51 protein-coding genes (2 of these 51 cut by a window edge) are annotated in these 56,319 nt (G+C 66.5%); 29 read left to right on the forward strand and 22 right to left on the reverse strand.

All coding sequences use genetic code 11. From position 1 onward, the window contains the following. From GJV37_RS10505 to GJV37_RS10540, 8 genes are all read right to left on the reverse strand, one after another. Positions 1–963: the beginning of an error-prone DNA polymerase gene (locus GJV37_RS10505; RefSeq protein WP_193452427.1), read on the reverse strand. Its footprint begins 2,130 nt before the window's first position; the window shows 963 of its 3,093 coding nt (coding positions 1–963); the start codon lies at positions 961–963; its stop codon lies beyond the left edge, outside the window. Continuing rightward, a complete protein-coding gene (locus GJV37_RS10510; protein WP_193452428.1) occupies positions 960–2,369 on the reverse strand; it encodes a Y-family DNA polymerase in 1,410 nt (469 codons plus the stop codon). Before GJV37_RS10510 ends, GJV37_RS10505 begins: the two co-directional genes overlap by 4 nt. 7 nt (positions 2,370–2,376) lie before the next feature. After that, positions 2,377–2,991, reverse strand: a complete 615-nt coding sequence (gene imuA / locus GJV37_RS10515) for a translesion DNA synthesis-associated protein ImuA (protein ID WP_024762730.1) — start codon at positions 2,989–2,991, stop codon at positions 2,377–2,379. Positions 2,992–3,325: 334 nt separating this feature from the next. Continuing rightward, the gene (locus GJV37_RS10520) at positions 3,326–5,641 is read right to left on the reverse strand and encodes an ATP-dependent DNA helicase (RefSeq protein ID WP_170858614.1); all 2,316 of its coding nucleotides are present in this window, start codon (positions 5,639–5,641) and stop codon (positions 3,326–3,328) included. Further along, positions 5,638–7,287 (reverse strand): VRR-NUC domain-containing protein, encoded by a 1,650-nt coding sequence (locus GJV37_RS10525; protein ID WP_170858615.1) that lies wholly within the window; start codon positions 7,285–7,287, stop codon positions 5,638–5,640. Before GJV37_RS10525 ends, GJV37_RS10520 begins: the two co-directional genes overlap by 4 nt. Before the next feature lie 190 nt (positions 7,288–7,477). Continuing rightward, positions 7,478–8,416, reverse strand: coding sequence for a class I SAM-dependent methyltransferase (locus GJV37_RS10530; protein WP_065083880.1), 939 nt, complete (start codon positions 8,414–8,416; stop codon positions 7,478–7,480). Positions 8,417–8,473: 57 nt separating this feature from the next. Then, positions 8,474–8,959 carry a P-loop nucleotide/nucleoside kinase family protein gene (locus GJV37_RS10535; RefSeq protein WP_065083881.1) on the reverse strand — a complete coding sequence of 162 codons (486 nt, stop codon included), beginning with the start codon at positions 8,957–8,959 and terminating at the stop codon, positions 8,474–8,476. Next, positions 8,956–9,360, reverse strand: a complete 405-nt coding sequence (locus GJV37_RS10540; RefSeq protein WP_193452429.1) for a YybH family protein — start codon at positions 9,358–9,360, stop codon at positions 8,956–8,958. Before GJV37_RS10540 ends, GJV37_RS10535 begins: the two co-directional genes overlap by 4 nt. Before the next feature lie 271 nt (positions 9,361–9,631). Here GJV37_RS10540 and GJV37_RS10545 point away from each other — a divergent pair, with 271 nt between their 5' ends. Then, positions 9,632–10,252, forward strand: a complete 621-nt coding sequence (locus GJV37_RS10545; RefSeq protein WP_024762737.1) for an eCIS core domain-containing protein — start codon at positions 9,632–9,634, stop codon at positions 10,250–10,252. A gap of 2 nt (positions 10,253–10,254) precedes the next feature. On the opposite strand, the gene GJV37_RS10550 is transcribed toward GJV37_RS10545, so the two are convergent. The 5 genes from GJV37_RS10550 to GJV37_RS10570 all read right to left on the reverse strand — a co-directional run bounded on the left by GJV37_RS10550 (position 10,255) and on the right by GJV37_RS10570 (position 16,931). Further along, the gene (locus GJV37_RS10550) at positions 10,255–11,742 is read right to left on the reverse strand and encodes an efflux transporter outer membrane subunit (protein ID WP_193452430.1); all 1,488 of its coding nucleotides are present in this window, start codon (positions 11,740–11,742) and stop codon (positions 10,255–10,257) included. Between the two features lie 10 nt (positions 11,743–11,752). Continuing rightward, positions 11,753–12,856 carry an ABC transporter permease gene (locus GJV37_RS10555; RefSeq protein ID WP_065083883.1) on the reverse strand — a complete coding sequence of 368 codons (1,104 nt, stop codon included), beginning with the start codon at positions 12,854–12,856 and terminating at the stop codon, positions 11,753–11,755. Between the two features lie 147 nt (positions 12,857–13,003). Beyond that, positions 13,004–14,134 carry an ABC transporter permease gene (locus tag GJV37_RS10560; RefSeq protein ID WP_170858617.1) on the reverse strand — a complete coding sequence of 377 codons (1,131 nt, stop codon included), beginning with the start codon at positions 14,132–14,134 and terminating at the stop codon, positions 13,004–13,006. Beyond that, on the reverse strand, positions 14,131–15,930 hold the full coding sequence (locus tag GJV37_RS10565; protein WP_170858618.1) for an ATP-binding cassette domain-containing protein: 1,800 nt from the start codon (positions 15,928–15,930) through the stop codon (positions 14,131–14,133). The genes GJV37_RS10560 and GJV37_RS10565 overlap by 4 nt, the downstream gene beginning before the upstream one ends. Then, positions 15,930–16,931 (reverse strand): HlyD family secretion protein, encoded by a 1,002-nt coding sequence (locus GJV37_RS10570; RefSeq protein WP_024762742.1) that lies wholly within the window; start codon positions 16,929–16,931, stop codon positions 15,930–15,932. Before GJV37_RS10570 ends, GJV37_RS10565 begins: the two co-directional genes overlap by 1 nt. 255 nt (positions 16,932–17,186) lie before the next feature. On the opposite strand from GJV37_RS10570, the gene GJV37_RS10575 reads away from it, so the two are divergent. Further along, positions 17,187–17,417 (forward strand): hypothetical protein, encoded by a 231-nt coding sequence (locus GJV37_RS10575; RefSeq protein ID WP_024762743.1) that lies wholly within the window; start codon positions 17,187–17,189, stop codon positions 17,415–17,417. Positions 17,418–17,654: 237 nt separating this feature from the next. Here GJV37_RS10575 and GJV37_RS10580 read toward each other — a convergent pair whose 3' ends face one another. Continuing rightward, positions 17,655–17,843 (reverse strand): hypothetical protein, encoded by a 189-nt coding sequence (locus GJV37_RS10580; RefSeq protein ID WP_065083885.1) that lies wholly within the window; start codon positions 17,841–17,843, stop codon positions 17,655–17,657. A gap of 221 nt (positions 17,844–18,064) precedes the next feature. Between GJV37_RS10580 and GJV37_RS10585 the strand changes: the two genes are divergently transcribed. The 9 genes from GJV37_RS10585 (at position 18,065) to GJV37_RS10625 (ending at position 25,915) form a co-directional block, all read left to right on the forward strand. Next, the gene (locus tag GJV37_RS10585; protein WP_240967259.1) at positions 18,065–18,457 is read left to right on the forward strand and encodes a DUF3302 domain-containing protein; all 393 of its coding nucleotides are present in this window, start codon (positions 18,065–18,067) and stop codon (positions 18,455–18,457) included. 3 nt (positions 18,458–18,460) lie between these two features. Continuing rightward, entirely contained in the window at positions 18,461–19,420 is a 960-nt protein-coding gene (locus tag GJV37_RS10590; protein WP_024762746.1) for an HlyD family secretion protein, read from the forward strand. A gap of 194 nt (positions 19,421–19,614) precedes the next feature. Further along, complete coding sequence (locus tag GJV37_RS10595; RefSeq protein ID WP_024762747.1) at positions 19,615–20,595, forward strand: quinone oxidoreductase family protein; 981 nt, start codon at positions 19,615–19,617, stop codon at positions 20,593–20,595. A gap of 10 nt (positions 20,596–20,605) precedes the next feature. Continuing rightward, positions 20,606–21,454: a TauD/TfdA dioxygenase family protein gene (locus tag GJV37_RS10600; RefSeq protein ID WP_024762748.1), complete on the forward strand. Its 849-nt coding sequence runs from the start codon at positions 20,606–20,608 to the stop codon at positions 21,452–21,454. 34 nt (positions 21,455–21,488) lie between these two features. Then, positions 21,489–22,541, forward strand: coding sequence for a beta-keto acid cleavage family enzyme (locus GJV37_RS10605; protein ID WP_024762749.1), 1,053 nt, complete (start codon positions 21,489–21,491; stop codon positions 22,539–22,541). A gap of 89 nt (positions 22,542–22,630) precedes the next feature. Next, positions 22,631–23,920 carry an MFS transporter gene (locus GJV37_RS10610; protein WP_038803175.1) on the forward strand — a complete coding sequence of 430 codons (1,290 nt, stop codon included), beginning with the start codon at positions 22,631–22,633 and terminating at the stop codon, positions 23,918–23,920. Continuing rightward, a complete protein-coding gene (locus tag GJV37_RS10615) occupies positions 23,920–24,585 on the forward strand; it encodes a DsbA family protein (protein ID WP_170858620.1) in 666 nt (221 codons plus the stop codon). Before GJV37_RS10610 ends, GJV37_RS10615 begins: the two co-directional genes overlap by 1 nt. Further along, positions 24,582–24,908, forward strand: coding sequence for a Rieske (2Fe-2S) protein (locus tag GJV37_RS10620; protein ID WP_193452431.1), 327 nt, complete (start codon positions 24,582–24,584; stop codon positions 24,906–24,908). Before GJV37_RS10615 ends, GJV37_RS10620 begins: the two co-directional genes overlap by 4 nt. Further along, a complete protein-coding gene (locus tag GJV37_RS10625) occupies positions 24,905–25,915 on the forward strand; it encodes a YeiH family protein (RefSeq protein ID WP_024762752.1) in 1,011 nt (336 codons plus the stop codon). Before GJV37_RS10620 ends, GJV37_RS10625 begins: the two co-directional genes overlap by 4 nt. 204 nt (positions 25,916–26,119) lie before the next feature. Here the strand turns inward: GJV37_RS10625 and GJV37_RS10630 are convergent, their stop codons facing one another. Next, a complete protein-coding gene (locus GJV37_RS10630; protein ID WP_051445555.1) occupies positions 26,120–27,124 on the reverse strand; it encodes an AraC family transcriptional regulator in 1,005 nt (334 codons plus the stop codon). 377 nt (positions 27,125–27,501) lie between these two features. Here GJV37_RS10630 and GJV37_RS10635 point away from each other — a divergent pair, with 377 nt between their 5' ends. The 5 genes from GJV37_RS10635 to GJV37_RS10655 all read left to right on the forward strand — a co-directional run bounded on the left by GJV37_RS10635 (position 27,502) and on the right by GJV37_RS10655 (position 35,049). Continuing rightward, a complete protein-coding gene (locus tag GJV37_RS10635; protein ID WP_037006601.1) occupies positions 27,502–28,035 on the forward strand; it encodes an RBBP9/YdeN family alpha/beta hydrolase in 534 nt (177 codons plus the stop codon). A 153-nt stretch (positions 28,036–28,188) separates the two neighbouring features. Then, entirely contained in the window at positions 28,189–30,036 is a 1,848-nt protein-coding gene (locus GJV37_RS10640; protein WP_024762755.1) for a DUF1302 domain-containing protein, read from the forward strand. Positions 30,037–30,077: 41 nt separating this feature from the next. Further along, positions 30,078–31,436, forward strand: a complete 1,359-nt coding sequence (locus GJV37_RS10645; protein WP_193452432.1) for a DUF1329 domain-containing protein — start codon at positions 30,078–30,080, stop codon at positions 31,434–31,436. A gap of 56 nt (positions 31,437–31,492) precedes the next feature. Next, positions 31,493–32,569 carry a WD40/YVTN/BNR-like repeat-containing protein gene (locus tag GJV37_RS10650; protein ID WP_170858623.1) on the forward strand — a complete coding sequence of 359 codons (1,077 nt, stop codon included), beginning with the start codon at positions 31,493–31,495 and terminating at the stop codon, positions 32,567–32,569. A 44-nt stretch (positions 32,570–32,613) separates the two neighbouring features. Beyond that, positions 32,614–35,049: an efflux RND transporter permease subunit gene (locus GJV37_RS10655; RefSeq protein ID WP_170858624.1), complete on the forward strand. Its 2,436-nt coding sequence runs from the start codon at positions 32,614–32,616 to the stop codon at positions 35,047–35,049. A 157-nt stretch (positions 35,050–35,206) separates the two neighbouring features. On the opposite strand, the gene GJV37_RS10660 is transcribed toward GJV37_RS10655, so the two are convergent. Continuing rightward, entirely contained in the window at positions 35,207–36,076 is an 870-nt protein-coding gene (locus GJV37_RS10660) for a LysR substrate-binding domain-containing protein (RefSeq protein WP_045207678.1), read from the reverse strand. A gap of 176 nt (positions 36,077–36,252) precedes the next feature. Here GJV37_RS10660 and GJV37_RS10665 point away from each other — a divergent pair, with 176 nt between their 5' ends. The 6 genes from GJV37_RS10665 to GJV37_RS10690 all read left to right on the forward strand — a co-directional run bounded on the left by GJV37_RS10665 (position 36,253) and on the right by GJV37_RS10690 (position 42,621). Continuing rightward, positions 36,253–37,332: an ABC transporter ATP-binding protein gene (locus tag GJV37_RS10665; RefSeq protein ID WP_024762760.1), complete on the forward strand. Its 1,080-nt coding sequence runs from the start codon at positions 36,253–36,255 to the stop codon at positions 37,330–37,332. Between the two features lie 39 nt (positions 37,333–37,371). Next, a complete protein-coding gene (locus GJV37_RS10670; protein ID WP_170858626.1) occupies positions 37,372–38,493 on the forward strand; it encodes an ABC transporter substrate-binding protein in 1,122 nt (373 codons plus the stop codon). Between the two features lies 1 nt (position 38,494). Beyond that, a complete protein-coding gene (locus GJV37_RS10675) occupies positions 38,495–39,346 on the forward strand; it encodes an ABC transporter permease (protein ID WP_170858627.1) in 852 nt (283 codons plus the stop codon). Next, the gene (locus GJV37_RS10680) at positions 39,343–40,185 is read left to right on the forward strand and encodes an ABC transporter permease (RefSeq protein WP_196913645.1); all 843 of its coding nucleotides are present in this window, start codon (positions 39,343–39,345) and stop codon (positions 40,183–40,185) included. The genes GJV37_RS10675 and GJV37_RS10680 overlap by 4 nt, the downstream gene beginning before the upstream one ends. 90 nt (positions 40,186–40,275) lie before the next feature. Next, positions 40,276–41,427 carry a M24 family metallopeptidase gene (locus tag GJV37_RS10685; RefSeq protein WP_024762764.1) on the forward strand — a complete coding sequence of 384 codons (1,152 nt, stop codon included), beginning with the start codon at positions 40,276–40,278 and terminating at the stop codon, positions 41,425–41,427. A gap of 87 nt (positions 41,428–41,514) precedes the next feature. Next, entirely contained in the window at positions 41,515–42,621 is a 1,107-nt protein-coding gene (locus GJV37_RS10690; RefSeq protein WP_246228292.1) for an arginase family protein, read from the forward strand. Positions 42,622–42,745: 124 nt separating this feature from the next. Here GJV37_RS10690 and GJV37_RS10695 read toward each other — a convergent pair whose 3' ends face one another. From GJV37_RS10695 to GJV37_RS10705, 3 genes are all read right to left on the reverse strand, one after another. Next, positions 42,746–43,552, reverse strand: a complete 807-nt coding sequence (locus tag GJV37_RS10695) for a lytic transglycosylase domain-containing protein (RefSeq protein ID WP_193452433.1) — start codon at positions 43,550–43,552, stop codon at positions 42,746–42,748. Between the two features lie 379 nt (positions 43,553–43,931). Continuing rightward, positions 43,932–44,291 carry a cupin domain-containing protein gene (locus GJV37_RS10700; protein WP_024762766.1) on the reverse strand — a complete coding sequence of 120 codons (360 nt, stop codon included), beginning with the start codon at positions 44,289–44,291 and terminating at the stop codon, positions 43,932–43,934. A gap of 11 nt (positions 44,292–44,302) precedes the next feature. Continuing rightward, positions 44,303–45,688 carry an NAD(P)/FAD-dependent oxidoreductase gene (locus GJV37_RS10705; RefSeq protein ID WP_024762767.1) on the reverse strand — a complete coding sequence of 462 codons (1,386 nt, stop codon included), beginning with the start codon at positions 45,686–45,688 and terminating at the stop codon, positions 44,303–44,305. A 239-nt stretch (positions 45,689–45,927) separates the two neighbouring features. Here GJV37_RS10705 and GJV37_RS10710 point away from each other — a divergent pair, with 239 nt between their 5' ends. The 3 genes from GJV37_RS10710 to GJV37_RS10720 all read left to right on the forward strand — a co-directional run bounded on the left by GJV37_RS10710 (position 45,928) and on the right by GJV37_RS10720 (position 48,731). After that, positions 45,928–46,668: a nuclear transport factor 2 family protein gene (locus GJV37_RS10710; protein ID WP_240157932.1), complete on the forward strand. Its 741-nt coding sequence runs from the start codon at positions 45,928–45,930 to the stop codon at positions 46,666–46,668. Positions 46,669–46,741: 73 nt separating this feature from the next. Beyond that, complete coding sequence (locus GJV37_RS10715) at positions 46,742–47,119, forward strand: DUF3592 domain-containing protein (RefSeq protein ID WP_024762768.1); 378 nt, start codon at positions 46,742–46,744, stop codon at positions 47,117–47,119. A 139-nt stretch (positions 47,120–47,258) separates the two neighbouring features. Next, complete coding sequence (locus GJV37_RS10720; RefSeq protein WP_084357702.1) at positions 47,259–48,731, forward strand: aldehyde dehydrogenase family protein; 1,473 nt, start codon at positions 47,259–47,261, stop codon at positions 48,729–48,731. Positions 48,732–48,940: 209 nt separating this feature from the next. Here GJV37_RS10720 and GJV37_RS10725 read toward each other — a convergent pair whose 3' ends face one another. Then, positions 48,941–49,855: a LysR family transcriptional regulator gene (locus GJV37_RS10725; protein WP_024762770.1), complete on the reverse strand. Its 915-nt coding sequence runs from the start codon at positions 49,853–49,855 to the stop codon at positions 48,941–48,943. Positions 49,856–49,961: 106 nt separating this feature from the next. Between GJV37_RS10725 and GJV37_RS10730 the strand changes: the two genes are divergently transcribed. The 3 genes from GJV37_RS10730 (at position 49,962) to GJV37_RS10740 (ending at position 54,335) form a co-directional block, all read left to right on the forward strand. Beyond that, positions 49,962–51,698 carry an amidohydrolase gene (locus GJV37_RS10730; protein ID WP_193452434.1) on the forward strand — a complete coding sequence of 579 codons (1,737 nt, stop codon included), beginning with the start codon at positions 49,962–49,964 and terminating at the stop codon, positions 51,696–51,698. A gap of 61 nt (positions 51,699–51,759) precedes the next feature. Beyond that, the gene (locus tag GJV37_RS10735) at positions 51,760–52,839 is read left to right on the forward strand and encodes a C45 family autoproteolytic acyltransferase/hydrolase (protein ID WP_193452435.1); all 1,080 of its coding nucleotides are present in this window, start codon (positions 51,760–51,762) and stop codon (positions 52,837–52,839) included. A 161-nt stretch (positions 52,840–53,000) separates the two neighbouring features. Continuing rightward, positions 53,001–54,335, forward strand: coding sequence for an MFS transporter (locus GJV37_RS10740; protein WP_193452436.1), 1,335 nt, complete (start codon positions 53,001–53,003; stop codon positions 54,333–54,335). Here the strand turns inward: GJV37_RS10740 and GJV37_RS10745 are convergent. Then, positions 54,332–55,216 carry a DMT family transporter gene (locus tag GJV37_RS10745; protein WP_193452437.1) on the reverse strand — a complete coding sequence of 295 codons (885 nt, stop codon included), beginning with the start codon at positions 55,214–55,216 and terminating at the stop codon, positions 54,332–54,334. The genes GJV37_RS10740 and GJV37_RS10745 overlap by 4 nt on opposite strands. Positions 55,217–55,437: 221 nt before the next feature. Between GJV37_RS10745 and GJV37_RS10750 the strand changes: the two genes are divergently transcribed. Beyond that, complete coding sequence (locus tag GJV37_RS10750) at positions 55,438–56,187, forward strand: substrate-binding periplasmic protein (RefSeq protein ID WP_065086633.1); 750 nt, start codon at positions 55,438–55,440, stop codon at positions 56,185–56,187. Between the two features lie 45 nt (positions 56,188–56,232). Here the strand turns inward: GJV37_RS10750 and GJV37_RS10755 are convergent, their stop codons facing one another. Beyond that, positions 56,233–56,319: the 3' portion of an arsinothricin resistance N-acetyltransferase ArsN1 family B gene (locus tag GJV37_RS10755; RefSeq protein ID WP_024762774.1), read on the reverse strand. 459 nt of this gene lie beyond the right edge of the window; only the last 87 of its 546 coding nucleotides appear in the window; its start codon lies off the right edge, out of view — the gene reads right to left on this strand; the stop codon is at positions 56,233–56,235.

The following is a 56,319-nucleotide window of genomic DNA, read 5'->3' on the forward strand; positions in this document are numbered from 1 at the left end:
GATGTCGTAGACCGTGAGGAAGTAGCTGTCGTACTCAAGCTCGGCGATCAGCGCAAGTTCATCCTCGACACGCTGGCGGACGGCGGCATCGGCGCCGTCTTTCCAGCGGCACAGGATGCCTTCCTCGGTCTTCTCCCGCAGCCAGGTGGTGGGCGTGTGACCTTCGGGCACCAGCTCGCGCGGGTACTGATAATCCAGTTGACCGAGATCGAAGGTGCAACGCTCGGCAATCTTCAAAGTCTCCGCCAGCAAATCGTCCGGATAGATCGCCGCCAGCGCCTCCCTCGGCCGCAAATGCCGCTCGCCGTTGGGATAGAGATACTGGCCGGCCTCGTGCACCGGCAGGTGCTGGCGGATGGCGGTCATGCAGTCCTGCAGGGCGCGGCGGCCGCGGATATGCATGTGCACGTCGCCGCAGGCCACGGCGGGGATGGCCAGGCGCGCGGCCTGTTCGCGCAGGCGATGCAGCTTGCCGGCGTCGTCCGGGCCCTTGTGCAGCTCGACGCCCAGCCACAGGCGCTCGGGGAAGCGTTCGCGCAGCCACAGGCCGTCCTGATCCTGGTCGTCTCGCGGCAGCCAGATCGCCAGCAGGTAGTCGAGGTTGCCGTCGAAGTCCGCGCGTACCAGGCGGTAGCTGCCTTTCTCGGCGCGGCGCCGGGCGTGGGTGAGCAGGCGGCAGAGGTTTTCGTAGCCAGCGAGGTTCTCCGCCAGCAGCACCAGTTTCGGGCCCTGCTCGATGTTCAGTTCGCTGCCGGTGATCAGGGGAATCTCGGTTTCCTTCGAGGCCTGCCAGGCGCGGACGATGCCGGCCAGGCTGCATTCGTCGGTGATCGCCAGGGCGCGGTAGCCCAGCTTCTTCGCCCGCTCGAACAGCTCGGCCGCGCTGGAGGCGCCGCGTTGGAAGCTGAAGTTGGACAGGCAGTGCAACTCGGCATAGTCGATGCCTTCGACCGGCGCGCTCATGCGAACCAGCCGTGCAGCAGCAACGGGCCGTCGTCGCCCACCGGGCGGAACACCCAGGCGCGCTGCCCGCTGCGGGTGCGCACCTGGTAGTAGTCGCGGCGGATGTCCTCGCCGTCCCACCAGCCGGACTCGATGCGCTCCGGGCCGGCCAGCAGGGTAGGGGCGAATTCGCGCAGCGGTTGCGGTTCTGCCAGCAGCCAGCCGGGGCGCGGGACCTCGGTAATGGACAGACGCGGTGTGGAGTTGCCCTGCCAGGCGCGCTCCGGGCGGTGTTCGGCGCAGGCGCCGAGGCCGTGCACGGCGTCGTCGCCCAATCGAGCGCGCAGGCGTTCACGCAGCCGTTCCCAGGGTTGGGATTGCTGCGGACGGTCGTCGAACAGCTCGCGGTGTTGCGGCACGAAGGGCGGCAAGTCGTCGGCGATGAGCCGCACGCTGTGTACCGGGGCGCGCAGTTGCAGTTGTTCCAGGCGGCCCCGGCTCAGCTCGAAGAGCATCGCCGCCTCGCGCTCGGCGCTGAGCAGGCCCACCGGCATCTGCGTGTCCGGGCCGTCGTGGTGCTCCAGATGCAGGACGAAGCGCTGCACGCCGCTGTCGCGCCCGGCGAGGAAGGCGCCCAGGTCGCCGGTCAGGCGGCGCAGCGGGAAGAGCAGGGCCTGGGTGGACTCCACGTCGAAGTTCAGCTCGATGCGCGACTCGAAGCTGTCCGGTGGTCGGTGGAACTCCAGGGCCAGCGGGCGCTGGCCGAGCAGGGTGTCGACCTGGCGCAGTACCTGCGGCGGGAAGCGCCGGGCCAGGCTCTCGCGTGGCAGGACAAGCAGTTGCTGCAGGCTGCGCAGGCCCATGCGGTTCAGCGAGGTGGCGGCGTTGCGCTCCAGGCCGAGGCGGTCCAGTGGCATCCTGCCCAGGTACTGACGCAGTTGCTCGTTATCGTGGATGGCCAGCCCATCGTGGCCATTGGCGAGGATGCGCGCGGCGGCCGGATTGGGCGCAGCGGTGATGCGGTGGCGAAAACCCAGGGCGTTCAACTCTTCGCGCAGGCGCGCCTCGAAGCGTGGCCAGGGGCCGAACAGTTGCAGGCTGGACTGCACTTCCATCAGCAGCGCACGCGGGTAGTGCTGGCTGACCTGCGAGCTGAAACCGTAGGCCCAGGCGGCCAGCAGGTCCTGCCAGCGCTGCACTTCGCGCAGGTCGTACTCGGCGGTTTCGAAATCGCGGCTCAGGGCCTGGGCGGCGGTGAGCGACTGGCCGGGCTTGAGCCCCAGCGCCCGCGCCGCCGGGTTCACCGCTTGCAACACGCGGCGTTGCGCTGGTCCGGTGAGCAGTGCCAGGGCGGCGTCCGGCTCGGGACGGCCACGGAGCGCGCCGTCCATTGCCAGCTGTGGCAGGAGAATGCAGGCCCAGAGCATGACGGCCTCAGTGCCAGGGCAACGGGATGGGCCGCGTCGGCGCCAGGCCGCCACGGCACTTGAGCACGCGCAATTGCGCCGGGTTGGCGTCCAGTGCCAGGCGCAGGGCGGCGGGCGAGGGATTGAACCCTTCACGCTGCGAGCGGTAGGCGATGGCCAGCGTCTGCCCGGTTTCGGCAGCCACCTGCAGGCGACGCAGGGCACGGTCGTCGGCCTGTTGCGGCCAGCACAGCACGGCACCACAACTGCCCGAGCGCAGGCACTGTTCGGCAGCCCAGAGAGCGTCACGGCCAGCGGCGCGGACGATACTCATCTGATCTAGCTCCACGCCAGCCGCCTGCCAGGCGGCCGGGTAGGGGATGTGGGGCGGTGCGACCAGCACGATACGTTCGCCGGCTGCGCTGAGTCGTGCCAGGGTCGGCCAGATCAGTTGCAGTTCGCCGACGCCTTCTGCTGCCAGAAGGATCTCGCTGAGGGCGGCTTCCGGCCAGCCACCGGTGGGCAGGGCCTGATCCAGCGCGGCGTGGCCGGTGGGTTGCTGGCTGGGCGGCAGCCCCTGGGGCTGACCTTTCCAGACCTGCCGCCGGTGGAACAGGGTGTCGAGCGCAACCACGCTGCCCATCATGCACTCTCGACCGGCGAACGGCGACGGTCATGCGCCTGGCAGGAGTGCCAGGGAAGAAGATGGGATGGATAGTGCATGGGATGGCTCGAAAATAACTGTATGGATATACAGTTTATCGAGTGGGGAGATGCCGTCAATGGCGGTTGGTCCGATGGTTGTTCGGACGCGCCGGATCTCTTCGAAGGGCCGGCTCCAGCGTTTCTGCTCGCGTTGGAGCGGAGCTTCTCCGCGGATGGTCGACAGGCGATGTACTGAAGAGGATCTCTGTGGCTGCCATATCCGCCGCGACGGCCTTCGCGGATAAGGACCGTCTAGGGAGAACAGTGCAGGGTCAAAGCAGCAAAAAACCTTGCGGCGTTTTCGAGCGCGGCGGATCGGCAACGAACCTCAGCCGCTCCGGCTTCCACCACCCCGGCAGCAGGCGCCGCACCGCCGGCTGGTTGAAACGGTCATCGAGCAGGTAGATCACCCCCGAATCCGTGGGCGTGCGGATCACCCGCCCGGCCGCCTGGACGACCTTCTGCAGGCCGGGGAACAGGTAGGTGTAGTCGTAGCCGTCGCCGAACATCGCCTGCATGCGTTGCTTGATTTCCTCGTTGACCTCGTTCACCTGCGGCAGGCCCAGCGTGGCGATGAAGGCGCCGATCAGGCGCTCGCCCGGCAGGTCGATGCCCTCGCCGAAGGCGCCGCCGAGCACGGCGAAGCCGATGCCCTGCGAGTGCGGGGTGAAGCGGTCGAGGAAAGCCTGGCGCTCGAGCTCGTTCATGCTGCGCGACTGTACCCAGCGCGGAATGTCCGGGTGCTCGGCGGCGAAGCGTTCCAGCGCCTGCTGCAGGTAGGCGTAGCTGCTGAAGAAGGCCAGGTAGTTGCCGGGGCGCGTGCGGAACTGCCGGGCCATCAACGTGCTGATCGGCGACAGGCTGGCCTCGCGGTGCTGGTAGCGGGTGGACAGGTTGCTCAGCGCATGGACTTCCAGTTGCTCGGCGCGGAAGGGCGATTCCACTTCGCGCCAGGTGGTGTCTTCCGGCAGGCCGAGCAGGTCGGCGTAGTAATTGGCCGGGTTCAGCGTGGCGGAGAACAGCGTGGTGCTGTGGGCCGCCTCGAAGCGCGGTTCGAGGAAGGGCGCCGGCACCACGTTGCGCAGGCACAGGGTGGAGAGCGTGCGCTGGCCGCTGCCGTCGTGGCGGGTGATGTCGAACAGCGAGTGCGGTCCGTAGGCTTCGGCCAGCCGGCAGAACAGCATGGCGTCGAGGTAGAAGCGCAGCAGTTCGGCCTCGTTGCCGGTGGGCTGGTCGGTGAGGTGGTCGGTGATGGCGCTGACGGCTTTCTGCAGCGCGGCGATGAACAGGTCCGGCACCGTCGGGTAGATCTGGTAGTCGACCTCCTGGTCGCGGTGCATCTGGTTCCAGTGGCGGCCGACGCGCTCCAGCACGCCTTTCAGCCCGGCCGGGGCGACCTTGCGCAGGGCGTTGAACTCGGACTGGTCCAGCTCGGCGCTGTACATGCCGCGGCCGCGCTCGATGAGGTTGTGCGCCTCGTCCACCAGCAGGGTGACCTTCCACTCGTTGAGCACGGTAAGGCCGTAGAGCAGGGCGCTCATGTCGAAATAGTAGTTGTAGTCGCCCACCACCACGTCGGCCCAGCGGCACAGTTCCTGGCTCAGGTAGTAGGGGCAGACATGGTGCTGCAGCGCCACGTCGCGTAGTGCTTCCTGGGTCAGCCAGCGCTGCTTGAGCGCGGCCTCGCGGGCGGCGGGCAGACGGTCGTAGAAACCCTTGGCCAAGGGGCAGGAGTCGCCATGGCAGGATTTGTCCGGGTGCTCGCAGGCCTTGTCGCGGGCGACGTGCTCCAGCACCCGCAGCGGCTGCGCGGCGTCCTGCTGGCGCAGGGTCGCCAGGGCGTCGAGGGCCAGGCGCCGGCCGGGAGTCTTGGCGGTGAGGAAGAACAGCCGGTCGAGCTTCTGGCCGGGGAACGCCTTGAGCTGCGGGAACAGCGTGCCGAGGGTCTTGCCGATGCCCGTGGTGGCCTGGGCCATCAGCGTCTGGCCGTCGCGGGCGGCGCGGTAGACCGATTCGGCGAGCATGCGCTGGCCCTGGCGGAAGTCCGCGTAGGGGAAGCGCAGCGCTTCCAGGCCCTGGTCACGTTCGATGCGGTGGGCGCTTTCCTGCTCGGCCCATTGCACGAAGCGGCTGCATTGCAGCTCGAAGAAGGTGCGCAGGTCATCGGCGGCGAAGCGCTCGCGGAAGACCGTTTCCTTCTGGGTAATGACGTTGAAGTAGACGACGGCCAGGTCGATGGCGTCGATCTCCAGCGTCTGGCACAGCAGCCAGCCGTACACCTTCACCTGCGCCCAGTGCAGCAGCCGGTGGTTCTGCGGGATGCGCGCGACGTCGCCGCGGTGGGTCTTGATCTCTTCCAGCAGGTTGGCGTCGGGGTCATAGCCGTCGGCGCGGCCGCTGACCACCAGCCCCGGATACTCCCCGCGCAGCGGCAGCTCGGCGATATAGCCAAGGCCCCGGCGCGAGACCACCGTGGCGTGCCCGGCCATGCCTTCCTGAGCGGTGGGCGCGGGGGTGAAACGCAGGTCGAGGTCACCTTCCTTGGCGGTGAATTCGCACAGCGCGCGCACGGCGACGGCGTAGCTCATTGGCTTTCGTCCGCCTCACCCTGCCAGCGCACATAGCAGACTTCCACCGGCATGCCGTGCTCGGCGCAGAAGGCCAACCAGCGCTTTTGATTATCCTGCAGGCGGTCGCCGGGGCCTTTCACTTCGATCATCCGGTAGCGCGCCTCACTGGGCCAGAACTGGATCAGGTCGGGCATGCCGGCACGGTTGGCCTTCGGGTCGGCCAGCAGGCGCGCGAACCACAGCTTCAGGTGCGCCGCCGGCAGGCAGTGCAGGGCCTGTGTCAGCAGACTCTCGTCGAGCAGTTCCCAGTGCACGAAGGGCGAGAGGATGCCGTGCTTGGCGGCGTAAGTCTCACGGATCGCCGCCAGATAGGCGTCGCTGTCCAGCAGCGCCAGGCGGGCGGCGAAGGCTTCGGCGCGGCGGCTGACGAAATCGCCGCGATACAGATCGCTCGGCCCGGCCTGGAAGGGGTGGAAGAAGGCGCCGGGCAGCGGGGCGAAGATCACGTCCCAACAGAGCAGGCCGAACAGGCTGCAGACTAGCGCGTTTTCCACGTAGTGCACTGGCGCCTCTTCCTCGTGGAGCACGGATTGCACGGCGAACTCGACGTTGACGTCGGGGCGCGGCAGTTCCAGGTCGATACGCAACGGCGGTACGGGCTTGGCCGCTTTTTCCTTCGGCAGCCCGAGTTGGCGGACCAGTCGCGTCAGCGCGCGCTCCACAAGCTGCAGCTCGCCGTCGCTTTCCGGCGCGGTCAGTGCGGCTTGGGCCAGGGCATGCGCATCCTCGAAGCGCTGCAGGCGTTCCAGCACGCGGATCTGCCGCTGTCGCGAGCCCCCGGCAGTGGTCCGCTGATAGAGCGCCAGGGCGGCGTCCAGCTCGCCTTCACGTTCCAGCTGATAGGCCATGCGGTACAACAGGCGGGCGTGGCGGGCTTGCAGGTAGGCGTTGTCGCTGCGGAACTCGCCCAGTTCGACCAGCAGCTCGGCGATGGATTCGCCGGCGTCGAAGCGGACGGCGCCATTCCACAGGTGGATGTAGGCCTCCAGTTCATCGCGGCGGCGGAAGGCGCGGGAATCGGGGGTGAAGGGGACGGTTTCGTAGCGGAAGATGCCGAGGTCGGCGAGGACGAATTCGGACCAGTCCTGCTGCAGGTTGCCGAAGAACAGCAGGCGCAGACGGTCGCACAGCGGCGTCGCCATGAGGGTATAGAGGCGGTCGAGGTCCGGGTACCAGCTGTCGAATGGCTGCACCTGCTCGTGATAGGCGTGCAGGTGCTCGTACAACTCGGCCTTCTTCAGCGAGCCGCGCGGCAGGTCGTCGCGGAAGCGCGCGAGCAGTTCATCCTTGAGCAGCAACGGCAGCAGTTCGTCCAGTGCCAGCGGGTAGTCATCGCTCAGCCAGCCCAGCTCCAGCAGCGGCGCGGCGGCCTCGGGGATATCGCCGATCTCGGCATAGCTCAGTTTGCTGGCGCGAAAGTGCGGCCCCTTGCGCATGACCAGGCGTACCAGCAGCGCCCGCGAGGGCAGCGGCAGCGCGCGGAAGTCCGCGATGAACCGGGCTTCCTCGGCGTCGAGCAGGTCGGCGTAGCGCGCGTCGATCCAGTCGAGGGCGCGGTGGAAGTTGGTCAGGTAATAGAGGCTGGGGTCGAGCGGCGCAGACATCGGCGGGCACTGGTTTTACATACAGTGCCAAGGATGGCGTGGTGAAGGCTTGGCCGCAAGGGGTAGTGCGGCCTTTCATCGGGAGGTATGACATGCGTAGGGCGAATAACCGTTCACGGTTATCCGCCGTTCAGGTGCCCCGGAGCGATGAAACGGCGGATAACGCCGTTGGCGTTATGCGCCCTACGGATCAATCGAGACGAAATACCAGTGCCTTCAATCCGCTGTCTTCCTCGATGTCGGCGAATTCCGGCGGGTTCTCCAGGCGCTCGATGAAACGCAGTTGCGGCGCCTCGGTGGCCATGCCCTGGAGCAGGAAGTCGACGCCAACGGCCGGGTCGTTCACGCAGGCCAGTACGGTACCGCTGCCGTCCAGCAGTTCCGGCAGGCGGCGCAGGACGCGGGCGTAGTCCTTGTCGAGGACGAAGCTGCCTTTCTGGAAGCTCGGCGGGTCGATGATGATCAGGTCGTAGGGGCCGGACTTCTTCACCTTGCCCCAGGACTTGAACAGGTCGTGGTCGAGGAAGCTCACCCTGGACAGATCGTGGCCGTTCAGACGGTGGTTGTCGCGGCCACGGCTGAGCGCGGCGCGGGCCATGTCGAGGTTGACCACCTTCTGCGCGCCGCCGGCGATGGCCGCCACGGAGAAGCCGCAGGTGTAGGCGAACAGGTTGAGTACGCGCAGGCCGCTGGCGTTGGCCTGTACCCACTGGCGACCGTAGCGCATGTCGAGGAACAGGCCGTTGTTCTGCTTGCGGCCCAGGTCCAGCTGGTAGCGCAGGCCGTGTTCGCTGATCTGCCAGCCGTCGAAGGCTTCGCCATGAAGCACTTCCATGGTGCTTTCCAGGGTGTAGCGGTGCTGCAGCATCAGGCTGCGGGCGCCGGTGGCGCGCCAGGTTTCGCTTTGCGCCAGTTCGACCAGCATCGTCCTGAGTGCCGCCAGCTCGCCTTCGGCAGGTTCGCGGAACAGCGAAACCAGCAGCACGCCTTCCAGCCAGTCGGCGGTCAACTGCTCCAGCCCCGGCCAGCGCCGACCGCGGCCGTGGAACAGGCGGCGGGTCTCCGCGGGGGCGGGGTTCAGGGCCGCAAGCAGTTGCTCGCGCAGGGTAGCGATGGCGTCGGTGTTCATGCTTCGGGTCTTTCTACACAGGCTGATTCGGCGGATCGGGGCGGCGATTCTACGCGCTCAGCCGCCATGGCGCTGCACCCGCAGTTTTTCCTCCGGGCGCGGGGCGACGAAGTAGCGGTTGAGCGCCTCGTAGCCGGCCGGGTCCAGCGGGGCCGCCAGCGGGGCGATGGCATGGCGCGCCAGCAGGCGGCTGCGGCAGGTGGCCGGGTCGATGTCGAGGAAGTGCAGGCAATGCGCCGCGCCGGCCTGTTGCGCGAGGTCGATCAGCCAGCGGCGGTCGGCCAGGGTATTGGCGGGAATATCCAGCACTACGCTGGTGCCGGCGCGCAGCAGGCCGACCACGTGCGGCCCCATCACCTTGCGTACACGGCGGGCGTAGAGCTGGTAGTCGTCGGGGCTGCTGATGCCCCAGGGGAACAGTTCGGCCAGCCACTGTTCCTCGGCCAGCATCACGGTGCCCGGCGCCTGGGCCAGCTCCCGCGCCAGGCAGGACTTGCCCGACGCCGCCTTGCCGCACAGCAGGTGCAATGTGCCGGTATTCATGTCGTGGCCTCCAGCAGGTCGGTGCCGTAGGAGTTGTCCACGGCGCAGCGCCAGGCGCCGTCGGCCTCGCGGCGAAAGACGTAGGTGGCGCGGCGGGTCAGTTTGCCGTGGCTGGTGTCGAGCAGGGTCTGCGCCACGACCAGGGCGGTGTCGCCGGTCTCGAGGATTTCCAGGCGCCCCTGGCGCACCCGCAGGTTGTGCCCGAAGTGCTCGGCGATGGCGACGAAGGCCTGGCGGATCTGCCCCTTGCCGCGTGCGAACAGGCCGGGCTTGACCACCAGCAGGGCGTCGTCGATGTAGAAGTCGATCAGCGCGTCGAAGTCCTCGCGGCCGATGGCTTCGTCGGCGGCCTGGATGAGCGCTTGCAGCGGGTGCTGTGGTGGGGGGAATGCCTGGTCCATCGGTGTCTCCATGATCGAAGCCTCGGACGGCGGGCATTAAAAAACCCGCCGGGAGGCGGGTTTGGTTGTTCGCGGAATGCGCTAACCCACCATCGGAGCGATGGTGGTAATAATCTGCTGGAAGGTACGGTTGGCGGCATTCATGGGGCAGAAGCTAGCAGAAGTCTCACCGGTCGCGCCAGCCCTCTTTTTTTGCCGGCGGCATGGCATGATCGCGCCGGCCTGTGGTCCAAAAGGCCATGCCTTCCTCCACGTTGTAGCGGAGCCATTCATGTCATCCCTCTGCCCAACCCGCATCCTGCGCGCCCTGGCGCTGCTTGCCGGATTGGCCGTTTCCGTCGATGCCCTGGCGGTGACTTGCCCGTCAGGGCAGCGCCAGGTCTGCCTGGATACCTGTATGTGCCTGCCAGACCTCGGCGCCGTGCTCGGCCCAGTACTCACCGACACCCGCAAGGTGGCGGCCCAGGCGCTGGGCGTGTGGCTCCAGCAGTCCCGCGATCAGGCTGTGCAGGGCGGCACCGAACCGATGCCGCTGGAAATCCGTGCTCAGTTGCAGCCCTACTTCGCCGATGACGTGCTGATGGCAGCGCGTTATTCCATTGGCGCACTGGACGACCTGAACGCCGGCCAGGCGATCATGCAGAACCCCGACACCGAGGCTGTCACCCTGGTGGACGTGATCGTCTTCCGCAGCGAAGAGGACGCGCAGAAGGACGTCGCTCTCTGGGCCCACGAGCTGTGGCACGTGAAGCAGTATCAGGAATGGGGTGTGCAGGGCTTCGCCACGCGTTACACGGACGATTTCGACGCCGTGGAGGCTCCGGCCTACGAGATGCAGCGGCGGGTCGCCAAGGACCTGCGCGACGGCAAGGTCACCGCACAGAAGAACTGACCTCAGCGGCTGGCGCTGGCCTCGGGCGTCGGCGTGCCGCCGCCCAGTGCCTTGCACAGGGCAATCAGCGTCAGGCGCAGCTGGGTATCGCTGTCCACCACGTCGCGGCGTGATTGCAGGTAGGCGCGCTGGGCGTCCAGTTCCACCAGGAAGTCGGTCATGCCGCCGGCATAGCGCGCCTTGGCCATGCCATAGGCGATATCGCTGCTGCGCAGTTTTTCCTGCAAGCGCTGGTTGCGCTGGCGTTCGGCGCCGTAGTGGCTCAGCGCGTCGTCGACTTCCTGCCAGGCCTTGAGCACGGTCTGCTGGTAGGACACGGCGGCTTCCTGCTGTTCCAGCTTGCGCAGATTGATCTGCGAGCGACGCCGGCCGTTGTCGAAGATCGGCAGAGAGAGGCTCGGGCCGACCGTCCAGGTCCGGCTTCCCCAATCGCCGAATTTGCTGTCTTCCACCGACTCGTAGCCGAAATGTGCGCCCAGGCGGATGGTCGGATAGAGGTCGGCCACGGCCACGCCGATGTTGGCGGTGGCGGCGTGCAGTTGGGCTTCAGCGGCGCGGATATCCGGGCGCCGGCGCGCCACTTCCGAGGGCAGGCCGAGGCTCAGGTCCGGTGCCTGCGGCGCAGTCTGCGCGACGGGTTTCAGGTCCTCGCGCAGGCTGCCCGGCTGGGCGCCGACCAGTACGCCGATCTGGTTGATCGCCGCGCTCTCGCTGGCCTGCAGTGGCGGCAGGCTGGAACGCAGCTCGGCGAGCTGCCCGCGCTGGCGTTCGACGTCGAAATCATCCACCAGCCCGCCATCAGCCCGCACCTGGATCAGCTGCATGGATTCCTCGGTGGCGGCGATGTCCTGCTGCGCCACGGCGATCTGTTGCTGCACGCCGCGCAGCTCGAAGTAGCTGCGGGCCAGTTCCGCCGAAATGCCCAGGCGGGTTTCCTCCAACATCGCCTGCTGCGCATCGACACTGGCATCGGCGGCCTCGATGGAGCGACGGATGCGACCCCACAGGTCGGGCTCCCACGAAGCGTCGAAGCCGGCCTGGTAGAGCGTGAAGGGTTCGGCCAGGACCTTGGCGATCTGGCCGCTGTCACCGGTCGGTGCGATGCGCTGGATCATCAGCGCGTTGGAGCCGTTCTCGCTCAGGCGCTGGCGATTCACAGCGGCCGAAGCGTTGACGTCGACGCCGCGCTGGGCCGCCACCATCTGCCGCTGCAGTCGGCTCTGGGCGAAGCGCAGCACGGCAGTCTTGAGGTCCGGGCTGGCCTTGTCGGCGCGGCGTTGCAGGTTGTTCAGCACCGGGTCGCTGAACAGGGTCCACCAGTCCTCGCTGAGCCGGGTACTGCCCTCCACCGGGTGCAGTTGTCCGGCGCCGGCGTGGGCGGCCTGCCAGCTCGCCGGTGCCTGGGTTTTCGGCGCTTCGTAGTCGGGGCCGACGGCGCATCCACCAAGGGTGATAACGACAATTGCAACGGGAGTGAGGTTGCGCTTCATCTTCTTTCTCTCACGCAAGCCGGTGGCGGAACAGCCACGAGGCGAGTGGCAAGGTGACCGCAGCGACCACCAGCATGGGGATCAGGTTGAGCCCCACGTCGGCCAGGGTCGCGCCTTCGAGGTACACCCGCTGGATCAGGTCGATGCCGAAGCGCAGCGGGTTGGCGTAGGTCACGATCTGCAGGAACTCGGGCATGTTGCGCACCGGCGTGGCGAGGCCGGACAGCAGCGTCAGCGGCATGATCAGCACGAAGGTGTAGAGCATCGCCTGCTGCATGTTCAGCGACACGGCGCTGATCGACATGCCCAGCCCGACGCAGGCGATGGTGAAGACCGTCAGCCCGCCATAGAGGTTGATCAGCGAGCCGGCCATGGGTATTCGGAACCAGAACAGCGCCATCAGCAGCACCAGCGTGGCCTGCACCAGGCCGATGAGTAGCGGCGGGATGGCCTTGCCGAACATGATTTCCAGCGGCGTGTAGGGTGTCACCAGCAACTGGTCGAAGGTGCCCTGTTCGCGTTCGCGGGCGACCGAGAGTGCGGTGAGCATCAGCGTCTGCATCATGCTCAGGGTGGCGATCAGCGCGGGGATCAGCGGCCAGCGGGTTTCCAGGTTGGGGTTGTACCAGGAGCGGCTGACCACGCTGATGGGCGCCGAGGCCAGGCCCTGTTCGCGGTTGAACTGGTCCACCACCACGGCGAGCCCGGCAGCGGCGGAGCCGGCGGTGTTGGAGTTGCGGCCGTCGAGGATGACCTGTATCGGCGCCGGGTCGCCCTGGGTCAGGCGGGTCTGGAAGTCCGACGGGATGTGGATCACCAGCAGCGCCTTCTGCTCGTCGATCACCGTCTGGATTTCCTCGACGCGGGTCAGGGTCGCCACCCGGTGGAAGATGCCGCTGCCGTCCAGGCGCGAGGCGAGGCGGGTGGAGGATTCGCTGTGGCTGAGGTCGAGGATGGCGTAGGGGGCGTCGTTGAGGTCGAAGGTCACGGCGTAGCCGAACAGCACGCTCTGCATCAGCACCGGCGCCACCAGCACGATGCGGTTGGCCGGGTCCTTGAGGATCACCAGCAGTTCCTTGCGCCAGAGGTTGAGGATGCGCCAGAGAAATTCCATGTCGTCAGAACCTGCTCAATGTCTGCCTGCGCTTGCCCATACTGCGTTGGAAACAGGCTCAAAATGCTCATTTACAGCACGTAAACTGCGCTTTCTCGCCCGTTTCCGCCTTGTCTGGGCTGCGCTCGGCGAGACCTTGAACACGTTCTAGTCCAGCCGCTTGCGCGTCACCAGCCGCGCCAGGCCCAGCAGCGCGACGGCGTAGGCGGCGAGGATGGCGCAGTTCTTGAAGATCATCGGCCAGAAGTCGCCGGCCAGGAACAGGGATTTCACCAGCTCCATGAAGTAGGTTGCCGGCAACAGGTTGCCGATCACGCGGATGGCGGTCGGCACGTTGCGCAGGTCGAAGATGAAGCCCGAGAGCATCATCGCCGGCAGGAAGCTGGCGAGCAGGGCGATCTGGCTGGCGAGGAACTGGTTCTTGGTCACCGCCGAGATCAGCAGGCCGATGCCCAGCGCCACCAGCATGTAGAGCATGGAGGAGATCACCAGCACGATGAAGGAGCCGTAGATCGGCACGTCGAACAGGAAGCGTGCGGCGAGCAGGCACAGCGCCAGGCCGATCATGCCGATGCCGAAGCAGGGGATGATCTTCGCCAGGAGGATTTCCACCGGGCGCACCGGCGTGACGAACAGTGCTTCCAGCGTGCCGCGTTCCCATTCGCGGGCCATCACCAGGGCGGTGAGGAAGGCGCCGACCAGGGTCATGATCAGCACGATCAGCCCCGGCACCAGGTACCAGGTGCTGGTGTTGGCGGCGTTGAACCACATGCGCTGGACGATGGTGACCGCGCCAGCCTGGCTCGCTGAGCCGGCGCCACGGTCGGCCTGCTTCTCGGCGTAGCCCGCCAGTGCGCTGCTGACGTAGGTGGAGACACTGGCGGCGCGGGTGGCGTCCGAACCCTGAACCAGGACCTGGATCTGCGCATGGCCATCGTTGAGATTGCGGGTGAAATCGGAAGGGAACTGCACCACCGAGTCGACCTCGCGGGCTCGCATCAGCTTCTCGCCTTCGGCGAACGAACGCACCAGGTGCGGCTCCAGGTATTCGGTGCGGCTGATCCCGGCGGCCACATCGCGGGCCACGGGGGAGGGATCGTCGAGGACGATGGCGACGATGGCGCGTTTCACGTCCAGCGACAGGCCATAGCCGAAGATCAGGATCAGCGCGATGGGCAGGCCGATGCCGATCAGCAGGTTGCTGCGGTCGCGCACCAGTTGCCGCACTTCCTTGCGGGTCAGCGAGGCCAGGCGCCGCCAGAAGCCGCCGGCGCTCATGCCGTGCCTGCCTTGGCGTGCTGGCGGTTGGTCTCCACAATTTCGATAAAGGCCTGCTCCATGTTCAGCGTGCTGCCCTTGCCGCCGGCCTGTTCGCGCACTTCCCGCGGCGTACCCATGGCCAGCAGCTTGCCGGCGTCCTGGATGACGATGCGGTCGCAGTACTCGGCCTCTTCCATGAAGTGCGTGGTGATGATGATGGTGGTGCCGGACGCCGCCAGCGCCGTGATGCGCTGCCAGAAGCCGCGGCGGGCGAGGGGGTCGGCGCCGCTGGTGGGTTCGTCGAGGAAGAGGATTTCCGGCTCGTGAAGCAGGCCCACCGCCATCGCCAGGCGCTGCTTGAAGCCGCCGGGCAGCTGGCCGCTGGGCGAATCCTCCTGCCCGGCGAGGTCGAATTGGCGGGAAACCTCGGCCATCCGCTGCTTCAGCTGCCTGCCGCCCAGGCCATAGGCGCCGCCGAAGAAGCGCAGGTTCTCCGCCACCGAAAGGTTGCCGTACAGGGAAAACTTCTGCGACACGTAGCCGACCTTGCGCCGCGCCTGGGCCCGCGCGTGGCGCAGGTTGACCCCGGCCACCTGCAGCGTGCCGCTGGTGGCCGGCAGCAGCCCGCAGAGCATGCGGAAGGTGGTGGTCTTGCCGGCGCCGTTGGGCCCGAGCAGGCCGAAGATTTCCCCGCGGTGCACGCTGAAGCTGGTGCTGGCCACGGCGGTGAAGTCGCCGAACTTGCGCACCAGATCCTTCACTTCGATCACCGTTTCGTCGCTGTCGGCGTGGCCCTCTCCGTGGCGACGGGTGCCGGCCTTGAGCGATTCCATGTCGACTTGCTCGGCATCGCTGCGGGCGCGCAGCAGGAACATGAAACCGTCTTCCAGGCGCGCGTCCACCTGGTGTACCGGGGCTCCATCGAGTAGCTGGTCGAGCTTGCCCTGATCCGCGTCGGGCTGGCGGATGAAGCGCACTTCGCCCGATTGCGGCACGGCATCGACGATGTTCTGGTGGTCGTCCAGCAGCCGCGCCTGCAAGGTGCGCGCAGGTTCGTCCGGGGGCGGGGTGGCGATGAAGCAGAGGTTGTCGGCGTGCTCGCGGATCGATGCCGGGTCGCCCTTGGCCATCAGTTGGCCCTGGTGCAGCAGGAAGACTTCGGCGCAGCGCTCGGCCTCGTCCATGTAGGAGGTGGAGACCAGCACGCTGAGTTGTTCCTGTTCGATCAGTTGCTGGATGATTTCCCACAGCTCACGGCGCGACAGCGGGTCGACGCCAACGGTAGGCTCGTCGAGCAGCAGCAGGTCCGGTGAGCGCACCAGGGTGCAGGCCAGCCCGAGCTTCTGTTTCATGCCGCCGGAGAGCTTGCCCGCCGGGCGGTCGGTGAAGCGGGCCAGGTCGGTCATCTCCAGCAGGCGCTGGTAGCGTTCCTGGCGCGCCTTGTGCGGCACGCCGTGGAGGTCGGCGTAGAGGTCGAGGTTCTCCTGCACGCTCAGGTCTTCATAGAGGCCGAAGCGCTGCGGCATGTAGCTGATGCGGTCCTGAACCTGCTGCGGGTGGGCGTGGACGTCCAGGTCCAGCACGGTCAGGGTGCCGGAATCGGCTTGCAGCAGCCCCGCAACCAGACGCAGGAAGGTGGTCTTGCCGGCGCCGTCCGGGCCGACCAGCGCGGTGAGCTGGCCGCGCGGGATGTCCAGGCTGATGTCCTTGAGTGCCTGCACGGCCTTGCCCGACTCCTTCACCAGGAAGTGCTTGGCCAGGCCCTCGGCGCGGATGACCGGGCCTTCTTCGCGGCCTGCCGGAGTCGTGGTCATCAGCGTTGCTCGTCGGCGAAGCGCACCGTGGCCGGCATACCCAGGCGCAGGCGATTGTCCGGATCGGCCACCAGTACACGGACTTCGTAGACAAGGCTGGTGCGTAGTTCTTCGGTCTGCACGGATTTTGGAGTGAACTCGGCCACCGAGGAGATGAAGCCGACGTGGCCGTCGATGGCCTGGTCCGGATGGCTGTCGGTGAACACCTGTGCCTTGAGCCCCGGCTTGATGCGGCCCAGGTTGGTTTCGCTGACATAGGCCCGGATCCATTTCGGATCGGTCAGCGCCAGGGAGTACACCGGGCGTTGCGGCGAGGCCAGGTCGCCGGGCTCCAGCAGGCGCGAACGTACGGTGGCGTTCTGCGGCGCCTTGAGGTCGGCCTCGTCGAGGTTGTGCTGCAGCAGCGCCACATCGGCGCGGGCGGCGGCGAGCTGGGCTTCGGCCTGGGCGATGTCTTCCGCGCGCGGACCGATCTGCGCCAGGCGCAGGGACTTCTGGCGGTCTTCCAGCTCGGCCTGGGCGACCTTCTGCTGCGAGGTGGCGCTGTCGATGTCCTGCTGGCTCACGGCACGGCCGCCCGGGCTGCTGGCGCGGATATTCTGCAGGCGGCGCAACTGTGTGTTGGCGAGGTCGAGCTGGGCGCGGGCGGCCTTGTCCTGGGCCTTGGCGCGGTCGATGTCCTCGGGGCGCGAGCCATTCTTCAGACGCAGCAGGTTCTGTTCCTGGGCGGCGATCTGCGCCTGGGCCTTGTCGATCTGCAGGCGCAGGGTGCGGGTATCGAGGCTGGCCAGCACGTCGCCGGCTTTCACCGGGTCGCCTTCCTCGACATTCATCTTCGCGATGCGCTCGCTGCCGGTGAAGGCCAGCGACACCTGGCGGATGTCCACGTTGCCGTAGAGCACCAGGCGTTTGTCGTCACTCGCGCGCGAGTGCAGGTACCACCACACTCCGCCCCCCAGCAGCAGCGCAACCAGCGCCACCAGCACCAGCTTCTTAGGCATTCAGGCCTTCCCTGTTTCGTAACAGCCCGATGAAGGATAGACAGTTCCACGCCAAGCATGGGGACCTGTATCAATGGCGAAACGCTCTGGCCTGCTGGCCCGGCCGTTTCGATGAGCATTCGGCAGCGACAGGGGATGAAGGTTTCAATTCGATGGCGCCGCCGTACGGGCTTCCCTTGTACGTTTCGTCAGTTCCCGCGTCATGGGGCGGATTGCCTGTTAGCGTGGTGTGACACCCCTCATGGAGATGCCGCCATGGGCAACCAGAAGACCGTCCTGAGCCAGCATCCTGGGTCGTGGCGCCTGCGCGCCCTGCGGATGCAGTGGTTTGGCCTGGTGTTGCTGTTCCTGGCCGCAGCCCTTGCGGCGTTGACCGATTTTCTGCAGCAGGACGGCGGCGTGGCGACCATCATCGCTTTCGCCGTGGTCGGGTTGCTGGCGTTGGTGGTGGCGCGGGTGATCCTGATGACGCCCACGCCCGCGTAGGTGCCACCGTCTTCTTCTGGGAAATTGCTGCCCGTGCATGCCCTTACCCTGGCCCTGGCTGCGCGCCCCGCTAATCAGTGAGTGGGGCAGTCCGAGCAGACTGAGGCAAAGGTTTCATCCTGCACCGAGCGGCCCACTCGCCATGAGGGCGAGGGCTGGGGTGATAGCCGGGCCAGGCGCAGAGGCTTCTCGCAGGAGCGGACCCTGGCTTGCGCCAACGCCGGCGTTCGGACTGCTTCAGCGTTGCGCAATCGACTGCCCCTGGGGCTGGATCTGCTGCTGCGGAATCCGCTGGTAGCCCATCTCCCCATCGTCCATGGGCGGTCTGGGTGGGGCGTCATGGCGGTCGTTGTGACCGCCGCAGGACGAGCCGCCGAGCAGCACGGCCAGCGCACCGATCAGCAGCAGGAGGGTGGACTTTCGCATGTCGTTTCTCCCGGCGATCCCCTTGATAAGTGAACGCGAAATCCCGGCAGCTGGATGGCTGGCCTGACGAATGGGAGCTGTTGCAACCCAGTGCCCAGGGCGGCCTGGCGATTGCTCTAAACTCCGCCACACGGGCCTGAGCACTATCGTGCAGATCGCCGGGGCTAAGCCATACTCATCCGGAATTCCCAGGCATTGGGCCCGGGATCAAGGAGTGTGGGATGCTCGATTACGTTGCCCTGGGAATACTGATCTTCGCCGCCGTGGTGTTGTTCTACGGGATCATCGTACTGCACGACATTCCCTACGAGATTGCCGTTCACCGCGACCATCCGCATCAGGACGCGATACATGCGGCGGGCTGGGTCAGCCTGTTTACCCTGCACGCCCTCTGGCCGTTCCTGTGGATCTGGGCCATGTTATACCGCAAGGACCGTGGCTGGGGCTTCCACCACGGCAGGACGCCACAGGCCGAGGCGGAATATCTCGAAGGGCAACTGGCCGAGTTGCGCCAGCGGCTCGAGGTACTCGAAGGGCGCGCTCCCGCTGTCATTGCCGAACCGCCGCCAGTTCCGCCAGCAGCCACGCCGTCACGACCCGGCGCGGAGGGCTGAGCCATGGACCTGTTGCTGATCCTGACTTACACCGCGATCTGCATCGCCATCTTCAAGATCTTCCGCATCCCGCTGAACAAGTGGACAGTGCCTACCGCCGTGCTTGGCGGCGTAGTGCTGATCGGCGCGCTGATCTTCACCATGAACTACAACCACCCGTATTCCGAGGTGGCTCGCACCTATTTCGTGACCACGCCGGTCATCCCTGTGGTGACCGGCCAGGTGATCGAGGTACCGGTGAAGGGCAACGAGATGCTCGAGAAGGGCGCCGTGCTGTTCCGCATCGACCCCAGGCCTTTCCAGCTCAAGCTGGATTCGATCAAGGCGCAACTGGTATCGGCGCGCGCCGACCAGGCCCGCGCCCGCGAGCTGGCCCTGCGCAATGTTGGCAACAAGCGTGATGTCGACCTCACCACTGCCCGCGTCGACGACCTGAACGCGCAATTGGCGCTGGCCCAGTTCAACCTCGACAACACAGTGGTGCGGGCGCCTTCACGGGGGTTCGTCACTCACGTCTCACTGCGCCCGGGAATGATGGCGACACGCCTGCCGCTACGCCCCTCGATGGTCTTCGTCCCGGACGAAGGCCAGTATTTCGTCGCCTGGATGCGCCAGAACAGCCAGCTGCGCCTGACTTCCGGGGATGAGGCGGAGATTGCCTTCGACGGCATTCCAGGCAAGGTCTTCAGTGGCAAGGTCAAGCAGGTCATCGGGGTGATCGGCGAGGGCCAGGTCCAGCCTTCCGGGACCTTGCTCAGCTACACCGGCTCACCGCCGGCCGGCCGTGTGCCGGTGTTCATCGAGATCACCGACCCCGACTATGCCCAGTACGCCAGCTTGATGCCCGGTGGCTCCTACGGCCAGGCAGCGCTGTACAGCCAACATTTCCACCACGTGGCGATCATGCGCAAGATCCTCCTACGCATGGCGGCCTGGATGAACTACATCTTCCCGTTCCACTGATCCGAACCCGCGCTGCGGCCGCCCGGCCGCAGCCGCCTTCCTTCCACCGGCGCCGCGCGCCTGTCACGAAATGAAAAGCCCCTGTCGCACGATGTGAAGCTGCCCGCCGGCCCCCTGCCTATTGTCCGCTCAAAGGCGCTTGCCCGCTCCAATCGAAAGCGCCCACGACAACAAGACAACTGGAGATTCCGGCCATGGCCAAAGCCGTTCGTTTCTATGAAACAGGGGGACCCGAAGTCCTGCGTTACGAGGACGTGGAGGTCGGCGAGCCCGGCCCGGGGCACGTGCGCATCCGCCATGTGGCGGTGGGCCTGAACTACGCCGACACCTACTTCCGCAATGGCACCTACGCCGTTCCGCTGCCCAGCGGCATGGGCGTGGAAGCCGCCGGCGTGGTGGTCGCGGTGGGCGAGGGCGTGACCAACGTCGTGCCCGGTGACCGCGTGACCTACACCGGCTTCATCAATACCCTCGGCGCCTACAGCACCGAGCGCCTGGTTCCGGCGGCGCCGCTGATCCGCCTGCCGGAGAACATCGCTTTCGAGACCGCCGCCGCCATGACCATGCGCGGCCTGACCTCGGCCTACCTGCTGCGCCGCATTCACGACTTCAAGCCGGGCCAGAGCATCCTGCTGCACGCCGCCGCCGGCGGTGTCGGGCTGATCGTCGCGCAGTGGGCGAAGCTGCTCGGTCTGCGGGTGATCGGTACCGTTTCCAGCGATGCCAAGGCCGAAGTGGCCTTCGCCCACGGCTGCGAGCAGGTCATCAACTACAGCCATGAAAGCGTCGCCGAGCGCGTGCGCGAACTCACCGACGGACGTGGCGTGGACGTGGTGTTCGACAGCGTCGGCAAGGACACCTTCATGACCTCCCTGGAGTCGCTCAAGCGCCGCGGGCTGATGGTCTGCGTCGGTACCGCGTCCGGCCCGATCCCGCCGTTCGATCCGGTGCTGCTGGCGATGAAGGGCTCGATCTTCCTCACCCGTCCGGCCCTGGCCGACTACATCGCCGACCCGGCGGAAAAGGCGGCGCTGCTGGACGAGCTGTTCACCCACGTGGGCAACGGTGACATCCGCATCGAGATCAACCAGCACTACGCACTGGAAGATGCCGTGCAAGCCCACCGCGACCTCGAGTCGCGCAAGACCACCGGCTCGTCGATCTTCGTCATCTGAGGGCGTCGCCATGCACGTAGAACGTCTGACCTGCAGCATCGGCGCCGAGATTTCAGGAGTGAACCTGGGCGATGCGTCGCGCGACGAAGGGCTGTTCGCCGAGCTGCGCGAGCTGCTGCTCAAGCACAAGGTGCTGTTCCTGCGTGACCAGGACATCAGCCGCGCCGAGCACGTCGCCTTCGCCCGTCGCTTCGGCGAGCTGGAAGACCACCCGGTGGCCGGCAGCGACCCGGAGCATCCGGGCCTGGTGCGCATCTACAAGACCCCGGACCTGCCCAACGACCGCTACGAGAACGCCTGGCACACAGACGCCACCTGGCGCGAGGCGCCGCCCCTGGGCTGCGTCCTGCGCTGCGTGGAGTGCCCGCCGGTCGGGGGCGACACCATGTGGGCGAACATGGCCTTGGCCTACGACATGCTCCCGGCTGAGATCAAGGAGCGCATCGCCAAGCTGCGCGCCCGCCACAGCATCGAAGCCAGCTTCGGTGCGGCGATGCCCATCGAGAAGCGCCTGGCACTCAAGGCCATGTACCCCGACGCGGAGCACCCGGTGGTGCGCACCCATCCCGAGACCGGCGAGAAGGTGCTGTTCGTCAATGCCTTCACCACTCACTTCAGCAACTACCACACCCCGCAGAACGTGCGCTTCGGCCAGGACGCCAACCCCGGCGCGTCGGACCTGCTGCGCTACCTGGTGAGCCAGGTGTACATCCCCGAATTCCAGGTGCGCTGGCGCTGGAAGAAGAACGACGTGGCGATCTGGGACAACCGCTGTACCCAGCACTACGCAGTGATGGACTACCCGCCCTGCGTGCGCCGCATGGAGCGCGCCGGAATCATCGGCGACAAGCCGTTCTGAGCCCTCTCGACAACAACAATTCCAGGAGACAGACATGCAATTCTTCGACGATTCGCTGCACCCCGAGAACCAGGAAAAGGTGGTCATCACTACCGCTCCCTACGGCCCGGAATGGATGCCCGAGGACTTCCCCGAAGACATCCCGGTGACCATGGACGAGCAGGTGCAGAAAGCCGTGGACTGCTACGAAGCAGGCGCCACCGTGCTCCACCTGCACGTGCGTGAGCTGGACGGCAAGGGCTCCAAGCGCCTGTCCAAGTTCAACGAGCTGATCGCAGGTGTGCGCGAAGCGGTGCCGGACATGATCATCCAGGTCGGCGGCTCGATCTCCTTCGCCCCGGAAAGCGACGGCGAAGCGGCCAAGTGGCTGTCCGACGACACCCGCCACATGCTCGCCGAGCTGACCCCCAAGCCCGATCAGGTGACGGTGGCGATCAACACCACTCAGATGAACATCATGGAGCTGCTCTATCCGGAGTACCTCAAGGGTACCTCCCTGGAGAACCCGCTCTACCAGGCGGCCTACAGCGAGATGACCGTGCCGGCCGGCCCCGCCTGGGTCGAGGAGCACCTCAAGCGCCTGCAGGCATCGGGCATCCAGCCGCACTTCCAGCTCACCGGCATGCATGCCCTGGAAACCCTCGAGCGCCTGGTGCGCAAGGGCGTCTACAAGGGCCCGCTGAACCTGACCTGGATCGGCATCGGCGGCGGTTTCGACGGCCCCAACCCGTTCAACTTCATGAACTTCGTGCACCGTGCACCGGACGGCGCCACCGTCACCGCCGAGTCGCTGCTCAAGAACGTCCTGCCGTTCAACATGATGGCGCTGGCCATGGGGCTGCACCCGCGTTGCGGCATCGAGGACACCATCATCGGCCAGCATGGCCAGCGCATGACCTCGGTCGAGCAGATCCAGCAGTGTGTCCGCGTTGCCCACGAACTGGGCCGCGAGGTCGCCAGTGGCAAGGAAGCGCGCGCCATCTACAAGATCGGCGTGCAGTACGACAGCGTCGAGGAAACCCTGCGCATGAACGGCATGGCGCCCAACCGCCAGCCGGGCCAGAAGTCCGTCCCGCAGCGCGCGTGACACGCTCCAGTGCGGGTTCTGCCAGTAACCCGCACTGGCTTTATCCAAGAACAACAAGAATCCACTGACTCCCCCGGAGAGCTAGCACCATGGCCATCCACTCCGTCGCCCTGGGCGACATCCCTGCCACCGCGCCCAGCGTGCCGCGCCGCTATGCCTGGGTGGTGTTCGCCCTGACCTTCGGCCTGCTGATCTCCGACTACATGTCGCGCCAGGTGCTCAACGCCGTGTTCCCGCTGCTCAAGGTCGAATGGACCCTGAGTGACGCACAGCTCGGCCTGCTCAGCGGAATCGTCGCGGTGATGGTCGGTTTGCTGACCTTCCCCCTGTCGTTGCTCGCCGACCGCTGGGGCCGCGTGCGCAGCCTGGCGCTGATGGCCATGCTGTGGAGCCTGGCGACCCTGGGCTGCGCGGTGGCGCAGAACTTCCCTCAGATGTTCGCCGCGCGCTTCTTCGTCGGCGTCGGCGAGGCCGCCTATGGCAGCGTCGGCATCGCCGTGGTGATCTCGGTATTCCCGGCGCACCTGCGCGCGACTCTGACCGGCGCTTTCATGGCTGGCGGCATGTTCGGCTCGGTGCTCGGCATGGGGCTGGGCGGCGTGCTCGCCGCGCACCTGGGCTGGCGCTGGGCCTTCGCCGGCATGGCGCTGTTCGGCCTGCTGCTGGCGCTGCTCTATCCGCTGATCGTCAGTGAGAAACGCATCGCCCCGGTAGCCGCCGCCGAAGCGCCGCGTCAGGTGGGCGGGCGTTCCCTGCGCAGCCTGTTCGGCAGCCGTTCGGTGATCGCCGCCTACCTGGGCAGTGGCCTGCAACTGTTCGTCGCTGCCGCCGTCATGGTGTGGATTCCCAGCTACCTGAACCGCTACTACCACCTGGACACCGGCAAGGCCGGACTGATCTCGGCGGTGATCGTGCTGGTCGGCGGCAGCGGCATGGTGCTCTGCGGCATCCTCTGCGACCGCCTGGGCCGCGCCAACCCGCCGCGCAAGATCATCCTCGCCATCGGCTTCTGCCTGGTCAGCTGCGTGCTGCTGTCCATCGCCTTCCACCTGCCACCGGGCACCACGCAGCTGAGTCTGATCTGCCTGGGCATGCTGGTCGCCGCCGGTACTTCCGGGCCGTCCGGCGCCATGGTCGCCAACCTCACCGCGCCGGCGGTGCATGGCACCGCCTTCGCCACCCTGACCCTGGCCAACAACTTGCTGGGCCTGGCCCCCGGCCCGCTGCTCACCGGTGTGTTGGCCGATCATATTGGCCTGGATCGCGCCTTCCAGCTCATCCCGCTGCTGAGCATCCTCGCCGCGCTGGTGTTCATCTATGCCCGCCGCCACTACCACAACGACATGCGACGCCTGCGCGGTGAAGAGGAGGGCGCCTGATGCCGACTCTGAACCTGGAAATGACCTTCGACTTCATCTGTCCCTGGTGCCTGATCGGCAAGCGCAACCTCGACGCCGCGTTGCGACTGCTGGCACGCCAGCGTCCGGAGCTGAACGTGCGGGTGAACTGGCTCGGCCTGCAGCTGCTGCCGCAGATTGACATGGAGGGCGAGCCCTTTGCCGAGTTCTACCAGCGCCGCCTGGGCGGCAAGCGTGCGGTGAAGGCACGCATGGGCGAGGTGCGGCGGGCGGCGGAGGGCGCGAAGGTTGATCTTGACCTCGAACGCATCCTCACCATGCCCAACACCACCTATGCGCACCGGGTATTCCAGCGCGCGGTGCACGTGGGCAGCGACAACCAGAAGGAACAGTTGCTGGAGATGATCTTTCGCGCGCACTTCCAGCTCGGCCAGGACATCGGCCAGCGCGATACCCTGCGCCGCCTGCTGCGCGCCTGCGATTTCAACGTGGTCGACTTCGAAGACGCGCTGGCCGATGGCGCGCGGCAGTTCATCGGCCGCCGCGTGGCTCTGGCCGACTCCAGCGTGCCGATGTTCCTCCTCGAGGGCCGCGCCTTCGCCCTCGGCGGGCAGAGCCCGGAACAGCTGCTGGCGGCGCTCTATCGTGCGCTGGAACGGCAGTTCCCGGAGGCGATTCCGGCATGAGCGGTGTGGTCCGTATTCCCGCTGAACGCCTGCCGGCGCGCGGCGGCAGAAGCCTGTTCCATCATGAGAGCGGCATCTTCCTGTTGTTCGATATCGACGGTGAGCTGCATGCCATAGAAGACAGCTGCCCCCACGCCGGCGCGTCGCTGTTCAGCGGGCGCCTGGATGGCCCCTGGTTGCAGTGCCCGGCCCATGGCCTGCGCTTCGACCTGGCCACGGGTTGCCCGGCGAGCATCAAGGGTTTCGGCCTGCGCCGGCATGGGATTTCCTGGATTGCCGGCGAGTGCCATGTGGTGATCGCCGATCAGGAGATGCCAGCATGACAGCATTGACGATCTCCGCGCTCGGCACGCGCAGCCGTACGCTGCTGCCGGGCCTGCTGGTCAGCGCCATGGTGGCGGCGGCCGCGACCTTCCTCTCCGAACATTACGGCGCGCCGGTGATGCTCTTCGCGTTGCTGCTCGGCCTGGCGATGAATTTCCTCGCCGCCGACAGCGTGTGCAAGGCCGGCATCGAATTCACCGCCCGTGAAATCCTGCGCCTGGGCGTGGCGCTGCTCGGTATCCGTATCACCTTCGGGCAGATCGCCGAACTGGGCTGGCAGCCGGTGGTCATGGTGGTGGTGCTGGTGACGGTGACGATCCTGGTTTCCATTGCGGCGGCGCGCGCCATGGGCTTCAACTTCCTCTTCGGCCTGCTCACCGGTGGCGCCACCGCCATCTGCGGCGCCTCGGCGGCCCTGGCGCTGGCCGCGGCGCTGCCGGCGCACACGCAGAAGGAAAAGGCCACGCTGTTCACCGTGCTTGGCGTGTCGGCATTGTCGACCCTGGCGATGATCCTCTACCCGATGATCGTCCGTGCACTGGGCCTGCCGCCGTTGCAGGCAGGGATCTTCCTCGGCGGCACCATCCATGACGTGGCCCAGGTGGTCGGCGCCGGTTACAGCATCTCGAAGGAAGTCGGTGACAGTGCCACGGTAGTCAAGCTGATGCGTGTGGCCATGCTGCTGCCGGTGATCCTCTGCGCGGCGATGATCACCCGCGCCCGCGGCGTGGAACCGGGCGACAAACGTCCGCCGCTGTTGCCGTGGTTTGCCGTGGGCTTCGTGCTGCTGGCGGCGGTGAACAGCACCGGCTATCTGCCGTCGATGCTGGTAGAAGCCGGCGGGAAGCTGTCGCAGTGGTGCCTGGTGATTTCCATCGCGGCACTGGGCATGAAGACCCAGCTCAAGGCGCTGGCGACGGTGGGGGTGAAGCCGATCCTGCTGATGGTGGGGGAGACGGTGTTCCTGGCCCTGTTGGTGTTGGGGATGTTGAAGGTCGCGGGGTGAGCCGATCCGCCCTACGTACTTTGCTCTTGAAGATTTCCAGAGAAACTTCCGCGCACGCCGAGGCCTCCCGAACGGGGCGTTCGAAGCGCGCTGACGTTTATCTGGAAGTCTTGCAAAGCCAAAGCCAAAGCCAAAGCCAGGGGGTGCTCTTGTAGGAGCGAGCTTGCTCGCGAACCGCACGGCACCGTTCCCCTCAGGGAAAAATCACTCCCCCTCCCGCCCCAGATGCTCCTTGCGCCACGCCGCCGGCGACATCCCGTACTGCACGGCGAACCAGCGGGTGAAGGAACTGGGCATCGAATACCCCAGCAAATCCGCGATGCGCCCCAGCGAATAGCGCGGGTTCTCCATGTAGCGCAGCACCAGCTCGCGGCGGACCTCGTTGATCAGGTCGGAGAAGGTCACCCCGTTGTCTTCCAGGCGCCGTTGCAGCGTGCGCACGTTCAACCCCAGCGACTGGGCGATCTGCTCGATGGTCGCGCGGCCCATGGGCAGCAGAAGGTAGATGGACTTGCGCACCTCGTTCAGCGTGCTGCCGTCGGTGGCGCCGGGCAGGGAGTCGACGAAGCTGCGCGCATGCCGGGCCATGGCCGGGTCGGCCATGGGGTTGGCGGCGTCCAGGTCGGCGGCAGGGATGACGATGCCGTTGAACTCGCTGCCGAACTCGATCTTGCAGCCGAACAGCCGGCGGTGCACCTGCAGGTCCGCCGGGGCGTCGTGGCTGAAGTTGACGCTGATCGGTCGCCAGTGCGGGCCGAGGAGGGCGGCGCAGAGGCGGTAGAGGGTGCCCAGGGCCAGCTCCAGGCCCTGGCGCATGGGCATTGGCGGTACGGTGAGGAGCTCCTCGCGCAGGATCGCCATCTTGCCTTCTTGGTCGACGTACAGCGCCAGGGATTCGTTGAGCAGGTGCCGATAGCGAATGATGGTATCCATCGCCTCGCGTAGCGTCGCCTGGTGCGACAACAGCAGGCTGATCACGCCAAAGTCGGCGAGCTGGCGCGATTCGGCCATGCGCAGGCCGAAGGTTTCGCAGCCGCTGATGCGCGCCGACTCTTCCAGCAGGGTCACTGCCGTTGCAACGGGAATGCGCTGCTCCGGGTGCTCGAGCATGGATTGGGAAAGGCCCACCGCACTCAGTTGTTGCTGCGGGTTGAGGCCCAGGTGCCTGGCCACTTCCAGGTAGTTGGTGAGGGCCGCAATGCGAACCATTGGGGTCATGCGTGAATCGCCTTCTTGTTCTTGTGGTTGCTCCGTGCCGGCAGGGTTCATGGACACCTGGCGACCGGGGCGCACGCTGGCTGGGTCGATGACATCAGATTCTAGCGACAGCTGTAACCAAGCGTGTACGAAAGTTCGTGCTTCGGCCAGTGCTTCCGGCGCTCTGGAATGCACCGTACGTCCCGTAACGCACGGCCCCTGGCTCAGCGACGACATGCCGGGTGGGGGGCAGGCTGTCATCAAATGCGAAGTGCCTGACGCTCAATGCAAAGCACCGCCACCGGGGCATCTCTACTGTCTGTCCAACAAGTTCGAAATCACTGAAAGGTGAACCGGTGAACAACAATAAATCTTCCACCACCGTCCTCATGGTTCCCGGCCTGCGCGACCACGTGGCCGAGCACTGGCAGACCCTGCTCCAGCAGCGCCTGCCCAATGTTCGCAGCGTGCCGCCACTGACCGAGAACAAACTCGACCTGAACGCCCGTATCGAAGCCATTCAGTGCGAGCTTGAAGGCATCGACGGCGAGGTGATCCTGGTCGCCCACAGTGCCGGTGTGCTGATGGTCGCTCACTGGGCGGCACGCTACAGCCGACCGATCAAGGGCGCGCTGCTGGCAACCCCGCCGGACCTGGACGGCGACTGGCCGGCCCACTATCCCAGGCCTGCCGTGCTTGCCGAGATGGGGTGGGCACCGCTGCCGCAGCAGCCTCTGCCGTTCCCGACCCTGGTGGCGTGCAGCGACAACGATCCGCTGGCCACGCCCGATGCCGTACGGCGACTGGCCGAGGCCTGGGGCGCGAGCCTGGTAGAGCTGGGCCGTGTCGGCCACCTCAATCCCGCTTCGGGGTTCGGCGACTGGCCAGAGGCCGAAGCACTGATCCAGATGCTGGACCGCTGATCCACCACACCTGACTCAACGACAACCCCCGGTTCCGGCGTTCGCGCCGGGGCAGGCCCTCGTGCGCCCCGGCGCACGCTCTTCCAGAGCAAAGAAGGGGCTGCGGGACGGGCCCGGAAGCGTCCCGACCACAACAAGAAACGGAGCACACGCATGCATCACCAGAGCAATCCGAATCGTCCCCTGCAGCGCTGCCTGCTGGCGACCGCAGTCCTCGCCGCCATGGCTGGCCAGCCCCTGCAGGCCTTCGAACTGGACACCGGCAACCCGGACCTGTCGATCCGCTTCGACAACACCGTCAAGCTCAGCTACGGGCAACGGGTCGAGTCGCCCAACAGCAAGGTCGCCGGCACCGCCAACACCAACGACGGCGACCGCAACTTCTCCTCCGGCACCCCGGTGACCCAGCGCTTCGACCTGCTCAGCGAACTGGACTTCGTCTACCGCGACAGCATGGGCTTCCGCCTCAGCGCCGCCGGCTGGTACGACCATGCCTACGATGATGTCGGTTCCGACAACCCGTTCCCCGGCCAGAAGGGCAACGCCGGCCATCTGGTCAGCCGCAACGGCACGGTAATCGCCCCGCGTGGCGCGCAGCCGGCCAGCCACGGCCTGAGCACCTTCGCCGACCGTTACTACAACGGTCCATCGGGCGAGCTGCTCGATGCCTTCGTCTTCGCCAGCCACCAGGTCGGCGACGACATGCAGCTCAGCGGCAAGCTCGGCCGCCACACCATCTACTGGGGCGAGACGCTGTTCAGCGCCGCCAACGGCATCAACTACGGCCAGTCGGCCCTGGACCTGGGCAAGCTCTATAACGTGCCGGGCACCGAGGCGAAAGAGCTGTTCATGCCGCGCAACCAGCTGTCCGCCTCGTTGACGGTAAACCCGGAGCTGACCCTGGCCGCGCAGTACTTCCTCGAGTTCGAGAACTCGCGCTTCCCCGAAGGCGGCACCTACATGGGCCCCTACGACATGCTCAACGACGGCGGCAACGTCTTCTGGCTGCCGCTGCCGGCGCAGAATGCTTTCTACGCCGCGCCCCGCGGACACGACCGCGAGCCGAGCAACACCGGCGATTTCGGCCTGATGGCCAAGTGGAGCCCGGAATGGCTCGACGGCACCCTGGGCTTCTACTACCGCAAGACCTCGGACACCCTGCCGGCGGTACTCATCGACGCACCGAACCTGCACAAGCCCGGCCTCGCCGGCCTGCAGGGGATGAACTACATCACCGCCTATGCCGACGACATCGATATCTACGGCATCAGCCTGTCCAAGGAAATCGCCGGCGTGAGCGTCGGCATGGACCTGAACTACCGCGAGAACATGCCGCTGGCGAGCAACTTCACCACCGTCAACTCGACCCTCTACGCGGCCGCCAAGCGCGGCGCGGTCAATGGCGCCAACCTGATCGGCGAGCTGCCCAGCGACGGCGACACCGGCCTTGCCCGCGGCAAGACCTTCCACGTCGTGCTCAACGGCCTGGTGACCTTCGGCGCCACTCCGTTGTGGGACGCCTCGTCGCTGGCGGTGGAAGGCACCCTGACGCACCTGATCGACGTCACCGAAGGCGAGCAGACCTTCAAGGGCGACTCCAGCTACCACGGTGTCGACAAGGTCACCACCAACGCCTACGCCATGTCGGCCAACTTCACTCCGACCTGGTACCAGGCCTTCCCCGGCGTCGACCTGTCCATGCCCATGTCCTACAACGTCGGCCTGCACGGCAACTCGGCGGTGCAACTGGGCGGCAACGAGGACGCCGGCAGCTACTCCGTTGGCGTGGCCGCGGACTTCCACCAGAAGTACCGCCTGGACCTGAAATACGTTGACGCCTTCGGCCCCTTCGATACCTGCGAGAGCGGCCGCGACAACAACACCCCCGGCGCCAACGGCCAGTACCAGTGCATCCCCGGCCAGATCACCTCGCAAGGCGGCCTCGCGCCCCTGCTGAAGGACCGCGGCATGGTCACCGCCTCCCTGAAGGCCACCTTCTGATTTCACGTAAGGCTTCGCTCTCGAAGCAGGAGAAACCCAGCATGAACTTCAAACCCACCCTGATCGCCACCGCCCTCGGCCTGACCCTCTGCGGTCTGGCCCAGGCCGCTGTCTCCCCGCAGGACGCTGCCCAGCTGGGCAGCACCCTGACCCTGGTCGGCGCCGAGAAAGCCGCCAGCAACGACGGCTCGATTCCCGCCTACGCCGGCGGTCTGACCAGCGCCCCGGCCGGCTTCAAGGCCGGCGATTCCATGCGCCCGGACCCATTCGCCGGCGAGAAGCCGCTGCTGGTGATCGATGGCAAGAACGTCGAGCAGTACAAGAACCAGCTGTCGGCCACCACCGTCGAGCTGGCCAAGCGTTATCCGACCTTCCGCGTCGACGTCTATCCGACCCACCGTAGCGCCGCGCTGCCGGATACCGTGCTGGAAAACAGCAAGAAGAACGCCGTCACCGCGCAGTCCCTGGAAGGCGGCACGGCCATCGACAACGCGCTGCCGGGCGTGCCGTTCCCGATTCCGCAGACTGGCGCGGAAGCCATGTGGAACTTCCTGCTGCGCTACCAGGGCGTGAACATCAAGGCCAAGTACGACTCCTGGAACGTCGACGCCTCGGGTAGCGCGAACCTCGCCACCACCGGCCAGGCCTTCATCAACTACCCGGTGTACGAAGACCTCACCCAGCCGGTGAAAGGCTCCGAGGTCTACTACCAGATGAAGCTGTACTACAGCGGCCCGGCCCGTCGCGCCGGCGAGGCGATGATGCTCAAGGACGCTGCCAACCCGCTGCAGCAGCCGCGCCGCGCCTGGCAGTACCTGCCCGGCCAGCGCCGCGTGAAGCTCGCGCCGAACCTCGCCTACGACACCCCGAACCCCGGCATGGCCGGCGCCGGTACCTATGACGACGTGTTCGTCTTCAACGGTGCGCTGGACCGCTACGACTGGAAGCTGGTGGGCAAGCAGGAAATGATCGTGCCCTACAACACCTACCGCCTGACCTATGCCAGCGACATCAAGCCGGTGGTCACGCCCAACCACCTCTCGCCCGACTACGTGCGCTGGGAGAAACACCGCGTGTGGGTCGTCGAAGGCACGCTGAAATCCGGCGCGCGGCACATCTACGCCAAGCGTCGCTTCTACCTCGACGAAGACAGCTGGGTGGCCCTGGCTTCCGACCAATACGACGCTCGCGGCCAGCTCTATCGCGGCTCCTTCGCCTTCCTCAGCCAGAGCTACGACAAGCACATCCCGGACGCCACGCCGTTCATGATCTACGACCTGACTGCCGGCTCCTACAACATCAACGGCGTCGTCGGCCCGTACGGCGGCATCAGCTACATCGACCCGCTGGCCAAGACCCAGTGGTCCCCCGAGGCGCTGGCCGGTAGCGGTATTCGTTGATGAAAGAAGTGGCGGCTCCCCCCGGAGCCGCCGCTGCTCTACCCGAGGAAAGCTCCATGCAGATCCCCTTCAAGCGCCTGTTATTCCTGGGCGCGTTGCTGCTGGCGGGCGGCGTCCAGGCTGGCGAACAGGCTGATGGTTTCGTCGACGTGCTCGACCTGCCGGCGGCCTACAGCAACGCACCGAGCCGCGTACCGCTGCTGGCCGTCACCCGTGCCGGCAACAGGCTGGTGAGCGTCGGCCAGCGCGGCCATATCCTGTACTCCGATGACGGCGGCACCCACTGGCGCCAGGCCGAAGTGCCGGTCAGCTCGGACCTGACTGCCGTCTACTTTCCGACGCCGAACGAGGGTTGGGCCGTGGGCCACGATGGCGTGGTGCTGCACAGCGCCGACGGTGGCATCCACTGGGAGCGCCAGCTCGATGGCCGGCAGATCGGCCAGCTGATGCTCGACTACTACGCCGCCCATCCGCAGCCGGACAACGCTACCTGGCTGGAGCAGGCGCGGCGATTCAAGGAGGAGGGCGCCGACAAGCCGTTCCTCGACCTGTGGTTCCGCGATGCCAATGAAGGCTTCGTGGTCGGTGCCTTCAACCTGATCCTGCATACCCACGACGGCGGGCGCACCTGGGAGCCCTGGAACCATCGCATCGACAACCCCCAGGCGTTGCACCTGACCGCCATCGCGGCCAGCGGCGATGACCTGTTCATCGTCGGCGAGCAGGGCCTGTTGCTGCGCCTTTCCCACCAGCAGGAGGGCCAGCAGGAACGCTTCGTCGCCCTGCCATCGCCCTATGCCGGCAGCTTCTTCGGCGTGGTCGCGCGGCCTGGCCTGGTGTTCGCCTACGGCCTGCGCGGGCACGCGGTGCGCAGTGTCGACGGTGGAGAGAGCTGGAGCGCGGTCGACACCGGCCTGCCGGTGAGCCTGACCGCCGCCAGCTTCGACGCCAGCGGCCGGCTGTACCTGTTCAGCCAGGCTGGCCAGGGACTGCTCAGCGATGACCGTGGTGTCAGCTTCAAGCCCCTGGAACTGGCCGAGCGCCTGCCCGTCAGCGGCGCCGTGGCCGGTCCCGGTCGCCTGCTGCTGGTCGGCACCCGCGGCGTTCGCGAGAACGCCATGCCGGTGCGCTGAATGCGCCGGCCCTTCATAAGAACAAGAGAAAGAGAGACAGCCTGATGGTCGACCTCAAGCAAGGCGAGATGCCTGTAGTCCGCGAACTGCGGGACTTCGACGCCCACAGCGGCAACCTGCTGGAGCGCCTGGTGTTCAACCACCGTGCGCTGTTCATCGCCCTGATTGCCCTGGTCACCCTGGTGCTGGGCTACATGGCCGTGACCCGCCTGGAGATGCGCCCGGCCTTCGAGAAGATGATCCCCCACGGCGATCCCTACATCCGCAACTACCTGGACAACCGCGCCGCGCTGCGCGGCCTGGGCAACTCGGTGCGGGTGGTGGTGGAGAACCCCAACGGCGACATCTTCGACCCGGCCTACCTCTCCAGCCTGCGGCAGATCAGTGACCAGCTGTTCCTCAGCCACGGCGTCGACCGCGCCTGGATGAAGTCGCTGTGGTCGCCGGCGGTGCGCTGGACCGAGGTCACCGAGGAAGGCTTCCAGGGCGGCCCGGTGATGCCCGACGGCTACGACGGCAAGCCCGAGGCCATCGGCCAGTTGCGCCAGAACATCGCCCGCGCCGGCATCGTCGGCAGCCTGGTGGGCAACGACTTCCGCTCCAGCATGCTGGTGGTGCCGCTGCTGGACCGCGACTCGGCCACCGGCAAGGGCATCGACTATCGCGAGTTCTCCCGCGCCCTCGACGAGCTGCGCCTGAAGTACGAATACTTGGGCGACGCCCGAGCCTTCGCCGCCGGCGAAGAGGGCAAGGGCGCAGTACGCCTGCACGTGATCGGCTTCGCCAAGCTGGTGGGCGACCTGATCGACGGCCTGCTGCGGGTGATGCTGTTCTTCGGCCTGGCGGTGGTCACCGCCTTCGTCATCATCGTCTTCTACACGCGCTGCCTGCGCAGCAGCCTGCTGGTGATCGGCTGCTCGCTGCTGGCGGTGGTCTGGCAGCTCGGTCTGGTGGCGTGGCTGGGCTATGCGCTGGACCCGTACTCGATCCTGGTGCCGTTCCTGATCTTCGCCATCGGCGTGTCCCACGCCACCCAGAAGATGAACGGGATCATGCAGGACATCGGCCGTGGCACCCACAAGCAGGTGGCCGCGCGCAACACTTTCCGCCGCCTGTTCCTGGCCGGCGTCACCGCGCTGCTGTCGGATGCGGTGGGCTTCGCCGTGCTGATGCTGATCGACATCCCGGTGATCCAGGACCTGGCCATCGCCGCCAGCATCGGCGTGGCAGTGCTGATCTTCACGTCGCTGCTGATGATGCCGGTGGCGCTGTCCTATGTCGGTGTCAGCCAGCGTGCCGCCGAGCGCGCCCTGCGCGAGGAACGTCAGGTGGATCGCCGGCAGGGCCTCGGCAAGCTGTGGGCGCTACTGGATCACTTCACCGAGCGGCGCTGGGCGACTATCGCCCTGGCCGTGGCGGCGCTGCTCGGCGCGGGAGGGCTGCTGGTCAGCCAGCACCTGCAGATCGGCGACCTCGACGCCGGCGCTCCGGAGCTGCGCGCCGACTCGCGCTACAACCGCGACAACGCCTACATCACCAGCCATTACGCGCTCTCCAGCGACCTCTTCGCGGTGATGGTGAAGACCGCCCCCGAAGGCTGCCTGAACTACCGCACGCTGATCCTCGCCGACCGCCTGGGCTGGGCGCTGCAACAGCACGACGGTGTGCAGGCGACGACCTCGCTGGTCAACGCGGTGCGCCAGATCACCGCCGGCACCTACGAGGGCAACCCCAAGTTCGCCAGCCTGCAGCGCAACCAGGACGTGCTCAACTACGCCGCCCAGCAGGCCTCGGTGAACACCCCGGAGCTGTTCAATACCGAATGCTCGCTGATGCCGGTGATCGCCTTCCTCAAGGACCACAAGGCGCAAACCCTGGACGAAGTGGCCAGCATCGCCGAGAACTTCGCCCGCGCCAACAGCGCCCCGGACCGCCAGTTCCTCCTCGCCGCCGGCAGCGCCGGCATCGAGGCGGCGACCAACCGCGTGGTGCGCGAGGCCAACCACCGCATGCTGTTCTACGTCTATGCGGCGGTCGGCATCTTCTGCCTGATCACCTTCCGCAGCTGGCGCGCAACCCTGGTCGCGCTGCTGCCGCTGGTGCTCACCTCGATTCTCTGCGAGGCGCTGATGGTGATGATGGGCATCGGCGTGAAGGTCGCCACGCTGCCGGTGATCGCCCTGGGCGTGGGGATTGGAGTGGATTACGCGCTCTACCTGCTCAGCGTGCAGCTGCAGTTGCAGCGGGCCGGGCTGCCACTGTCGGTGGCGTACCAGCAGGCGGTCGCCTTCACCGGCAAGGTGGTCGCGCTGGTTGGCGTGACCCTGGCAGCGGGTGTGATCACCTGGGCCTGGTCGCCGATCAAGTTCCAGGCGGACATGGGCATCCTGCTGACCTTCATGTTCCTCTGGAACATGCTCGGGGCGCTGATCCTGATTCCGGCGTTGTCGCATTTCCTGCTCGGTGGGCGGAAGCTCTGAGGACATAGCCGCCCGCCACAGCGGGTCTTTGTTCGCGAGCAAGCTCGCTCCTACAGGGTGCGCCATGGTGCTCTTTGTAGGAGCGAGCTTGCTCGCGAACGCCCAACGCAGGCCCTGCCGGATAGCTTCCACCCATCCTACAAGAGCATTTCGCTCCTCAATCAAACGCCGGAATTGCCTCCAGCTCGTGCAGCAACCAATCCGCGAACTCTCGCGCCAGGGCCTGGTTGCCGTGGGGCGGGATGATCAGGAAGTAGGGGTGGGGCGCCGGGAAGTCGATGTCGAACAGCCGCACCAGACGGCCCTCGGCCAGTTCCTCGCCGGCCAGGATGTGGTCGCTGATGGTCACGCCGCCGCCGGCCAGCGCGGCGCGGATGGTCAGGTAGGCGTCGGGCAGGAAGACGTTCTGCCGCGCCTGCAGGCCGGGTACGCCGGCGGCGAGGAAGTAGCGGCTCCAGTCGAAGCCATCGTCCTCGTGCAATAGCACCTGGCGCGCCAGGTCGCGCGGTTTGCGCAGGTGTTCCTGGGTGTTGAGCAGGCGCGGGCTGCATACCGGGAAGTAGCGGATGTCGCCCAGCGCGGCGAAGCGCTGGCCTTCGATGTGCGTCTCGCCGAAGGAAATCACCATGTCCACCTGGCCCAGGTCGCTGCTCATCGGCAGCAGGTGCAGGGCGACTTCCTGGTAGTTGCGCAGGAATTTCTCCAGCAGCGACGACACCCGCGCGAGCAGCGCCGGGGCGCAGGCGATGCGCAGTTCGCCGGCGGGTTCCTCGCTGGGCAGGGCACGGCGGATGTCGCGCAACTGGTCGAAGGCGCTGCTGATCTGCTGGCTCAGCTGGCGCCCGGCGGCGGTCAGTTTCACGCCCTTGCCCTGGCGCTCCACCAGCGCCATGCCCAGCTCTTCTTCCAGCTTCTTCACCTGGTGGCTGACCGCCCCGTGGGTGACGTGCAGCTCCAGCGCCGCACGGCTGATGCTGCCTTGCCGGACCAGCGCCTCGAAAGCGCGCAGGGCGATGAGGGAAGGCATTCGGAACGCACTGTTCTGACGCATGGAAGACCTTTTTGTGTGAATTTGACTAACGATTCAGGCGGAAATCTATTGAATTGTCGTTAGTTAAATTTGCACAGAAGATGGCCCCAAGCCAATACAAAAAAAGCACCAAGCCAACACCGATCAACAAGAAAAACGGCTGGAGACCCGCCATGCAGCATTTCGTCGACTTGCTCGGCCTGGGCAAGCGCTACGGCAACCTGCAGGTCCTGAGCGACCTCAGCCTGAGCATTCGCCAGGGCGAATTCCTCACGCTGCTCGGCCCTTCGGGCTCGGGCAAGAGCACCACGCTGATGATGCTCGCCGGCTTCGTCGAGCCCAGCGAAGGGCATATCGAGATGGACGGCCGCGATATCACCCAGCTGTCGCCGGACCAGCGCGATTTCGGCGTGGTGTTCCAGGGCTACGCGCTGTTCCCGCACATGAGCGTGGCGCAGAACGTCGCCTACCCGCTGCGCATCCGCAAGGTGCCGGGCGCGGAGATCGAGCGCCGGGTGGCCGAGGTGCTGGAGCGCGTCGGCCTGGCCGGCATGGGCAATCGCGGCATCGCCCAGCTCTCCGGCGGCCAGCAGCAGCGCGTGGCGCTGGCCCGTGCGCTGGTGTTCAAACCCAGGCTCTTGCTGCTCGACGAACCGCTGTCCGCCCTCGACCGTCGCCTGCGCCAGGAAATGCAGGGCGAGCTGGCGCGCATGCACAAGGATTTCGGCACCACCTTCGTCTTCGTCACCCACGATCAGGAAGAAGCCCTGGCGCTGTCCGACCGTATCGCCGTGTTCAACAAGGGCCGCCTGGAGCAGGTCGGCACCCCGCGCGAAGTCTACGAACGCCCGGCCAGCCGTTTTGTCGCCAACTTCCTCGGCGACACCAACCTGCTGGAGGTTGGCGTGGTACGACGCGAAGCCGAGGCCACGCTCTGCGATTTCCGTGGCCAGCACCTGCGCGTGGCCCATTCGGCCCAGGCGAACCAGGGCGGCAAGAGCTGGCTGGCGGTGCGCCCGGAGCATATCGACCTGCGCCCGCTGCAGGACGCCGGCCGCGACAACGGCCTGTGCGCCACCGTCGGCAATGCCACTTACCAGGGGGCCCACGTCAACCTCGAACTGACCCTGGAGCAGGGCGAGCGCCTCGACCTGCGCCTGCCGGTCGCGCACCCGCTGCTGGCCGATCTGCGCAGCGGCCAGCGCTACTGGTGCAGCTGGTCGCCGCAGCACTGCCACCTGTTGTCCGCCTGACAACCACATAACGAAAACAACGATCGGGGAGCAATCACCATGAAAGAACGCCAAGGCTTCATCGAAGACGCCATCGAAATCGCTGCCCAGAAGGGCGAGCGCGCCGGCATCAGCCGCCGCGATTTCAACCGCAGCCTGCTGCTGCTCGCCGCCGCCTGCGCGCTGCCGTTCGGCACCGGCGGCCGCGCCTTTGCTGCCAGCGGCAACCTGGTGGTGGCCAACTGGGGTGGTGATGCGGTGCCGGCCTTCGAGAAGAGCTTCGGCGGCTTCAACGAGGTGGCAGGGCTGACGCTGAAGATCGATGGCAGCGGCCCCACCGAGGGTGCGCTGAAGACCCAGGTCAGCAGCGGCGCGGTGCGCTGGGACGTGTGCGACGGCGAGATGTATTCGTCCTATCGCCTGGGCAAGGACAAGTTCCTCGCGCCCATCGACTTCGGCATCGTCGACAAGTCGCTGATCGGCTACGGCGACGTGCATGATTTCGGCCTCGCCAACTACACCTACAGCTACGTGATCGGCTACGACCACGAGCAGTTCGGCAAGAATCCGCCCAAGTCCTGGGCCGACTTCTGGGACGTGAAGAAGTACCCGGGCAAACGCACCCTCTACAAATGGATGAGCGCCAACCTCGAATGCGCACTGCTGGCCGACGGTGTGCCGCCGGAGCAGCTCTACCCGCTGGATGTGGACCGCGCCCTGCGCAAGATCGAGGAACTGCTGCCGCACATCGCCACCCACTGGTCCACCGGAGCCGAGTCGCAGCAGCTGATCCGCGATGGCGAAGTGAGCATGGCGCAGATGTGGCACACCCGCGCCGAGCTGGTGAAGAACGACACCGGCGGCAAGATCGACTGGAGCTTCGACGGCGGCGTCGTCTCGCCTTCGGTGTGGATGGTGCCCAAGGGCAACCCGGCCGGCGCCAAGGCGGCCATGGAGTTCATCGCCTACGCGCTGCGGCCGGAAGTGCAGGCCAAGCTCATGGAGGTCTACAACATGGGCCCGGTGAACCTTGCGGCCAACGACCTGCTCAGCGCCCAGCTGCAGGCGATCAACCCCACCGCGCCGGACAACCTGAAGAAGCAGGTGTCGCTGAACAACAAGTGGCATGCCGAACACTACGGCGAAACCCTGGAGCGCTACCTCGCGCTGATCGGTGGCTGAGATGCGACGTTTCGCACCGGGCGTGCTGCCGGTCTACGGCCTGCTGATCCTGCCGCTGCCATTGCTGGTGGTGGTCGGCTACCTGCTGCCGACCCTCGGCGTGCTGGGCTGGAGCTTCAGCCTGCCGGAGTGGGGCACGCAGAACTACGCGGCGATTGCCGACAACGCCAACCTGCAGGCCGTGATCTGGCGCACCTTGCGCATCTGCCTGCTGACCACCGCGATCAGCGTCGCCATCGCCTACCTGATTGCCTACCGCTGGCGGTTCGCGACGCCGCGCGGCCGGCAACTGATCGAGCTGTTCGTGCTGCTGCCGTTCTGGCTGTCGATGCTGATCCGCGCTTTCGCCTGGCTGGTGCTGTTGCGCAACGGCGGCCTGGTCAGCCAGGGGCTGATGGCCACCGGCTGGTTCGACGCGCCGCCGCCGTTGGTGCGCAACGAACTGGGCGCGCTGATCGGCATGGTGCACTTCATGGTGCCCTACGCGGTGCTGCCACTGCTGTCGTCGCTCAAGCAGGTGGACGACAGCCTGCTGCGTGCTTCCAGCAGCCTGGGCGCCAGCCACTGGCAGACGCTGAAGGACATCTTCATCCCGCTGACGCTGCCCGGTGTGGTCGCCGCATCGGCCATCGTCTTGGTCTTCAGCCTCGGCTGCTTCGTCACCCCGGCGCTGCTGGGCGGCGGCAAGGCGGCGATGCTCGCGGAGTACATCTACGTGCAGATGTTCCAGCTGTCCAACTGGGGCCTGGGCGCCGCGCTGAGCATCGTGCTGATGCTGCTGGTGGTCGGTTGCGCGCTTCTGTTCGGACAACTCATCGGCTACCGCCGCCTGCTCGGGAGGACTGAGCTGTGACTCCGCAGGGAACCTATCTCTCCGCCATGCCCAAGGGCGTGAAAAAGCCGCAACTGCCACGCCCGCAGGTCGGCCGCTGGCTGTCCTGGGCCGCCCTGGCGCTGTCCGCGCTGTTCCTGCTGCTGCCGATCCTGGTGATCGTCCCGCTGTCGTTCGGCAACCAGCGCTACCTGGCCTTCCCGGACGGCGGCTGGTCGCTGCGTCACTATGCGACGCTGTTCGACGGCGCCTGGCTGGTGTCGATCCTGCAGAGCCTGGGCCTGGCCCTGGTGGTCGGTGCGCTCTCCACGGCGCTGGCCTTCCTGTTCGCCACCGGCATCTGGCTGCAGCGCCGGCACCGCACGCTGCTGACCGCCATCGTGCTGCTGCCGATGATCGTCCCGCAGGTGGTCTCGGCCATGTCGATCTACTACCTCGATGCGCGCCTGGGCGTGCTCGACAGCCTGCTGGGCGTCGGTTTCGGCCACCTGCTGATGGCGCTGCCGTACTCGGTGATCGCCATGCTGGTGGCCTACGCGCGGCTCGACCAGAGCCTGTACAAGGCCTCGCGCTCCCTCGGTGCCGGGCTCTGGCCGACGCTGTGGAACGTGCTGCTGCCCAACGTGCGCGGCGGTGTGCTCGGCAGCTTCTTCATGGGCTTCGTGATGAGCTGGGAAGAAGTGGTGGTGACCCTGTTCACCAGCGGCCTGAACGTGGTGACGCTGCCCAAGCGCATCTGGGACGGCCTGCGCTACAACCTCGACCCGGCGATTGCCGCCGTGTCCACCCTGATGATCGTCCTCACCCTGGTGGTGATGCTGGTACGCCTGTACCTGGCGCGACAGCAACCACCCAGCTGACTGTTTCAACCCCGCATACGGCCGCTGGATGGCGGCCCCAAACAACAACACCTGTGTCGCTTGCACCTTGTCCCTGAGGAGGGAATCCCCATGCTTACTGCTTTCCCCGCTCGCACCTACCGTCAACGCGTCGAAGCCGTCAAACGCCGCATGGCCGACCGTGGCCTGGATGCCCTGGTGGTCAACTACCCGGACAACATCAACTACCTGAGCGGCTTCGACAGCCTGGGCTTCCTCTGGTACCAGGCGCTGATCATCTCGCCGAAGCTGGCCGAGCCGGTGTTCCTCACCCGCACCAGCGAAGAGCCCTGCACCTGGGAGCTGTCGTGCATCAACGAGGCGATCTTCTATGACATCGCCAAGCAGGACCCGCTGAAGATCGTTGCCGACGTGCTGGCCCAGGCGGGTTTGAGCCAGGCGCGCATCGGCCTGGAGATGACCGCTTCGACCTTCTCTCCGGCACAATACAACGCGCTGCTCGGTTATATGCCAGAAGCCCGTTTCGAAGACGCCGGCCCGCTGGTCGCCGAGAACCGCCTGATCAAGACCGCCGAGGAAATCGAGTACCAGCGCAGCGCCGCGCGCATGGCCGACCAGGGCATGCTGGCCGCCTTCGAGGCACTGCGTCCGGGCATCTCCGAGGTGGAAGTAGCGGGCATCGTCGCCAACGCCCTGGGCCGCGCCGGCAGCGAGTACTCGGCGATCAGCCCGATGTGCGCCACCGGCCGCCGCAGCACCATGACCCACGCCATGCCGCACCGCCAGACCATCAGCCATGGCGACGTGGTGATCCTCGAACACGCCGGCGTGTGCAACCGCTATCACGCCATCCTCATGCGCACCGCAGTGATCGGCAAACCCAGCCCGCGCGTGAAGGAAGTCGCGACCCTGCTCACCGAGGCGTTCAACGCCGCCATCGAGATCGCCAAGCCGGGCACCCCGGTGGGCGAGGCCAACCGCGTGTGCAACCAGATCCTCGACCGCATCGACCTCTCGCGTACCCGCGTGCACCGCATCGGCTACAGCCTGGGCCTGGCCTACCCGCCGACCTGGCTGGAAGCGATGATGGTGGACGAGGCCGACGACCACGTGTTCCAGCCGAACATGTCGTTCTCCATCGAGCCCAACCTGTCCTTGTACAACGAAGGCTTCGGTATCAAGCTCGGCGACACCGTGCTGTGCGGCGAGAAGGGCTCGGCGAGCCTTTCCGAGCTGGCGCCGGAACTCACCATCATCGATTGATGGGCGTTCGCCCCCGGTCTGGCCGGGGGCGAACTTGTGTCAGTTGTCTGCGCCTGCGCGCGCAGTGATGGAAACCGAGGGCTTCTGATGAGTCACACGATGGATGTTTTCTGGCACGACGACGTGCTGCGCCACGACACCGCCGCCGGCGTGTTCGAGGCGCCGCCCAGCGACCTGCTGGCCGAACAGCTGCTGCACCCGGAGAGCAATCCCCGGCTGCTCAACATGCGCGCCATCCTCCAGCGCGGGCCGGTGGCCGGCTCGCTGCGTTGGCACGAAGGCCGCCACGCCAGCGAAGAGGATCTGCTGAGCTTCCACGATGCCGACTACCTGAGCGGCATCTTCGAGGCGGACGCCGCCGGCAAGCGCTTCAGCAGCACCACGCTGATGTCCGCCGGCAGTCTCGCCGGGCTGCTGGCCGCTGCCGGCACCAGCCTGGCGGCGCTGGAAAGCGTATTGGCCAGCGGCCATCCGGCCATGGCCCTGGTGCGCCCGCCGGGTCACCACGCCGCGCCGGCCATGGCGGACGGCTACTGCTTCTTCAACCACGCCGGGATTGCCGCGCGCGCCGCACAGGCGGCTGGCCTGGAACGCGTCGCCATCGTCGACTGGGACGTGCACCACGGCAACGGTACGCAGGAAGGCTTCTACGACGATCCCTCGGTGTTCACCGTCTCGCTGCACATGGACCACGGCGCCTGGGGCCCGAGCCACCCGCAGACCGGCGCGGTGGACGAGCGCGGCTTTGGCGCGGGACTGGGCAGCAACCTCAACCTGCCGCTGCCGATGGGCTCTGGCGACCAGCTCTACGAGATGGTCTTCAGCCGCTTTGTCGAGCCGGCGTTGCGCGCGTTCAAGCCGGACCTGCTGATCATCGCCAACGGCCTGGACGCGTCTCAGTTCGACCCCAACGGCCGCCAACTGGTGACCATGCAGGGCTTCAACCGCCTGGCCCGCCGTGCCCGTGCGCTGGCCGACGAGCTGTGCGCCGGGCGGCTGCTGGTGGTGCAGGAGGGCGGCTACAACCCGGCGTATAGCGCTTACTGCCTGCACGCGGCGACCGAAGGCTTCCTCGGCCAGCCGTCCTCGCTGCCCGATCCGCTGGCCTACATGCCGGAACCGGCGGCGCGGGTGGAGGCCGACCTCGCCACGCTGGATGCGCGGCTGGCGGCGGCGGGGTGGACGTTCGGCTGAAACCTTGGCGCCCTTCGTAGGGCGCATAACGCGCCAGCGTTATCCGCCGAAAAGCCGGCGGATAACCTGTTCCAGGTTATGCGCCCTACATGCTTGCTCGCGAGCCGCCTCCGTCCCCGGCGCCCTACGGATGGTTGCGATAGCGCTCGGTCAGGGACTGCACGCGGGCGACGTAGGTTTGCGTCTCGGCGTAGGGCGGTATCCCGTTGTACTTGTCGACCGTCATTTCACCCGCGTTGTAACTGGCCAGCGCCAGCCGCTGATTGCCGTTGAAGCGCTTGAGCAGCCACGCCAGGTAGCGCACGCCGCCTCGGATGTTCTGCCGCGCGTCGAACGGATCGCTCACGTTGAAGCGCTCGGCGGTGTCGGGCATCAACTGCATCAGGCCCTGGGCGCCGGCGATGGAAATGGCATTGGGCTGGAATGCCGATTCGGCATGGATGACGGCGCGCACCAGCGCCCTGTCGACACCGTAGCGCACCGATGCGGCTTCGATCTCCCGGTGATAGGAACGGGTGTCCAGGCGCAGTGTGGCGACGTTGAAATCCTTCGGCGCCATGCACAGGTAGCAGCCCTTGATGTAATACACCTCGATCACATCGACTCGCGCTGAAATGCCGACCGGGCGTCGGCTCACATACTGGCGAACGCCCTTGTGAACGAAGGTGTACACGCGAATCCGATCTGCCCCCTGGCTGTTGCCCCGCTCCAACGTGGATGCGGTCCTTGCCCGGGTGCTGCCAGCGGTGCTCGCCGGGTCTTTCTGGCGAGTGCAGTGCGCGCCGGCGATGGCCTGGCTGCTGAGGCTGACGGTTCCGTCCCGTGCGTGGCACTTGAACAGGGCGTTGGCGTAAAGCGGCGCGACCAGCAATGCCAGTCCGATGCAGCCAGGAAGGCTCCTGCGAGCCCATCGCCAGGTTCTGGAACTCATCACACCGCTCCGCGCCGCGGGCGCCGATCAGGCTGGGGCGCCTGATCCGGGCAAATGGGAAATGCCAATAGGGGCTGCCGTTGCAGGGTTCATCCCCGGCAGCCCGCCGTTTCGGTTCGCTAGTTATAGCCCTTTCAAACGGCAGTGGAGCTTTGGGGGACGTACGGCCTGCGGGGAATGTGGGGCAAGGCGTACGTCTGCGCGGAGGAAGCAGGTTCGGGGGCGCAGTAGAGGCAGGTCGGAATCGTCAACGGCGATGCCAGTGTGCAGGCTGTTCGCGAGCAAGCCCGCACCTGCCGGCAAGCTCCGAAGCTGGCCGCACCGGTAGGACCGAGGGAACGCCTGGGCCTTGCTCGCGAACAATAGGCAAACGCTGAAGTTACCCGAGAATGAAATACACCTTGCGCACCGGCGTGAGGTTTTCCCAGGTGCCCTTGAAGCCCGCTGCCACGACGAACGAGTCCCCCGGGCCGAAGGTCTTCGCCACGCCGTCCGTGTCGGTCAGGCGCACGGTGCCTTCGAGGATGTGGCACAGCTCGTCGTAGTCGCACTCGCAGCGCTCCAGGTGCACGCCGGCTTCCCAGATGCCGGCGATGGCGTTCTTTTCGGGGGCGCTGAAGTGCCGCCAGCTGCGGCTCTGGTAGGGCGCATCGACGATGGCCGGGTCGTTGATCTCGCGCTCCTGCGGGGCGAGGGCGGGGTTGGCGAAGTCGATGACGTGGCGGGGCAGGGTGGACATGAAGTTCTCCATCAGGAATCGAAACCGATGCCAAAGGCATCGCAGGTCTTGAGCAGCAGGTCGCGGCGGCCGGTGCGGTCTTCCTTGGCCAGCGAGCGTTGGGCGAGCTTCACGCCGAGGTAGCGCAGCGGCTCGGGCGGGAAGGGGAAGGGCTTCTGCGAGGTCATGCGCAGCTGGGTGCGTTCGGTGCGCTCGCCACCCAGCTGGTCGAGCATGTTCAGCGCGGCGAAACGGCTGGCCGACACGCCCTGGCCGGTGAAGCCCAGCGCATAGGCGACGCGGCCGCCCAGCACGCAGCCGGTGAACAGCGTGGTGCGCGCCGAGGTGTCGATGATGCCGCCCCAGGCATGGCTGAACTCGACCGGGCCGAGCTGCGGGAAAGCCTCGCGGAACTGCCCGGCCAGGCGCTCGAAGCTTTCCGGGCGCTGGGTCAGGGATTCGTCGCGGCGGTTGCCGAAGTGGTAGATGGCGTCGAAGCCTGCCCAGAGGATGCGGTTATCAGCGGTCTTGCGCAGGTAATGGAACTGGTTGCCGGCGTCGGCGATACCGTAGCGGTCGACCCAGCCGATGGCACGCAGCTGCTCGTCAGTGAGCGGCTGGGTGACCAACGAATAGTCGTACACCGGGATCACGCTGGAATTCAGGTGGCCGAGCAGCGGCGGTGCAATATTGGTCGCCAGGGCGATCTGCCCGGCCTCCAGCTCGCCTCGATCGCAGCGCAGCATCAGGCGGTCGCCGCGCTGGTGCAACTCGTGCACGGGGGTGTTCTCGAACAGCTCGACGCCTTGTTCCAGGCAGACGCGACGCAGCTCGGCGGCCATTTTCGCCGGGTTGAGCAGTGCATAGTTGGGCTCGAACACGCCGGCCTGGTAGGCGGGTGAGTCCAGTTTGTCGGCCAGTTGCGCCTTGTCGAGGAACTCCGAGGCGATGCCAAAGCGCTCGTAGTTGCGCTGCATGCTGCGCAGGCCGTCGACCTGCCAGGGTTGGGCGGCAACGCTGAGCTTGCCGCGGCGCTCGAATTCGACGTCCATGCCGAAGCGCTTCAGGTCCGCTTCGAATTCGTCGAGGTTCTGTCGGCCCAGGCGTACCAGGGTTTCGGCTTCTTCCGGCCAACGGCGCAGGGCATTGCCGACGCCGTGGGAAATGCTCGGCGCGCAGAAGCCGCCGTTGCGCCCACTGGCTTCGCCGCCGCAGCGCCGCGCCTCAACCACCGCGATGCTTGCACCAGGCCAGCGCAAGCGGGCGTGGAGGGCGGTCCAGAGACCGGTGAAGCCGCCGCCGACCACCACCAGGTCGAAGCGGCGATCCGCTTCCAGCGCCGGTGCGGCGGGAGCAGGGTCGAGGGTGTCGAGCCAGTAGGGTCTGGGAGTGGCGTGCGCAAGTGGGGCGGATGTCATCGGAAAACTCCGGCAGAATGTCGGAAGAAAAAGCGGTCTTCGGGCCGCGTCCGAGTTTTGTAATCGCTCCGGGGGGCCAGGCATACGGTCCGCTGCTCTTTGCGGGCACGCCCGGAGCAGGAAATGCCGGCCGAGACCGGCAGGGGAAAACAATGATCGAAGAACAGGGCTGGAGCTCCACGCTCGACGGGACGACTCACCAGCCCGACCCGGCCAGCGCCGCTACACACGCGGTGGTCATGCGTTACCACCAGGCCTGGCGCCGGCATGACATCGAGGCGCTGATGGCGCTGTTCGACCCGCAGGTGGAGTACAACGATTTCTTCCAGGGGCGGCGGATCGCGCCGAGCGAACTGCGCGAGTACCTGCAGACCAGCATGCCGGCGGCGGGAGATGAGTCGCAGGTCTACACCGATCGCCTGCGGGTGGACGGTGACACGGCCTTCCTGCAGTACCAGGTGACCCTGCGCGGCACGCAAGGGCTGGTGTCCTTCCGCACCACCGAGGCCTATACCGTGCGCGATGGCCGGATCATCCGGGTCAACGAGCACGCCGCGTTGATCGGTCAGCCGCAGAAAGCGGCCAGTGAGCCGCAACCGCGCATGGCCGACAGCCGGCTGGGGCTCTCAGCGCGGCAGCTGAGCCAGCTCGGCGGCGATATCCAGCAGTATTTCCAGCAGAACCGGCCGTTCCTCAATCCCGACCTGGACATGCCCCAGGTCGCAGCGGCCACCGGCTATACGCGCAACCAGATTTCCTACTTCCTCAACCAGGTGCTGGGCCTGAGCTTCTACCAGTACCTGAACCAGCTGCGCCTGCGCCACCTGCTCGGCCAACTCGACGGCGCCACCAGCGTCACGCGCATCGACGAACTGGCTCGGGCGGCGGGCTTCCGTTCGCTGTCGACCTTCTACCGCTGCTTCCGCGAGGAGACGGGGCTGTCGCCCAAGGCCTATCTGGAGCAGAAGGCAGCGCTGTAGTTGAGGGTGCTGCCCCTGGCTATCCTGCTGTAGGCGGCAAGGGGCGGCTTACTTACCCATCAAGGATGATGCTATGAACCTGTTGAAGTGGGCGATCTGCCTGATCATGCTCGCTGCCTTCGCGAAGATGTGCAGCATGGAGTCCGATAGCCGCAATGGTCCCAGGGCCGATGCCGTGGTGGAGAGCACCGAGGTAGTGCGCGAGTTGGGGTCGAAGAACAGTTCTCCGCCAGCGAAATACCACGTCTACGCACACTACGTTTATGAGGTCGGCGGCAGGGAGTATCGTGCCCGCTATCTGGTCGCAATCACGGCACGCGAGTCGCGCGCTAACCAGGAAGCGGCCCAGTTTCCCGCTGGGCGGCCGATTACGATTGGCTACAACCCGAAGAAGCCTGCTTATTCGGTCATCGTCGTGCCGGAGATTCCACGCTTCCACGCGGTTCTTTGAGGTCGGGTGCGGGTCGTTGCGCGCTTTCCGGGCGTCCGCTCCGCGCGTGCCCGCATGCACGGCGTCCGCGTTATCAACCCCGTGTCCATTTCCCTATGCTCGCCCGACAAGCATTCCAACAAGCTCAGGAGACCTTCGCATGCGCGACCAGCTCTATATCGATGGCCAGTGGCAGGCACCCGCACAGGGCGGCCGCTTCGAGGTGTACGAACCGTCCAGCGAAGCGGTGCTGACCGAGGTTGCCGCCGCTACCGGTGAGGATGTGGATCGTGCCGTGAAGTCTGCGCGTCGGGCCTTCGATGAAGGCGAATGGGGCCGGAGCACCGGCAAGGAGCGCGCCGGCTACCTGCGCGCCATCGCCGACAACCTGCGTGGCCGCCGCGAGGACCTGGCCCGCCTGGAAGTGCAGGACAACGGCAAGCCGCTTCCCGAAGCACAGTGGGATATCGACGACGCCATTGGCTGCTTCGACTACTACGCCGAGCTGGCCGAGGGGCTGAACGGCGAGGGCGAAGTGGTGGCGCTGCCCGACGAGCGTTTCGCCTGCCGCGTGCTGCGCGAGCCGGTCGGCGTGGCCGGGCAGATCATCCCGTGGAACTACCCGCTGCTGATGGCTTCGTGGAAGGTCGCGCCGGCGCTGGCCGCAGGCTGCACCGCCGTGCTCAAGCCTTCGGAACTGACTCCGCTGACCGCTCTGGAACTGGCCGCCGCCGCCGATGCCGTGGGCCTGCCCAAGGGCGTGCTCAACGTGGTCACCGGCCTGGGTCGCGGCGCCGGCTCGCCGCTTTCGGCGCATCCGGGCGTGGACAAGCTGGCCTTCACCGGCAGCGTGCCCACCGGGCGCGCGATCATGCAGGCGGCAGCCCAGGACATCAAGAACGTCAGCCTGGAGCTGGGTGGCAAGTCGGCCTTCATCGTTTTCGATGATGCGGATGTCGAAGCGGCCGTGGAGTGGATCCTGTTCGGCATCTTCTGGAACCAGGGCCAGGTGTGCAGCGCCACCTCGCGCCTGCTGGTGCAGGATGGCCTGCATGACCGGCTGATCGAACGCCTGGTGGAGGAAACCCGTCGCATCACCATCGGCAATGGCCTGGAGCCGGGCGTGCTGCTCGGCCCGCTGGTCAGCGCCGGCCAGCACGCCAAGGTGCTGCAGGCCATCGAAGCCGGCGTGCGCGATGGCGCAAAGCTGGCCACCGGCGGCAAGCGCCCGGCGCATCGGGACAAGGGCTGGTTCGTCGAGCCGACGGTGTTCATCGATTCGCCGCTGGAGAGCGCCCTGTGGCGCGAGGAAATCTTCGGCCCGGTGCTCGCCGTGCGCCGCTTCAAGGATGAAGCCGAGGCGCTGCGCCTGGCCAACGACAGCCAGTTCGGCCTGGCGGCAGCGGTAATGTCCGCCGACCCGGCGCGTTGCCAGCGCGTGAGCCGTGGCCTGCGCGCCGGCATCGTCTGGGTCAACTGCTCGCAACCGACCTTCACCCAGGCGCCCTGGGGCGGCTACAAGCAGAGCGGCATCGGCCGCGAGCTGGGCGTGTGGGGCCTGGACAACTACCTGGAGACCAAGCAGGTCACCGAGTACCTCAGCGACCAGCCTTGGGGCTGGTACATCAAGTAAGCTGAAACTACCGGCTCAACGTCGGGCATTTGCGTATGAGCGGACTTCGTCCGCGATCGATACCCGGCGGCTCTGGGCTGGCCGGTGACACATCGCGGACAAAGTCCGCTCCTGCGTTCGACGGGAGCCGCGCCGGTTTCCTGTAGGAGTGGGCGATGCCCGCGATCACGCTTACGGCGTGCTCCTTCAGGTCAGTGCCATCGTTTCGGCTAAATCAGCCCCTTCCCCTGCAAATGCTCGCGCAGGTAGTCGATGAACACCCGCACCTTGCGCGTGCTCCTTCGGTGCGGCAGGTAAAGCACATGCACCCATGGCCCGAATGCACTCTGGTCGCGCCAGCAATCCGGTAGTTGCTCCACCAGCTCGCCGCGTTCGAGGTAGGGCAACGCGCTCCATTGCGGCAGGAATTGCAGGCCCTGGCCATCCAGCAGGCACGACAGCAGGAAGTCGTAGTTGTCGCTGGCCACGCGCGGTATCGGCTGGCGGATACGGATGCGCTCGCCGTCCCGCTGCACCCACCAGAAATTCCGGTTCAGCAACGGGTGGCGGAAGATCAGCCAGTCGTGCTGCTCGTAGTTCTCCAGGGTCACATCCAGGCCCTTGCGTGCGAGGTATGTCGGGCTCGCGCAGAGCAGCAGGCGGTTTTCCAGGAGTGGCTGGGCGATCACGTCCGGCAGGTCGATGGGGCCGTCGCGCAGGGCGAGGTCGTAGCCGCCTTCCACCAGATCGGCGAACTCGTCGGCCAGGTCGACCTCCAGGCGCACTTGCGGGTGTTCGCGCAGGAAGCGGCAGCACACGGCATTGAAGAAGGCCGGCGCGAAGGAGGGCGGGGCGGCGATGCGCAGGCTGCCGCGCAATTCGGTCTGCAACTGCTCCACTTCCTCCTCGGCTCGCTGCAGTTGCACCAGCGCCTGGCGCGCACCTTCCAGGTAGATGTGCCCGGCCTCGGTCAGCGCCATGCGCCGCGTGGTGCGTTCGAACAGGCGCTGGCCCAGTTCGGCCTCCAGCTGTGCGACGCCCTTGGTGATCGCCGAGGGCGTCTTGCCCAGCTGTTCGGCGGCGCGGCTGAAGCCGCCATGGTCGGCGGTGGCGACGAACATCGTCAGGGCGGTCATCTTGTCCATGAATTGCTTCCTGGCAGGAACAGAAGTTGTGCGGGAAGTCGGTGTTAAAAGCGCCGGGGCTTTTGCTTAACCTTCTTCGCAGACCAACAATAACGAAGGCTTTGCGATGAAACTACTGATTCCGGCGCTGGTATCCGCCGCTTGCGCTTTTTCCTCGATGGAAACGATGGCCGCCGCCGACCTGATCTTCCATGGCGGCAAGGTTTACACCGCCGAACCCGGCCAGGCACTGCAGCAGGCGGTGGCGGTGGAGAACGGCCGCATTCTCGCCGTCGGTTCCGACGCGCAGATCCTCAAGCTCAAGCAACCGGAAACGACCGTCATCGACCTGCATGGCCAGGTGCTGATGCCCGGTTTCATTGACGCTCATACCCACCTGGTCAAGGGCGGCCTGCAGATGCTCCAGGCCAACCTGGACAACCAGGACCTGCCGCTCGCCGAGTTCGAGGGCAAGCTGCGCCAGTGGCGCGAGGATGGCCGCGCGCGACGTGGCCGGTTCCTCTATGTCGGCGGCGTGCCCACGGCGTACTGGGACGAAATCGGTGAGCTGCAGCGGCGCTTCAACCAGGGCGAATGGGCTGATCAGCCGATCCTCCTGGCCGGTGGCGACTACCACACCGGCTGGGCCAACCAGGCGTTGCTGAAACTGGCCGGCATCGACGCCGCCAAGGTCAAGTCGTTGCAGGGCGAGGAGCAGGCCACCATCGGCCACGGTGCCGACGGTACGCCCAATGGTTTCCTGGTGGACGCCGGTCTCTATCCGGTGCAGGCACTGCTGCCGCTGCCGAGCGATGACGAGCTGCTCAAGGCGCTGAAAGGCGCGCAGAGCTATTACCATGAGCTGGGTATCACCGGCTGGATGGAGCCCCTGGCGAACGAGAATCCCGGTGGCGACATCCACAACGACTCTGTTGGCGTGCTGCCGGCCTACAAGCTGCTGGCGGAGCAGGGCGGGCTGACCGCGCATGTCGCTGCGCTGCTGATGGCCGATTCGAAGGCGACCCCGGCTGACCTCGACGAACTGGACAAGGTGCGCCAGCAGTTCATCGATGTCCCCAACCTGACGCTGCCGGGCATCAAGATCTTCGCTGACGGCGTGGCCGAGGTGCCGGCGCAGAGCGCGGCAATGCTCGAGCCCTACAGCAACTCGAAGAAGTACGGCGAACTGCTGATCGACCCCAAGCACTTCGGCGAACTGGTCAGCGCCGCCGACGCCCGCGGCTGGCTGGTGCACATCCACGCCATCGGCGACCGGGCGGTGCGCGAATCGCTCAATGGCATCGAGCAGGCGCGCAAGGATCGCCATAGCGGCATCCCGCACTCGATCACCCACCTGCAGATGGTCAACCCGAAGGATTTCCCGCGCTTCAAGGCGCTCGATGTGATCGCTGCCATGCAGCTCTATTGGGCGGCCGCCGACGAGAACAGCGTCGATCTGGTCAAGCCCTACGTCAGTGCCATGGCTTTCCTGCACATGTACCCGGCACGCTCGCTGCTGAAGCATGGCGCGACCATCTCCGGCGCCAGCGACTGGCCGATCACCACACCCGATCCGTGGAAGGCCATCTACCAGGCGATCCAGCGCGTCGGCCCGAAAGGCGTGCTCAACGCCGCCGAGGACATCGACCGGCAGACCATGTTCCAGGCCTATACCCTCAACGCCGCGCGCACCATCCGCCTGGAGGACCGCATCGGCTCGCTGAAGCCGGGCAAGCAGGCTGACCTGATCCTGCTCGACCGCGATGTGTTCACGGTCAAGCCGGAAGCGCTGCGTGACACCCAGGTGCTCAAGACCTGGTTCGCCGGCCGCGAAGTCTATAGTCGTTCGAGCGACAAACTCTGATCCAGCCAGAGCGCCGCGGCGCTCTGGCTTCTTGAAATAAAGCAATTGCAGGAGCCTTGCCGTGATCCTTCACACCTTCACCACCGACATCCGCGACCCGCTGCAGCGTGGCCGGCAGATCGGCGAAACCTTCTCCGAGCAGATCCGCCAGGCCGTGGCGCTGTACCTGGACTTCTTCCCGCGCGTCGGCGTGGAGATCGACAAGGCACGGGCCATCGGCGAGGGCAGCCTGTCCGCGCTGGCCGACTGGTGCCCGGCGCTGGCGAAGGAAGTGGAGGGCCTGGCCCTGGGCGCCGGCCTGCCGCTGTGGCAGCTGGCAGCGCTGAATGCGCGCACCGAAGTGCTGGCGGTGATGCCCGCACAGCCGGTGGAGGGCGAGTGCTCCACTTCCGTCCATGCGCCCGCCGGCGCCATCGCCCCGCGCAGCCTGCAGACCTGGGACTGGCACGACAGCCTGGTGCCCCACGGCCTGCTGCTGGGCTTCACCGGCAGCACCGGCCTGACCGCCAAGTTGTTCACCGAGTTCGGCATGCTCGGCAAGATCGGCGTGAACAGCGCGGGCCTGGGCGTGCACTTCAACATCCTGCACCACGAGAGCGACAACGGTAGCGCCGGTGTGCCGGTACACGCCATCGCCCGCCGCGTGCTGGAAGAAGCCACCAGCGTCACCGAGGCCATCGACATGGCGCGCTCGGCGCGGGTCAGTGCGTCCACCGTGCTCAGCGTGTTCACCCGCAACGATGTGCGCGCGCGTGCCGCGAGCATCGAGATGAGCCCGGCGCACACCGCCGTGGTGGTGCCGCGCGAAGATGGCTGGCTATTGCATACCAACCACTTCCTCGACGGCGAACTGAGCTGGGGGGAGCGTACCGCGGATGTCTCCACCACCTACGCGCGCCTGGAGCACCTCAAGGCGGCCACCACCGGCATGACCGGCAAGGCCCTGGGCGAACGTGCCGACGCCTTCTGTGGCGCCGACGGCGACCAGGCGGTGGTGTGCTTCCATCCGGACATGTCCGAGCCGGACACCGAGCGCTGGGAAACCCTGCTGAGCATCGGCCTGGACACCGCCGGTTGCGCGCTGGAGTACGTGGCTGGTACGCCGAAGAAAATGGCCGATGAGGGCTTCCTGCGGTTCTAGAGGCAAACGGGTGAGGGCAATGTCCGAGCGCTGAAGTTCGCTTCACCGCCGATCGTAAAACGTCACAACGCAACTACTCAATTTCAGAACTTACGCCCCCGTGGCAGCCCACCGGCCGCCGCGCAGGTTTCGTATTGCCACAAAAACAAGAGTGAACCGCCATGATCGACCACACGCCCGCCGCGCCGGGCTCGCGCTCGGCCTTTCGCACCTTCTGCGTCTCCGGCATGGGCACCGCGCTGGAGTTCTACGACTTCGTCATCTACGGCTACGCCGCCGCGCTGATCTTCCCGCAACTGTTCTTCCCTGGCATGGACCGGCTGACCGCCGTACTGGTGGCCTTCGCGGCCTTTGGAGCCGGCTTCTTCGCCCGGCCATTGGGCGGCGTGGTGTTCGGGCACCTGGGCGATCGTTATGGCCGGCAGAAGGCGCTGGTCGCCACCCTGGTGCTGATGGGCCTGAGCACCTTGCTGATCGGCTTCCTGCCGACCCACGCCAGTATCGGTACCGCCGCGCCCGTCCTGTTGGTGTTGCTGCGCCTGGTGCAGGGTTTCGCCGCCGGTGGCGAGTGGGGCGGGGCGGCGCTGTTCGGCATTGAGGTCGCACCTGAAGGCCGCCGCGGCCTGTGGGGCAGCTTCACCAGCATGGGTATCGGCATCGGCGGCATCTTCGGTTCGGCGGTGTTCGCCATCGTCAGCTTCGCCTTCGACGATGACCTGAGCGGTATTGCCTGGCGCATTCCGTTCTGGCTCGGTGGCCTGCTGGTGCTGATCGGTCTCTACGCGCGCCTGCAGAACACCGCGCCGCAGCCCAAGGCCGCGCCGAAAGCCGAGGCGCGCATGCCGCTGATGGAAGCTTTCCGCCGCCGGCCGCGCGAGCTGTTGCTGTGCATCGGCATCGCCTTCGGTTACGTCACCATCGCCTATATCGGCAGCACCTTCTTCCTCGCCTACGCGACCGACATCGGCTACAGCAGCAGCCACGCTCTGCTGTTCGACTTCTCGCTGTCGGTGGCCATCGTCGCGTCCGCGCCATTCTTCGGTCACTTGTCGGACCGTTTCGGCAGGCGTGCAGTGATGATCTTCGGCGCGGCGATCATGGCGCTCGGGCTGTTCGCCTTCTTCCCGCTGATCGGCTTGCACAACCTGCCGCTGGCGATGCTGGCGTATATCGCCGTGGGCTTCTTCATGGGGGCGACCCAGGGGCCGATCCCGGCTTTCCTCGCCGAGCAGTTCCCGCGGGAGATGCGCTACTCGGGGATTTCCTTCAGCTACCAGATCGGCGCGGCACTGGGTGGCGGCACGGCCTCGAGCATCGCTACCGCCATTCTCATCGCTACCGGGCGCAACCCGTTCGGCGTCGCGCTTTACGGCGCGGCAGCGCTATTGCTGGTGGCGATCTGTTCCTGGCTGCTGCGCGAAACCTCGCATCTGCCGATGGAGCTGATCGACCGCGACGACGCCTCGCCGGGTGTCGCCCAGGCTCAGGTCGGTTAAGTCACGGCGCGGGCTTTGGTGCCGGGCACCAGGCCGAGCACCAGGGCGCAGCCGATCAGGATGATCAGCGCGCCCACGCCCTGCACCAGCGACAGGCTCTCGTCCAGCACCAGGGCGCCGATCAGGACGGCGACCACGGTGACGACGAACTCCACGCTGATGGTTCTGGTCGCGCCGATTCGCGAGACGAGCTGGAAGTAGACGACGTAGTTCACCGCGCTGAATATGCAGCCGCAGATCAGCAGGAAGAACACATCGATCGGTTGCGGCGTGCCGGGCACCGGCACCCAGATCAGCAAGGGCAGGGTCAGCAGGCCGCCGATCCCGAACGCGCCGCAGGTCACTTCCCAGGGGCCGGCGGTGCGCAGCTTCAGGCTGGCGTAATTGCTGCCGAAGGCCGCGCAGACGGCGCCGAACACGGAGGCTGCGCTGCCGAGCATGAACTCGTGGGTGATCGGCACCGCCGGGAAGCCCACCAGCAGCACCATGCCGAAGAAACCCAGCACCAGCCCGCCGAGGCCGCTCCAGGTGATGCGTTCCAGGCCCCAGAGGCGGCCGATGAGCATCGAGAACAGCGGAATCCCGGCGACGAAGATCGCTGCCATGGCGGTGCCGATGCGCGGGGTGGCGTAGGTCATGCCGATCAATTGCCCGGCCACCGTGGTGGCGCCAACCACGCACAGCGGCTTCCACATCCCTGCGAAGTTCAGCTGGCGCCCGGCCAGCCGTGCCACGGCGAACAGCGTGAAGCTGGCGATCAGCGCGCGGAAACTGACCGCGCCAACCCAGCCGAAGCCGGCGATGGCCTTGAGCAGCACAAGGAAGGACAGCCCCCAGCCGACGGCGAGGAACAGGTAGGCGGCAAGGTCGCGCGGTTGCATACGACTCCGGTGGCACAAGGCAGCAGGGGCCGCCAAAGCGTGGCAGCGAATGCCGCTATCTTGCCGGTCGCGCTTGACGCTTGGGAAGGCAGCACGCCGAGGTTTTCCGCCTGCCTGTGCCGCCCTGCACTGGCGGTGGCGGCGCCAGGTGGCTGGTACTATGATTTTCAGCTCCTCACTTCAGCACGTCGCTGTCCTGCCACTCCCGCCAAGCGAGCCTTGTGAAGCCTTCGACCATCTGTGCAGCCTTGCTCTGTTCATTGCTCAATGCCGGGGCCTGGGCAGGGGACTATCGGGTCGTCACCGAAGAGTGGGCGCCTTACAACTACGTCGAGAACGGCCAGCTCACCGGCATGGCGACGGACATCGTCAAGGCCATCATGGGGCTGACCGGCGATGATTTCGCGATCGAGCTGTTGCCCAGCATGCGCACCAGCCTGGCCCTGCAGTCGCAGCCGAAGACCATCATGTTTTCCATGTTCCGCACGCCGGCGCGCGAGCCGCTGTACAAATGGGTAGGCCCGATCGTCGAAGAGTCGATCCATCCCTATCAGTTGGCCAATGCGCGCCAGCCGGCGAATACCCTGAGCGACCTGCGGGGCGCTCCGCGTATTACCACCCGGCATGCCGGGCTGGTTCCGGAGACATTGGAGGCCATGGGCTTCGACAATCTCGACAAGCGCGCCACCGGCAGCCCGCAGCTCTATCTCATGTTGCTGGCCGGGCGTACCGACATCATCGTCGGCGACACCGATGCCGGCGTCGCGTATTACAGCCGCCAGTTGGGCCTGTCGCCCGGCACATTGCGCCAGGTGCCGGTCGAGCTGTTTCGCTCCACGCTCTACATCGCCTTCAGCCGCGACAGCGACGACCAGCGAGTCGCCGCCTGGAGTCGCGCGCTGGAGCGGTTGCGCGAGTCCGGCGAGCTGGCGCGCATTCAGCGTCGATACGAGAGCCCGGACCTGCAGTGAGATCGTCCGGGTACTTGCGTCGCGTCTTGTCCGTGTGCGGGAGGCTCAGCCCGCGATGTCCCGATACGGACGTGGCTCGCCGGGGGACTGGCTCGGCGGGCCGAGCTCAAGACGCCAGTAGCCCACGTCGTG

Origin of the sequence: Pseudomonas nitroreducens (assembly GCF_010994165.1) — a bacterium.
GTDB lineage: Bacteria > Pseudomonadota > Gammaproteobacteria > Pseudomonadales > Pseudomonadaceae > Pseudomonas > Pseudomonas nitroreducens.

Coding starts and splice junctions, on each gene's coding strand:
- GJV37_RS10550 (WP_193452430.1), bottom strand. CDS start 11,742: ATGAAGCGCAACCTCACTCCCGTTGCAATTGTCGTTATCACCCTTGGT.
- GJV37_RS10675 (WP_170858627.1), top strand. CDS start 38,495: ATGCGACGTTTCGCACCGGGCGTGCTGCCGGTCTACGGCCTGCTGATC.
- GJV37_RS10585 (WP_240967259.1), top strand. CDS start 18,065: ATGCTCGATTACGTTGCCCTGGGAATACTGATCTTCGCCGCCGTGGTG.
- GJV37_RS10690 (WP_246228292.1), top strand. CDS start 41,515: ATGAGTCACACGATGGATGTTTTCTGGCACGACGACGTGCTGCGCCAC.
- GJV37_RS10725 (WP_024762770.1), bottom strand. CDS start 49,855: ATGGACAAGATGACCGCCCTGACGATGTTCGTCGCCACCGCCGACCAT.
- GJV37_RS10570 (WP_024762742.1), bottom strand. CDS start 16,931: ATGCCTAAGAAGCTGGTGCTGGTGGCGCTGGTTGCGCTGCTGCTGGGG.
- GJV37_RS10605 (WP_024762749.1), top strand. CDS start 21,489: ATGCAATTCTTCGACGATTCGCTGCACCCCGAGAACCAGGAAAAGGTG.
- GJV37_RS10555 (WP_065083883.1), bottom strand. CDS start 12,856: ATGGAATTTCTCTGGCGCATCCTCAACCTCTGGCGCAAGGAACTGCTG.
- GJV37_RS10525 (WP_170858615.1), bottom strand. CDS start 7,287: ATGTCTGCGCCGCTCGACCCCAGCCTCTATTACCTGACCAACTTCCAC.
- GJV37_RS10630 (WP_051445555.1), bottom strand. CDS start 27,124: ATGGTTCGCATTGCGGCCCTCACCAACTACCTGGAAGTGGCCAGGCAC.
- GJV37_RS10580 (WP_065083885.1), bottom strand. CDS start 17,843: ATGCGAAAGTCCACCCTCCTGCTGCTGATCGGTGCGCTGGCCGTGCTG.
- GJV37_RS10520 (WP_170858614.1), bottom strand. CDS start 5,641: ATGAGCTACGCCGTCGCCGTGCGCGCGCTGTGCGAATTCACCGCCAAG.
- GJV37_RS10730 (WP_193452434.1), top strand. CDS start 49,962: ATGAAACTACTGATTCCGGCGCTGGTATCCGCCGCTTGCGCTTTTTCC.
- GJV37_RS10705 (WP_024762767.1), bottom strand. CDS start 45,688: ATGACATCCGCCCCACTTGCGCACGCCACTCCCAGACCCTACTGGCTC.
- GJV37_RS10650 (WP_170858623.1), top strand. CDS start 31,493: ATGCAGATCCCCTTCAAGCGCCTGTTATTCCTGGGCGCGTTGCTGCTG.
- GJV37_RS10545 (WP_024762737.1), top strand. CDS start 9,632: ATGTCATCCCTCTGCCCAACCCGCATCCTGCGCGCCCTGGCGCTGCTT.
- GJV37_RS10685 (WP_024762764.1), top strand. CDS start 40,276: ATGCTTACTGCTTTCCCCGCTCGCACCTACCGTCAACGCGTCGAAGCC.
- GJV37_RS10600 (WP_024762748.1), top strand. CDS start 20,606: ATGCACGTAGAACGTCTGACCTGCAGCATCGGCGCCGAGATTTCAGGA.
- GJV37_RS10575 (WP_024762743.1), top strand. CDS start 17,187: ATGGGCAACCAGAAGACCGTCCTGAGCCAGCATCCTGGGTCGTGGCGC.
- GJV37_RS10695 (WP_193452433.1), bottom strand. CDS start 43,552: ATGAGTTCCAGAACCTGGCGATGGGCTCGCAGGAGCCTTCCTGGCTGC.
- GJV37_RS10670 (WP_170858626.1), top strand. CDS start 37,372: ATGAAAGAACGCCAAGGCTTCATCGAAGACGCCATCGAAATCGCTGCC.
- GJV37_RS10560 (WP_170858617.1), bottom strand. CDS start 14,134: ATGAGCGCCGGCGGCTTCTGGCGGCGCCTGGCCTCGCTGACCCGCAAG.
- GJV37_RS10665 (WP_024762760.1), top strand. CDS start 36,253: ATGCAGCATTTCGTCGACTTGCTCGGCCTGGGCAAGCGCTACGGCAAC.
- GJV37_RS10530 (WP_065083880.1), bottom strand. CDS start 8,416: ATGAACACCGACGCCATCGCTACCCTGCGCGAGCAACTGCTTGCGGCC.
- GJV37_RS10590 (WP_024762746.1), top strand. CDS start 18,461: ATGGACCTGTTGCTGATCCTGACTTACACCGCGATCTGCATCGCCATC.
- GJV37_RS10645 (WP_193452432.1), top strand. CDS start 30,078: ATGAACTTCAAACCCACCCTGATCGCCACCGCCCTCGGCCTGACCCTC.
- GJV37_RS10640 (WP_024762755.1), top strand. CDS start 28,189: ATGCATCACCAGAGCAATCCGAATCGTCCCCTGCAGCGCTGCCTGCTG.
- GJV37_RS10595 (WP_024762747.1), top strand. CDS start 19,615: ATGGCCAAAGCCGTTCGTTTCTATGAAACAGGGGGACCCGAAGTCCTG.
- GJV37_RS10740 (WP_193452436.1), top strand. CDS start 53,001: ATGATCGACCACACGCCCGCCGCGCCGGGCTCGCGCTCGGCCTTTCGC.
- GJV37_RS10540 (WP_193452429.1), bottom strand. CDS start 9,360: ATGGACCAGGCATTCCCCCCACCACAGCACCCGCTGCAAGCGCTCATC.
- GJV37_RS10655 (WP_170858624.1), top strand. CDS start 32,614: ATGGTCGACCTCAAGCAAGGCGAGATGCCTGTAGTCCGCGAACTGCGG.
- GJV37_RS10510 (WP_193452428.1), bottom strand. CDS start 2,369: ATGCTCTGGGCCTGCATTCTCCTGCCACAGCTGGCAATGGACGGCGCG.
- GJV37_RS10715 (WP_024762768.1), top strand. CDS start 46,742: ATGAACCTGTTGAAGTGGGCGATCTGCCTGATCATGCTCGCTGCCTTC.
- GJV37_RS10610 (WP_038803175.1), top strand. CDS start 22,631: ATGGCCATCCACTCCGTCGCCCTGGGCGACATCCCTGCCACCGCGCCC.
- GJV37_RS10710 (WP_240157932.1), top strand. CDS start 45,928: ATGCGTTACCACCAGGCCTGGCGCCGGCATGACATCGAGGCGCTGATG.
- GJV37_RS10635 (WP_037006601.1), top strand. CDS start 27,502: ATGGTTCCCGGCCTGCGCGACCACGTGGCCGAGCACTGGCAGACCCTG.
- imuA (WP_024762730.1), bottom strand. CDS start 2,991: ATGGGCAGCGTGGTTGCGCTCGACACCCTGTTCCACCGGCGGCAGGTC.
- GJV37_RS10720 (WP_084357702.1), top strand. CDS start 47,259: ATGCGCGACCAGCTCTATATCGATGGCCAGTGGCAGGCACCCGCACAG.
- GJV37_RS10620 (WP_193452431.1), top strand. CDS start 24,582: ATGAGCGGTGTGGTCCGTATTCCCGCTGAACGCCTGCCGGCGCGCGGC.
- GJV37_RS10535 (WP_065083881.1), bottom strand. CDS start 8,959: ATGAATACCGGCACATTGCACCTGCTGTGCGGCAAGGCGGCGTCGGGC.
- GJV37_RS10700 (WP_024762766.1), bottom strand. CDS start 44,291: ATGTCCACCCTGCCCCGCCACGTCATCGACTTCGCCAACCCCGCCCTC.
- GJV37_RS10615 (WP_170858620.1), top strand. CDS start 23,920: ATGCCGACTCTGAACCTGGAAATGACCTTCGACTTCATCTGTCCCTGG.
- GJV37_RS10625 (WP_024762752.1), top strand. CDS start 24,905: ATGACAGCATTGACGATCTCCGCGCTCGGCACGCGCAGCCGTACGCTG.
- GJV37_RS10745 (WP_193452437.1), bottom strand. CDS start 55,216: ATGCAACCGCGCGACCTTGCCGCCTACCTGTTCCTCGCCGTCGGCTGG.
- GJV37_RS10565 (WP_170858618.1), bottom strand. CDS start 15,930: ATGACCACGACTCCGGCAGGCCGCGAAGAAGGCCCGGTCATCCGCGCC.
- GJV37_RS10660 (WP_045207678.1), bottom strand. CDS start 36,076: ATGCCTTCCCTCATCGCCCTGCGCGCTTTCGAGGCGCTGGTCCGGCAA.